Below are 57,671 nucleotides of genomic sequence, written 5' to 3' on the forward strand. Positions count from 1 at the left end.
GATTTTAGAAAGGGGAGAAAAGACGTGTTTGATAAAATTGAAGAAGCATTGATGGATTTACAAAATGGAAAAGTCATCATTGTTTGTGATGACGAGGACCGAGAAAATGAAGGGGATTTTGTCTCCTTAGCTGAAAAGGCTACACCAGAGGTAATCAATTTAATGGCTACACATGGAAGAGGTTTAATCTGTGTTCCGATTGACGAGGAATTAGCACAGAAATTAGAGCTGTTCCCAATGGTAGCAATCAATACAGATGTACATGGTACGGCTTTTACCGTCAGTATTGACCATAAATTTTCAACTACTGGGATATCAGCATTTGAGCGTTCCGCAACCGTCTTAAGTATGCTTGATCCGGAATCAAAGCCTTCTGATTTCAAGAGACCTGGTCATATTTTCCCTTTAGTGGCCAAAAATGGAGGAGTTTTAAGGAGAACAGGGCATACCGAAGCGGCAGTGGATTTAGCGAGACTATGTGGTTCTAAGCCTGCTGGAGTCATTTGTGAAATCATGAATGAGGATGGAACAATGGCACGTGTTCCCCAATTGCGGAAAATTGCCGATGATCTAAATGTGAAGATGATCACCATTAAAGATTTGATTGAATACCGCAATAAAAAAGACAAGCTAGTTAAACGTGAAGTGGAAATAAACTTACCAACGGAATTTGGTGATTTTAAGGCTGCAGGGTATTCAAATGTTATTGATGGAAAAGAACATTTAGCGTTAATCAAAGGTGAAATAAATCCTGAGAATCCTATCCTTGTTCGTGTGCATTCTGAGTGTTTATCTGGAGATGTTTTCAGTTCTTTCCGTTGTGAATGCCGACCACAGCTGCATGCAGCATTAAGTCAAATTGAAAGAGCAGGAAACGGAGTCCTCCTGTATATGCGCCAGGAGGGTAGTGGTTTAGTAAATAAATTGCGTTCATACAAGTCACAAGAAGGTGGGCATGAGGTTAATGAAAAGCTAGGTAATGGAGAAGATCTACGAGAATTTGGCATAGGCGCTCAAATATTAAAGGATTTAGGCATAGGTAAAATGAAATTGTTAACCAATAACCCGCGAAAAATAAAAGGACTTAAGGGATATGATCTTGAAGTCGTTGAAACCGTTCCATTGCAAATGGAAATACTTGATGAAAAGGTAAAATAAAAAAACTTTTACACTAAAATATATGGAGGTATTAACATGAATAATATTTATGAAGGTAATTTAGTAGGCTCAGGTTTAAAGATAGGAATTGTTGTAGGACGTTTTAATGAGTTTATTACAAGCAAATTACTAAGCGGCGCGGAGGATGCCCTGAAAAGACATGGTGTGAGTGAATCAGATGTAGATATCGCTTGGGTGCCAGGTGCATTCGAAATTCCATTAATCGCTCAAAAAATGGCAAATAGTAAAAAATATGATGCTGTTATTACATTAGGTACTGTGATTCGCGGCTCCACTCCACATTTTGACTATGTTTGTAATGAAGTAGCCAAGGGTGTTTCAAAAATTAATCTAGATAGTGGCATCCCCGTTATTTTTGGTGTCTTAACAACAGATTCGATTGAACAGGCAATTGAGCGTGCAGGGACTAAGGCTGGAAATAAAGGATGGGATGTAGCCGCTGGAGCTATAGAGATGGCTAATTTAATCCGAAGTATGGAAAAATAAAATGTTATTTGAAGAAATTTGAGGAAAATGATACATTTTGAATTCCTATCTTATATAATAGGTCTATCATAAAAAATATTTGAAGAATAGGTGCTTAAAATCTTTTTTTTAAGTTTTTAGCTTAAAAGGGAAGTTTGGTTAAATGCCAACGCGGTCCCGCCACTGTAAATGGGAGTAACCTACAATATGTCACTGTCAATTTGATGGGAAGACGTAGGAAGCAATGACCATGAGCCAGGAAACCTGCCTAATTCTTGTGCCCCAAAAGAACCTACGAGGATAGGAAGGTGTGGAAGACTAGAATCATTTTTATAATGGAATCTAATCAAACCAACATCTCCACGTTCTCGTGGAGATGTTTTTTATCGTTCCAAATTTTTCGGCAGTAGTTTTTTTATGATGTATTTTGACTAAAAGTCATACATAGGGGGTAGAAAAATGAAAAAATTATCATCATTATTACTTATTCTTTTGTTAACAATAGGTGTTTTAGCAGCATGCGGAGAACAGAAAGAACCTGTAAAGGATGAAGAAAACAGCAGCACAGAGCAAAAAGGAGAGGAAACGGCTTTTCCTGTAACGATTAAAGATGCATTAGATAATGAGGTGAAAATTGACTCTAAGCCTGAAAAGATCGTTTCCTTAATCCCAAGTAATACTGAAATTGCTTTTGCACTAGGGCTTGGAGAAGAGGTTGTAGGTGTATCTAATTATGACAATTATCCTGAGGAAGTAGCATCAAAAGAGAAAATCGGTGATATGGAACTAAATATCGAAAAAATTATTTCTTTACAACCCAATCTAGTATTGGCACATGAATCAACTGCTGATAATGGGACAGAAGCACTTCAACAGCTAAGAGATGCTGGAATTACCGTTTTAGTTATTAACGAAGCCCAAAATTTCGACCAGGTGTTTGATACGATAGCTATGATTGGAAAAGCTACTGGAGAAACAAAGAAAGCAGAAGAATTAAATAAAGGTATGCAGGGTAAATTAGCAGAAATTAAAGCCAAGGCTGGGGAAATAAAGGATAAGAAAAAAGTGTTTGTAGAGGTGTCCCCAGCTCCTGAAGTGTTTACAACGGGAAAAAACACATTTATGGATGAAATGATCAGTATGATTAATGCTGAAAATATTGCAAATGATCAAGAAGGCTGGATTCAAATGGATCAAGAAGCGATAATTGATCGAAATCCAGATGTCATCATTACTACATATGGATTTTATACAGAAAATGCAACAGAGCTAGTGTTAAGCAGACAAGGCTGGGAAAATGTCAATGCAATAAAGAATAAGCAAGTAATAGATGTAGATTCTGATCGTGTGACACGTCCAGGTCCAAGGATTGTTGAAGGAGTAGAGGATCTTGCAAAGGCTGTCTATCCCGAAGTTTTTAAATAATAAAATATTAGCCTATTTGATCGCGGGAAGCTTCCTTCTCCTTTCAATTTTATTGGGAATTTCGATAGGAACCGTTTCGGTTCCTATCTTTACCATTATTCAAATCATGATGTCAAAGCTATTTGGAATTATATCACTAGATCAAATCGACCCCATGTTTTCAAGTATCGTTTTAAATATTCGGTTACCACGAGTGATTTTAGCTGGTTTAGTAGGAGCATCTTTGGCAATAGCAGGAGCAGCCTTTCAAGGGCTATTAAGAAATCCATTAGCAGATCCATATACTTTAGGTGTATCATCAGGTGCGTCTGTCGGGGCAGTACTCACTTTATTTTTTCAATTTTCCATCCCTTTCATCGGAAGCTTTACCCTTCCATTACTCAGCATCTTGTTTTCATGGGTTACGATTTTCTTAGTGCTAGCTTTCGCCCGGAAAATTGAACGCTCGATGAGAGTGGAAACGATAATATTAACGGGAATCATCTTTAGTTCCTTTCTCGGTGCCATTATATCATTAATGATTGCCTTAACAGGTGATGAGCTTAGGCAGATTATTGGCTGGCTATTGGGTAGTGTATCGATGAGAGGCTGGGAATACATAAAAATTATTTTACCTTTTTTTGTTCTAGGTTCGGTCATACTTATTTTTAATGCAAAAGAATTAAATGCCATGTCCTTCGGTGAAGAACGTGCCCATCATTTAGGTGTGAATGTTCAAAAAAGAAAACTGATGATCTTAACGGCAGGATCGATTTTGACAGGAGCTGCGGTTGCGGTTTCAGGAACGATTGGTTTTGTTGGGCTGGTGATTCCACATCTTTCAAGATTATTATGGGGGCCAGATCATAGACACCTGCTCCCTTTGTCGATTATTACTGGAAGTGGATTTTTAATTCTAGCAGATTTAATTTCGAGAACGATTATTTCTCCAACAGAGTTACCGATTGGCGTCATAACTGCTTTAATTGGTGCCCCGGTATTTGCATTAATCCTATTACAGAGAAAAAGGACGGAAAGAAGTGGATAAAGGATGCTTAGCGTTCAACATGTTTCAGGCGGGTATTCGAGTGAATCTGTACTGAAGGATATATCTTTTGAAGTTCAAACAGGGGAGTTATTCGGTATATTGGGACCTAATGGAAGTGGTAAGACGACCTTGTTAAAAATGATCAGCGGAATTTTACAGATTGCAAAAGGTGATATTTTCATAAAAGGTAAAAGGCTTCAGGAGTTTCATTCAAAACAGCTTGCTCAAATCGTAGCTGTTTTGTCTCAGCATTCTTCGCAATCCTTTTCCTATACCGTAAAAGAAACCGTTTCTCTCGGTCGTTATGCCCATCAAACAGGCTGGTTTCAGACCTGGGGTGAAAAGGATGAAATGATTGTACAGCGTGTCATGAAGCAGACAGGCATAGCTTCATTCCAAAATAAAAATATCCAAGAGTTATCCGGTGGAGAAAAACAAAGGGTATTTCTGGCGCAGGCACTTGCCCAAGAGCCCGAAATCCTCCTTTTAGATGAACCAACGAATCATTTAGATTTATCCTATCAAAAAGAATTGCTGGATTTATTAAAATGCTGGACGACAGAAACTGGTTTAACGGTCCTATCGATCTTTCATGATTTAAATCTTGCAGGCTTATATTGTGATCGCTTGCTTCTGCTTGAAAACGGCAGGATTAATATAAACCATATCCCGAATGAAGTACTTCGGGAAGAAAGAATACGAGAAGTTTATCATACTGAAATTAAGAAGCATCCCCATCCTAGAGTACCTGCACCGCAAATGGTGTTATTACCCGAAGAGAAGCAGGCTAAGAAAAAAATTCAAATCTATGAAGGGTTGTTACGTGTGAACAACGAGTTTATCGAATTAAAAGCCCCTTCCCCATTAAGGACAATGTCTTCAGGGGTTATAGGATCGGGAACAGGCTGGCATCAAACTTTTGTTAATCGACATGTTGGCAAGGACTATAACTGTAGTGATCATCGAAAGGAAATGGCAGACTTTTTAAAAGCAAAGGGCTTTGAACCTTCTGAAACAGTTGGAATGATGACCGCAGTCGTTCTTGAGGATGTTTCCTATAAGTACTTTGCAGAAACTGGATTTTCACTCTTTGTTGTTGTGACTGCAGGTGTTGGAAACGCCATAGATGCCTCCAAAAGTGAACAGCATACGTTTGATAAGGTGCCTGGCACCATCAATACCTGGATCTTCGTTAATGGTGAATTAACAGAGGAAGCATTTATTCAATGTATTATGACTGCCACAGAAGCAAAAGCGAAAGCTCTCCATGATTTAAAAGTTATCGATGCGGTGACAGGCACCGTTGCTACGGGTACTTCAACGGATAGTATTTTAATTGCTGCTACCCAGGCTGGAGAAATTTTGGAGTATGCTGGGACGATTACAGCTTTAGGAAAACTGATTGGAAAAGCGGTATATGAGTGTACTTCAGAAGCAATTCAAAAGTCTCAAAAAAGGAAAGTCATATGATCGTCTATCATTTAGCAGCTATAACGATTGCGTATTTCATTGATATGCTTATAGGTGATCCACCCCATTGGCCACATCCTGTCAGATGGATAGGATCGTTGATTTCAGTTTTTGAAAAACGTTTGAACAAAGGAAAAAATAAGAGATTAAAAGGGCTCGCAATGCTCCTTGTTATTTTATTGATTGTATTTTTAATTGTACTTTTATTAGTCGTGATAAGTTATCAAATTCATCCTATTGTTGGGATTGCCATTGAAAGTATCATTATAGCGACAACGATTGCCCGGAAAAGTTTAAAAGAAGCTTCGCTTGATGTCTACGGACCCTTAGAAAAAGGGGATTTAGCGGGTGCAAGAAAAAAACTATCATACATTGTTGGCAGAGATACAGATAGGCTAATTGAAGGTGAAATTGCACGAGGAGCAATTGAGACGGTTGCTGAAAATACAAGTGATGGCGTGACAGCACCTTTGTTTTGGGCACTTATTGGGGGTGCACCGCTAGCAATGGTCTATAGGGCAACGAATACCTGTGATTCGATGGTAGGTTATGTGAATGAAAGATATAAAGATTTCGGCTGGGCATCTGCAAAATGGGATGATGTTTTGAACTGGATTCCGAGCAGGTTAACGGGAATCATTATGATAATAGGAACAAAGCCTGTGAGAATAGAGTATCGAAAGGCATGGATGATATTGTTTCGAGATGCCATGAAGCATCCAAGCCCAAACAGCGGCTGGGGTGAAGCAGCTGTTGCCGCCATTCTGGGGATTCAGCTTGGTGGGATCAACTATTATAAAGGAATCGCTTCAAACCGAGCAACGATGGGAGATCCTATAAATCCCATTCAAGCAGGTCATATTTTATTGGCTAATCGTATTTTAGATAAAACTGTCTTTTTATTTTTATTATTTTTATGGATAGGAGGGATGATTGTTGAATTGGCCTTCACATGGATCAAATCCTCAGCACCTTTTTAAGTCGATGGGACTTTCGCTCCCAGAGATGTTTATTGATTTTAGTGCAAATATTAATCCATTAGGTCCGCCTACTGCTCTAAAAGAGAAATGGAATGATTTTTATCAGGAAATTACCGTGTATCCAGACCCATTTGCTGAAAATCTTAAGAATAGGATTGCAGAAAGCGAACAAACTTCTGTTAATTCTATCTTAATTGGAAATGGGGGAGCTGAGCTTATTACACTTGTTGCAAGGTTCCTCTCCGGAAAACGGGTAGTAGTTGTAGAGCCATCTTTTTCTGAATATGAAAAGGCATGTCGGGCTAACAAATGTGAGATACAGTACCATCAATTATTGGAGCCTAATTTTGAGTTAAGTATTGATGAGTTACTTCCAACCTTATCATCTGCTGATGCTTTATTTTTGTGTAATCCGAATAATCCAACTGGTATTCAATATCCAGTGTCAACAGTAATTTCAATAATACAGGAATGTGAAAAACAAAATTGCTTTGTAATTTTGGATGAAGCATTCTATGATTTTTTAAAAGATTATCAATCTTTTATCCCTTACATAAACAAGTTCTCAAATTTAATCATCATACGTTCGATGACAAAAATGTTTGCGATTCCAGGTCTTCGTTTAGGATATTTGGCTGCAGCCCCAGACATAATTGCAGCACTTAGACCATTGCAGCCCCATTGGAGTATCAATACGATTGCGTTATTGGCGGGTGAACTTTGTTTACAAAATAAAGAATTTATGAACGAGACGCAAGTCTATATTTCGGAAGAACGGGAACGGTTGTTTACATTCTTTAAGAAGAATAAATTTGTGATTACTTCTTCCCAAGTTAATTTTTATTTGTTACGAGATCCAAATCTCCAGGAACAGATTAGCTTTTTTGAATTTCTTTTACTCAAGGGGATTATTCCCCGCCATACGTTTAATTTTCCTGGTTTGGAAGGAAATTGGCTTCGCTTTGCTATAAAAAGTAAGGAAGAAAATAGTAAATTAATGGAGGTGTTGTTGGAATGGCGACAGCTTCATTAATCTTTATTACTGGCGGGGTAAGAAGCGGGAAAAGTAGCTTTGCTGAAAAAATAGCGTTAGAAAAAGCAATGGAAACTGGTGGTCAATTAAACTATTTGGCAACCGGCGTTGATTCCGACAAAGAAATGCGTGAACGAATTGCAAAACACCAAAGTGACCGAGAGGCTGGAACATTTCGATGGAGAACGATTGAAAAGTCACAAACTATTGGGGAGATTGAGGATTTTTTTAACGACGACGATATTATTCTTCTCGATTGCGTGACGACCCTTTTAAATAATGAACTGTTTTCAGCCAATCAAAAATGGGATCAGTCTTTTTTAGTACAAGTAATGGGAACTATTATGACAGGAATAAAGGAAATACGAGACAGGGCAAAAGTTTTAATTGTAGTCAGCAATGAAGTATTCCATGAGTCGATGGGTCAGAGTGACCTCGTTTTCACCTATGGACGAATTCTTGGGAAGATTCATCAGCAGCTGGTGAAGGCTGCTGATCAAGCCTTTTGGGTTGAAGCGGGAATACCATTCAAAATGAAGGGAGGTAGTATATGAAAGGAGTTATGATTCAAGGAACAGCATCCGATGTTGGTAAAAGCCTCATTGTGACAGCGCTTTGCCGGATGTTTGCCAATGATGGTATAAGAGTTGTACCTTTCAAATCTCAAAATATGTCCAATAACTCTTATGTTACAAAAGACGGAAAAGAAATTGGAAGGGCACAAGGGATTCAGGCGGAAGCCGCAAAAATTGAGGCAACTGTATGGATGAATCCAATTTTATTAAAACCCCGCTCGAATCAAGATTCTGAGATTGTATATTTAGGAAAGTCTTTGAAAACTCTTTCTGGAAGAGGGTATCGGGACACTTTTTATGAAAAGGGACTTGATGTAATTAAGAAGTCTTTAGAACAGTTATCAAGTGAATACGAACTAGTAGTAATAGAAGGGGCGGGAAGCCCGGTTGAAATCAATTTAAAGGATCGAGAACTTGTGAATATGAAGGTTGCCGAGCTGGCAGATGTTCCAGTTGTTCTTGTAGCGGATATTGATAGAGGCGGAGTTTTTGCAAGTATTATTGGAACTCTTGAGCTTTTGGAACCAGAAGAAAGACAAAGAGTAGCAGGGGTTATCATTAATAAATTCCGCGGGGATATCAGATTATTTGAAGATGGTATTCACTGGTTGGAAAAGAAAACTGATATTCCAGTTTTAGGTGTTCTGCCATATGTAGAGAATCATATGATTGATGGAGAAGATTCATTGTCATTAAACAATCAATTTTCAAGCAGACAAAAGGGCAATCTGGATATTGCTGTAATACAGCTCCCATTTATCTCGAACTATAGTGATTTGGAACCTTTTTTATATGAAGAAGATGTATCAATCCGATGGGTGAAACAAGCTTCTGAATTTGGTAATCCTGATGCAGTTATTATTCCTGGTACAAAAAGTACAATGAATGATTTGAAGGCAATAACAGATACAAAGTTAGACTTTTTGATCCAAAACCATATTGAGAATGGCGGTTATGTTGTAGGTATTTGTGGCGGATATCAAATTCTTGGTGAAGAAATTATCGATGAAGCTGGTTCAGATACAGGGATAGTGAACAATAGTGTGAAAGGATTGGGATGTATTCCGGGGAGAACGATCTTTTATGAAGAAAAAGAGACTGTGAGAACTGCAGGAGTATACCACGAAAATACAGGTTTGACCGCAAATGGGAAGCTAGAAGGGTATGAAATTCATTTAGGAAAAACAGTTTTACATCAGCAAGGATGTTCCTTTTTATCGCTTGAGAACGGAAAAGAAGAAGGTTATTTTGGCAGGAATGGTCAAATCATTGGGACGTATCTTCATCACCTTTTTCATAATGATCAATGGAGAAATCATTGGTTAAACATGATTCGGAATAGCAAAGGCTTGAACCGTAAAGAACCCATTTATATAAGCAATTACAAAGATAAAAGATATGATGAGATTGCCAGCCAAATGAAAGAACATCTAAATTTTGAGCTGCTAAATGACATCATCAATAATTGGTGTTCGAAATGAGAAAACTTCTAAAGGGTTTCTTAATCGATCTGCAATTTTTTTCTGCAATTCCAGTTCATTTGGAATTACCGATGGATAAACCACATCTAAAAAGCGCAGTCCAAGCATTCCCTTTACTAGGACTGCTTCAAGGTGGCATTTATGCTTCGCTATTTTATGTATTGCTAGAATATACGCCTTTTTCCAATCTTGCTGTAGCATTCTTGCTTTGGCTAATGACGATTCTTTTAACAGGCGGAATCCACTTGGATGGCTGGATGGATGCAAGTGATGGCTATTTTTCATACAAAGATCAGCAAAAAAGACTCGAGATTATGAACGACCCTAGAACAGGCGCATTTGGTGTAATCTCAGTTATTGTTTTGTTAAGTTGCCGTTTACTTTTTATGTATGAGATAACAGTAAATGTACATGTCATTTCATACGTGATGATTTCAGCAATCCCTCTATTGAGTAAAAGTGTTATGGGTATGCTGTTATTAACAGTAAAGTCTTCTAAAAAGGAAGGACTCGGGGCGCTGTTCCAAAGTTCCGCAACAACGATGGATTTATGGACGTATCCAGCGTATATCATCGGATTTCTTGCTCTTGTGTCTTTATTTGATAGTGGAATTTTATATGTATCGATATTAATTGTGACAGCCTTTGTTATTTTGCTTTTTTGCCGTCGTAGTGCTGTAAAATGGTTCGGTGGTATTACGGGAGATGTTTTAGGGGCTTCAGTAGAAGGGACTGAGTTATTTCTATGGATGACACTGTGGTTGTTGCATTATTTCGCCATGGCCTAACAGAGGAGAATAAACGAAAAGCATATTTAGGCTGGAATGATTCCCCTCTTTGTCCTGACTCCACGAAGATGAGTACAAGCAGCAGGTACGATCTTCATTTTGCTAGTGATTTGCCAAGGTGCGTTACGACTACAAATATACTTTTTCCAAATAAAGAATTGAATCTTTTAACGCATTTACGAGAAATGAATTTCGGTAGATGGGAAGGAAAAACCTATGAAGAATTAAAAGATGTCCCTCTTTATCTGCGTTGGCTCTCGGATCCTATTTCTTATTGTCCTCCAGAAGGAGAGTCATTTGTAGAATTCACAAAAAGGGTTGAAATGGGTTGGGATATGATTATTGAAGAAATTCTCTCTCAAAACATTCAACGATGTGCGATTATCACTCATGGCGGGATCATTAGATATTTATTATCTCAATTTGCACCTCAACCTAGTGATTTTTGGTCGTGGCAGGTACCACATCATCAAGGATTTGAGCTTGTTTTTGAAAGAGAAGCATTAAGGAGGCGTGATCGTTGCACTTTATTACAGGCGGTGCCTTTAATGGCAAAAGAGCATGGGTAAAGGAGACTTATGGTGTAACCGGTAGTTGGTTTTCTTCCTATCTGGACACACCTTTGACAGAAGACTTTAACCATGTAAATAGTGATTTACTTGTAATAGAAGGAATTGAAATTTGGTTGAAAGAGTTAGCGAAAAACTTTGACTCTAACAGATGTCGTGAAATCTGGAATCACACCATAAACAATTGGTATATTTGGGAAAAAGCAAAGTCACAGCGAAATTTAGTGGTGATTGGGACGGACATAACAAAAGGAATTGTCCCGATAGAGAAAGAAAATAGATTATGGCGGGATGTCACAGGATGGGCTTATCAAGATCTTGCTGCAAGAGCAGATAAAGTAGATATCATATGGTATGGATTAAATCAAACTATCAAGCAAACGGGGGATGGGAAGCAATGAAACTTTATACAAGAACTGGTGACAAGGGAAAAACAAGCATTATCGGCGGAAGGGTCGATAAGGATGATGTTCGAGTTGAAGCTTATGGAACAGTGGATGAAGTAAATTGTTTTGTCGGGCAGGTTATGACAGAACTTGATGAGTTAATCTTTAAGGATGTATTAGCAGACCTTGAAAAAATTCAGCATGAATTATTCGATTGCGGAGGGGATCTAGCCAATATTTCTGATAAGATTGAGTTTAAACTGCAGAAGGAATCGATTGATTACTTAGAAAAGAAAATCGATGAATATATTCAAGAAACTCCGGAGTTGGAAAGGTTTATTCTGCCAGGCGGTACCAAGCCATCTGCTTCGATTCATATTGCCAGAACGGTGACAAGAAGAGCAGAGAGATTAGTAGTATCATTAATGAAGACAGACGAGAAAACGCCTGAATTAGCATTAAAATATTTAAATCGTCTTTCCGACTACTTCTTTGCGGTGGCTAGAGTGGTAAATTATCGACTCCATGTAAAAGACGTAGAATATGTTCGAAGTGCAAAGGTATTCAGGGATGGTAAACGTAAAGATGAAAAGTAGAATGTTAAGTTTACTTGCATTGTTTTCAGCATTATCAGCTGTTGGCGCTGCCATTAAGATTCCTGCAATCGTAGGCAGCGTGGCTTTTGATGTTTTTCCCGCATTAATTGCAGCTGCTTTGTTAGGCAGTGGTGCGGGAGCAATAGTCGGTGCCTTAGGGCATTTGTTATCTGCCTTAATCGTAGGTTTTCCATTAGGACCGATGCATGTTCTAATCGCAATCGAAATGGCAGCTCTCGTTTTTATTTTTGCTGTTTTATATAAAAGAAATAAAAAAATATCAGCTAGTATTCTTTTCATCCTTGCGAATTCATTTGCTGCACCATTGCCATTTATTTTTTTAATGAATAAGGCTTTTTATGTCGCTATAGTTCCATCTTTATTAATAGGTTCTATTATCAATACAGTCATCGCTTTAGTGGCTATCCCAAGGCTAAAAGCTTTGGTCAAACAAGATTTGATTAAAAAAGATGTGAAATTATGAGGGATATCATTACAATCCCTTTAAATAGTGAAGAGTCTCTTATTATCGCAAGTGATAATAGCGGTGGTATTGGAAAGAAAGCACAGGATCATGTACAGGTTTCATACGAAACGGTAGCTTATTATTCATTTAGAGTAGCAGCAATGGAATGTATCGCAGCAGGTGGAGTGCTGGTTTCAGTAGTTCTTCATAATTTTTGTGGAGATAGTAACTGGAGTGAACTGATAAATGGAATTCAAAAAGGATTGGCAGAATTAAACTTAGAGGATGTACCGATCACAGGTAGCACAGAGAGTAATTTCCATTTACAACAATCTGCTGTTGGATTAGTCGTTCTTGGTAAAAAGGTTATGGATAAAAAAACGGAGAAGATTTATTCAAATGACCTTAAATTTGCCGTAATCGGTATGCCGTTAGTTGGAAACGAAGTGATTGACCTAGCACACCAGGTTGTACCTTTATCGATTTTTCAAGAAATCTCTAAACTTGAAGATATAATGGTTTGGCCGGTTGGCTCAAAAGGAATCTTGACTGAGTTTAATCAGATGTTTCCTACTAAAGAATTTACGAAGGAAATGCTGGGGACGAAGCTGGACGTATTAAAATCTTCAGGACCTGCAACCTGCTTTATTATTGCCTTTGAACATGATCAAGAAGAGGCTTTAAAAAGATTGGCAGCTGGCCATTTCCATTCTGTTACTGTTAAATAAAATAGCACGCCATTGCGGCGTGCTACTCTTTTAATCCTTGCAGTTTTTGGATGATCGAATCAATGCCTTTTCCAATTGAAATCATGGCATCGTCAATGCCTTTTTTCCAAACTGGGGCTTGCTCTTGAATTTTTTCACCAAGCTTTTGCGCGTTTTCATTTAATTCCACTTTGATTTGCTCAGCCTGCTTTTTAATATCTTCTCTTGTTTGTTGTTTACCTGCTAATTGGTCATTGATCGAGACGACATCAAAACGTTCATTTGGTAAATGCGGGATTGAAGCCTTCATGATTTCCTTGAAAATCGGAACCACATTTCCAGAACTGTTGTTTGGCAGATAATGCTGTCGATCTGTTTGGTCATAGCCTATCCAAATAGATGCAACCAAGTTAGGAGTATAACCAACCATCCATTGATCCTTCGTTCCGTTTATATCATTAAATGGCAGCTGGGTTGAACCTGTTTTTCCTGCTATCTGAACATCAGGAATATGAGCGTTTTTACCAGTACCAGATTCGACTACATTTAGGAGCATTGCTGTCATATTATCTGCAGTCTCTTTTGATGTTACTTTGGTAGTTTCCGGTTCACGTTCAGCAATTATATTTCCAGTAGGACCAACAATTTTTGTGATGAGATGGCTGTCATGTCGTTTACCGCCATTCGGAAATACAGTGAATGCATTTGCTAATTGCTCCGGAGATACTCCTTTACTCATTCCTCCGAGGGCAATAGCCAGATTTTTATCTTCCTTTTCAATGGGTAGTCCAAAGGTTTTGAGCTTGTCTAAACCCTTCTCAAGACCAATCTCATTTAAGAGCCAAACTGCTGGGATATTTAACGATTCCTCCAAAGCTTTATACATCTGAACCTTACCCTGATAGGTTTTTGAGAAATTTTCAGGTTTGTACTCTCCAAAAGAAGTAGGCTCATCGACGAGTTCAGAGTTGAATGTGTAGCCTTCCTCAAGGGCTGGTGTATAAACCGCTAGCGGCTTAATTGTTGAACCTGGCTGAGCTCTTAATTGGGTGGCGCGGTTAAATCCTCTAAATACATGCTCACCACGACCGCCGACAAGAGCAAGTACACCTCCCGAAGCCGGATCCATTAGAACAGAACCGCTTTGAACAATACTTTCACCAGTTCCTTTCGGGAAAAGGGATTTATTATTGATTACCTTTTCAAGTCCTGTTTGCAGGTTTTGGTCTAATTCGGTATAAATTCGATAACCTCTCGTTAATATCTCTTCCTGTGTTAATCCATATTTAGAAATCGCTTCATTTAATACAGCATCAACATAATAAGGATATTTACGCTCCACCAAACTTCCGCTGCCGCTATTGATCTTAATCTTTTCATTTTTTGCCACATTGTACTGTTCCTTGGTAATCATACCAAGTTCGTTCATCTTGCCTAAAACGAGATCTCTTCGTTTCATTGCCACGTCATAGTTTTTTGTTGGGTCAAGGTAATTGGGAGATTGTAATAACCCTGCGAGTAGGGCTGCCTCACTGATAGTTACTTCATTAATGTTTTTATTAAAATATCTTTTTGACGCATTACTGATTCCCCATGCACCACTGCCAAAATAAACTTGATTCAAGTACATTTGTAAGATTTCATCTTTTTTATAAACTTTCTCAATCTTCACCGCTAAAAATAACTCTTCAGCTTTCCGTTTATAGGTTTGTTCTGGGGAAAGCAAGGCGTTTTTCGCTAATTGCTGTGTTAGCGTACTGCCGCCGCCAGTAATCTCACCTGCAAATAAATTGTTGAAAAAAGCTCTAGTGATGCCCTTTAGATCAAATCCGTTATGTTCATAAAAGCGTTCATCTTCAATGGCAACAACTGCACCAGGAACATATTTTGGGAGCTCCTCAATCTTAACCCCCACAGTCCGATTGGTGGCAACATTTGTAGCGACACTACCATTACGATCATAAATGACGGTCGGTTGGCTAAGACCTTCCTTTAATGTCTGGACATTTGCTCTTGTTGCAAGCCAGCCGAAATATACAATGGTTACGAGCACGACAATTAAAATGACTAATAATAATAACTGTGTTATGTGCTTCTTTTTCCAGAAACGGACAATCATTTCCCAATATGGGCGTAATTTTTCCATTGTGTCTCCTTTCCTTCAAAAGGTTTTTTGCTTTATTCATTATAAATTTTTTAGCAAAAAAACACCAATAATAGCCTTTTATGTAGAATATCAAAAAAATTAAAATTATTTTAACAAGAGTGAATGTACTAAGAGCAATGAGAAGAGAAGATTAATTTTTGATCCTGTGATATTTGCGGACAACCATTTTCAGTCCAAGCATATGTTAGTAGAAAGAACGTCTAAACAAAAGGAAGGGGATGTGAGAATGATCAACTGGAAGGTCCGCTTTAAGAACCGAAGCTGGGTAATGGCGTTTGTTGCTCAGTTAATGATTGTCGCTCAAATGCTCTTAGGAGGATTAAATGCATTAGGAATTACCGATTTTCAACTTTCAGATGCGATTCAGCAATCGATTTTAAACTTTATTAATTCCGTATTTATTTTACTTTCATTGATGGGAATCATACAGGATCCAACCACTAAAGGTATGAGTGACAGTGAACGTGCAAAAACATATAACGAACCTCATTAATAATATAGATTGAATAAACGCTTAGCTGCCCCAAAGTGGGTAAGTTCGGGCGTTTATTTTTTATGTAGAAAATTGTAAAAATAAAGAGATTGAAATTTCTGAATTGTCGAAGCGGTAGGGGGTATAATGGAGATGAGAACAATGGTCAGATAAGAAAAAGTAATATTTGAGAAAGGGGTTCTTGATATGTGGAACTGGATTGCGATGGTAGCAAGTATATACATACTTTTTATTATCCTTGAGGAGTCTGTTTATTTACTTTGGAATCGTTATGTTTACGGTCCGAAAGAGAGAAAAGCAAGACTTTGGAAAAGAATCATATTGGGAATTGCCTTTTTAATTCGATTACACCTAAGAGAAATTAGACAAAAGCATACACATAGAATAAGTTCAGATAAACAATCTGCATAAAAAAGGTTCCTCTACAATCCGTAAAGGAACTTTTTTTTATGCGGTTACTGTTGATTTACCGATGGCGGGTGAAGAAATTTGTTCCACCGGTAAAGTAATGTTAACCGTGGTTCCAATTCCAATTTCACTGTCAAACATGATATTCCCTTTGTGGGATTGAACAATTTTATAGCTGACCGTTAAACCTAGGCCTGTCCCTTTTTCCTTCGATGAATAGAAGGGTTCACCGACCTTTTGTAAAAGTTCCTTTGAAATACCACAGCCTTGATCTTTTACTGTAATGGCTAATCGATTATCTTCCAAGAGACCAATACTAATCGATATTTTACTATCATTTTTTGATGCTTCAATTGAATTTTTGATTAGATTAATAAATAATTGCTTCAACTGGTTTGGCTCACATTCAATGATGATATCCTCTTTTGGAAAATTAGATTCAATTTGAACATTGTAAAGAGTTGCTTCGACAGCTAATAATGAAATGACATCATTTAATATTTTTTGAATCGCTAATTTTGAATATTTTAAATGCTGTGGTTTGGCTAATAGTAAAAGCTCTCCAACAATGTGATTGATTCGATTCAATTCATCTAGCATAATTTGATAATAATCTTGGTGTTTATCATCTTCCATTTGTAATAATTGAACAAAACCTTTTAATGAGGTTAAGGGATTTCTAATCTCATGGGCAACACTGGCAGATAACTCGCCGACCACAGATAATTTTTCGGATCTGTTCAAACGTTCTTCTGTTTGCCTTAGTGTCGTAATATCACGCCCAATAATGACTAAACCTTCTCTGCTTCCATCCTCATGGAACAATGGAACTTTAATCGTATCAAAAATTTTCGATGTTCCATCAGACCGTGACACGATCTCTTCACACCGTGTGATAGTACCTTTTTCCCAAGTTTCCTCATCAGAAAATTCACAGTATTTCAGCGATTCAGAATAGAACTCACTGTATTCTGCTAATTCTGAGTCTTTTTTTCCAAAATAATCGACATTCTCAAGTTGAAATAATTTCAGTCCAAAGTCATTGGCTTGAATCCATCGACCTTCGCCATCTTTAAAGTTTACAAAATCCACCATTGAATTGATAAGGGTAGATAAACGTTTTTCTTGTTCTTTTGTAGTATATAGTTCTTCTTTTTTAAGGATGAAAAAATAAAAGATTCCACCCGTTACAAGGATATAGAAAATTTCTTTCCCTCGTTCAAAATAATTAACAAGGGATGAAGGAATATAATGTGTCAGCAGATAATTACTTGCGTATAGCCAAATTAAGCTGCTTATCAGGTAAAGGAATACTAATTTCGTCTTCTTCATTTATTTAGTCCTATCCTCTCTTGGAAGGAAAGTTCCCTAGATTTTCAAAAAAAATATTGTTGCATAACTTATAGTACTAAAGATTGAAGGAATTTGGAATATCTGAAAACTGGAAATCTACATAATTACAATAAAAAGGTTATAAATTGGTAACAACGCTGTTAACTTGGAAAAGCGATTCGGTTGTGGCAGGTATAAAATGTTATCCATCTTATTTTCAATGAGCAATTACTTATTATCATCGAAGAATTGCTGAGGTGCCTGACGCGGCGTATTATTGGTATTATTTAGCTGATGAACATGTAAAAGCCGGTCTTCCAAAAAACGAGAGAATATTATAAATTTTAATAAAAAAACTTGTTTTATCTGAAAGTTCAGAATAAAATTAAACTAACATACCAACCGGTAAGTATGTTTCCGGTATTGCTTGCATTATATTATTTAGCAGCTAATATGAGTAAATTCTAATGAAAAGAATGGAGTGAAAGGTATGCATTTACGTTTAACTGATGAACAAAAAATGGTGCAAAAAACAATTAGAAGATTTGTAGAAAAAGAATTGATCCCTCTTGAAAATGATGTTTTGAGAAATGAAAGGGAAGGGAAACCAAGTCTTTCTCCTGGTAAACTGAAGGAACTCCAATTAAAAGCGAAGGAAGCAGGATTCTGGGGCATTAATACGCCTGAAGAGTATGGTGGAGCAGATTTAGGACAAATGATGATGGCCATTGTATTAATGGAGGTTTCTAAAACGTTTGTGCCATTTTCCTTTGGCGGCTCTGCTGATAATATCCTTTACTACGGTAACGAGGAGCAAAAGAAAAAATACTTATTACCAACCATTAATGGCGTGAAGAAATCTTGCTTTGCGATGACTGAGCCTGGTGCAGGTTCTGATACTAGGAATATTAAAATGTCGGCTGTCAAGGATGGCAGTGAATGGGTGTTAAATGGAGAAAAAACGTTTATCACCGGTGGGAATGAAGCGGATTTTGTAATGGCGATAGCGATTACAGATAAAGACCTGCACCAATCAACACAGGGGCGCGAAGGTGTTACATGCTTTATTGTTGACAGGGATATGGGCTGGAAATCTGAGTATATACATACCATGGGAGAATGGGGACCAGCAGGTCTAGTATTTGAAAATGTTCTAGTGTCAGAATCGAATATTCTGGGTGAATTACACAAGGGTTACAATCTTGGGTTGGAATGGATTGGATTTGCAAGATGGGTGGTGGGTGCCAGAGCCGTTGGAGCAGCTGAGCGATTATTGCAAATGGCAATTGATTATTCAAAGGAACGGATAACCTTTGGAAAACCAATTGCCGAAAGACAAGCAATTCAGTGGCAAATTGCTGACTCAGCAGTTGAAATTGAAGCAGCTAAATGGCTGGTATTAAACGCTGCCTTTACGCTTGATAACGGAGAAGATAATCGCCACCTTGCTTCAATGGCAAAACTTTATGGCGCTAATATGGGTAATAATGTGGTCGACCGTGTTCTGCAAATTCACGGCGGAATGGGCTATACAAGAGAACTGCCAATCGAGCGCTGGTACCGTGAAGCAAGACTCTGGAGAATTTATGATGGCACAGATGAAATTCAGCGAATGATCATCGCACGTAATCTAATTAAAGGACATGTTAAAGTTGGTCAATACGTATAATGACAATTGTAAGCGTTGTCTATTGAATACTAGTTTTCAAGAATATGAAATTGATTTGTTCGGGAGGAATAGGAATGACAGGGAGATTTTCAGGAAGAGTGGCATTTGTTACAGGCGGCAGCCGTGGAATTGGAAAAGGGATTGTCGAACTGTTTGCAGAAGAAGGCGCGAAAGTAGCTTTTATTGATTTAAATGAAGAAGCATTAGCGGTGACAACAAATGAACTAAAAGAAAAAGGCTATGATGTTTTTTCGAAGGTTGCGAATGTAGTAGACGCTGAGCAGGTAGAAGGCGCCTTTAAAGAGGCATATGAAGCATTTGGCTCGATTGATATTCTAGTTAATAATGCAGGTGTGATCCGCGATAACTTATTATTTAAAATGACAGACTCAGATTGGCAGACCGTCATGGATGTTCACTTAAAAGGATCTTTTAATGCTGCCCGTGCAGCACAAAAATACATGGTCGAAAACAAATACGGTCGTATCATTAACATTTCATCTACATCAGCTCTCGGCAACCGAGGCCAAGTCAATTATGCTGCTGCAAAAGCAGGATTACAAGGCTTTACAAAGACACTTGCTATTGAGCTTGGAAGATATGGGATTACTGCAAACTCTGTTGCACCTGGGTTTATTGAAACCGAAATGACAAAGGATACAGCTGCTAGGATTGGTATTCCATTTGAGCAATTAGTTCAGGCAAGTGTAGCCAATATTCCGGTTGGAAGAAGCGGAAAGCCTGCAGATATTGCCAATGCCGTTGCCTTCTTTGCGGATGAAAAATCTTCTTTTGTAAATGGTCAGGTTATTTATGTAGCTGGCGGGCCAAAAAATTAATCGAAAAAGTGAGGCGGAAATATAGTGTTCAGAGATCAAGTTGGTAAACGTTCCACTAAAGTGAAAAACGTTGTGGAAAGAGGAGCCGTAAAGAAATTCGCGGAAGCAATCGGAGACCCTCACCCTATTTATTTTGAAGAAGAAACAGGAAGAAATTCACGATATCAAAACAATATTGCTCCGCCAACATTCCCGAGGACGTTTGATTATGGAGTAATTGAGGGATTAAATCTGCCCAATAAAGGTTTAATCCACGGGGAGCAAACCTTTCATTACGAGCGCCCATTAGTGGTTGGTGAGGAACTTCTTTGTTACTCCGAAGTGAAGAAGTACTTTGAGAAAAAAGGTAATTTTGGCGAAATGGGTTTTCTTATTCTAGCAAGCTTTGGTGAAGATTTAGCAGGTAACACGATTTTTAGTTCAACATCGACGGTAGTTATTTCTGAAGCAGTGAGGAAGGTGCTAACAAAATGAGCACTCTTGCGCAGTTAAATGTAGGTGATTCAGTTAAAGAAATTCAGTTAGAGCCGGTCTCACGAATCGATTTAATTAAATATGCAGGTGCCTCTGGAGATTTTAATCCGATTCATACCATTGATGAGGAAGCGAAAAAAGCGGGATTACCAGGGATTATTGCACACGGTATGTGGACAATGGGCAATCTTGCAAAGCTATTTACGCCCTATTTTGAAGAAGGATTTGTAAAGAATTATTCAATTCGTTTTAAAGGAATGGTCTTTTTAAATGATGTGATTACCCTTAAAGCGACCTTAAAGGAAGCAGTAGACAATAAGCTTCGCTTTCAGGTTCAGGCTGTTAACCAGAATGGAAATGAAGTTTTAAAAGGTGAAGTGTTGTTTAACCAATACTAAATATTACCAACCCGGTCAAAAGACAGACTTATTCTTGAGGCTGGGTTTATTACTATCTTTTTTGAAAAATAGGAGGGCAGCCTTTGCGATTCATTCACAAATTCATGCAGCAAGACCTGATGTAATTGCAGGTGCACATGCCTATCTATTTACTGGAAGTCATGGTCATCTCTCGGACGTCCAGAAAAACATTATCGCGTCGCAATAGTATATTGAATATAGCGGTTCATAGTGACTTAGAGATAGAATTTGAAAGGGTTTGGGGAACTATAGGGGGTTCATAGTGACTCAAGGATAGAATATAAAAGGGTTTGGGTAACTATGGGAGGTACATTGTGCCGCAAAAGGAAAATTACAAAGTGGACCGGTCATTATAAGTAATTTGGAGTGACCAAAGAGCATTCATAAAAAGCGTTTGGGTCATTCCAGGAGGTCTGGAGTGACCGAAGAGCATTCATAAAAAGCGTTTGGGTCATTCCAGGAGGTCTAGAGTGACCGAAGAGCATTCATAAAAAGTATTTGGGTAAATGCAGGTAGCCTAGAGTGAACAAAGAGCATTCATAAAAAGCATTTGGGTCACTCCAATTGTTTGGAGCAACCTAGATAAGGGGGGAATGAGTGTGAATGATAGTAACATACCAGCTAGTTAGTATGTAAATAATTCAATTAGATAGATTATTAATGATTATGGGGGAAACGACAATGCATGTTAAGGAATTATTTGATTTAACAGGAAAAGTCGCGATTGTTACAGGCGGTGGAAGAGGTCTGGGTCAGCAAATCGCGGAAGGTTTTGCTGAAGCAGGTGCCAGCGTAGTGGTGTGCTCAAGGAAACTTGAGGCATGTCAGGAAGTAAGTGAAGGGTTAAAGAAAATAGGTGTGGATAGCCTTGCAATAAAATGCGATGTAACCAATCCAGAGGATGTAAAGAATGTTGTAGACCTTACGTTAGAAAGGTTTGGAAGAATTGACATCCTTGTTAATAATAGTGGTGCTACTTGGGGGGCACTGACGGAAGAAATGCCGCTCGAAGCTTGGAAAAAAGTAATCGACGTAAATGTAACAGGAACATTCCTTATGTCACAGACTGTAGGAAGAGTTATGATCGAGCAGAAATCAGGAAAAATCATAAACATTGCCTCTGTTGCAGGTCTTAAGGGCAGTAATCCTAAATATATGAATACGATTGGCTACAATACCTCAAAAGGAGCAGTCATTACCTTTACAAAGGATTTAGCTGTTAAATGGGGTCAACACGGAATCTATGTAAATGCGATAGCCCCAGGTTTTTTTCCTACAAAAATGACAAAAGGATTGCTAGAGAAAGGCAGCGAAGGAATTCTAGAAGGTACGCCATTGCGTAAGTTTGGTACAGATACCGACTTAAAAGGAGTTGCTCTTTTCCTAGCGGCACCTGCCTCTGATTTTATCACAGGGGACATTGTTGTCGTGGATGGCGGCGCACACGTAATGTAGAGTGATAACTTGATAAAAGTGGTGAAGATAAATGAAAAGGAAAGTAAATGTGAATGGCGGTGCGATTGCACATGGTCATCCACTTGGAGCGAAAGGTGCCATCTTGGCAACCAAAGCTGTTTATGATCTTAAACGGACAAATGCAAGATATGCGCTCATTACGGCTTGTATTTGCGGCGGACAGGGTATTGCGACCATTATTGAACGAGAGTATTCCAGCTATGAAGCAGAAAATAATGGATGCTAGTATCCATCTTTTTGACGAGAATGGTTTTAAATCCACTTCTATTAAAGATATCGTTGATTATATTGGAGTAACGAAGGGTACCTTTTACTATTACTTTACCAGTAAGGAGGAATTGTTAAAGGATATTCATTTAGATTATATCGAGGATTTAATAAACAAACAGGAAGAAATCCTAGTAGATTCAAGTATCAACTGTACAAATAAACTGTTTGAAATTGTCTATATGCTTATTAAAAATATTAGAACGAATAGACGAAGTGCTCGAATATTTATTAGGGAAATAAGACATTTATCTGAGGTAAACGGTGAAGAGATCCGGGATAAACGAAATAGATTCCGAGAAAATATTCAACTTCTGCTAGAGACTGGCATAAAAAATGGCGAATTGAAAGCTGGTTGCCGTGCCGATATTTTAACCTTTGGAATACTAGGAATGACCAATTGGGGTTATTACTGGTTTAATCCGAACGGAGAAGTTTCAGCGAAAAAACTGGCAGAGATTTATGTGGATTTGATATTAAACGGAATAAATAAGAGTAAATATACAATAGGCTAAATTCTCCGGGATTTTTTTATAAAAATGTTGACAGCGTTTACAATAACTGCAGTTATGAATAAAGGAGTGAAGAATATTGCTTACTCTTCACTATGAACACCATATCTATTAAAGGACCCTCTTGTGGTTAGTAGAACCCAAGGGGGGATTCTTGTGTGAATGTATTTCCATTTTTTTGAAAAGCTTCCTTTGAAAGGAGAGGGTGTTGTGAGGCTAAGTAATTTGCTTGAAATAAACATCAGACAGTTTGGCGAGTATCCTTTTTTATATTTTAAAGAAAAGCAATATACAAACATTGAATGTAAGCTGTTTGCGGACCAATTCGCAAGCGGGCTCCGTATGCATGGTATTAATGAGGGTGATAAAGTCATCGTTTGTCTGCCAAACTGTCCAGAAGTTATTTTTGCTTATCAAGGCATAACCAGATTAGGCGCTATTATCGTTCCTGTTATGTTCACGCTCCATCCCAAAGAACTGCATTATATTGCTTTGAATTCTGGGGCAAAAGCAGTGATAACATCCTCACTTATTCTAGGAAATGTAGAGAAAGCCCTTGAGGGAGTAACTTTTAAACCATTAGTCGTGGTAGTTGATGAGCCCTCAAGTGAGCATAGTCTTAATTTTTATGATGTAAAGGCTAATCATTATACTCCAGTTCAAACAATCATCGGAAAGGAGGATGATACAGCTGTTATTCTCTACACATCTGGTACAACTGGAAATCCAAAAGGTGTTCTGTTGACCCATAAAAATTTAACGAGTAACGCTGAAAATTCGGCCAAACATAATGAACTAGAACGAGGGACCACACTTGGAGTTCTTCCTCTTGCGCATGTCTATGGGCTGACCATCTCAAATATTTGCTTTTTAATGGGCAGCTCGATTGTTATTTTTTCTAGCTTTGACACTAAAGCGATATTTAAAGCAATTGAGAAATATGAAGTGAAGACTTTTTCGGCAGTCCCAGCAATGATTCATGCATTAGTTTCGTACCCTTATGCGGATCAATATAACACCTCAAGCCTCGAATCTGTTGGTTCAGGTTCGGCACCACTTCCTGTCGCCTTGCATCATGCTTTTGAAAAAAAGTTTGGTGCTAAGGTGTTTGAAGGCTACGGTTTATCAGAGGCAGCTCCTATTGTAACAGCACATAAGAATGGGATTGAAATTAAACCAGGCTCAGTTGGGATTCCAATTCCAGGAGTGGAGGTGAAAATCGTCAACGACAATGGAGTCGAAGTGGATTGTGGAGAAGTTGGTGAACTTTGTGTCCGCGGTGAAAATGTGACACCAGGCTATTATCAAAATGTTGAAGAATCAAGGCGGGTTCTGATCGATTCCTGGTTACATACAGGTGATATGGCACGAATGGATGATGAAGGTTATCTCTATGTCGTCGATAGGAAAAAGGACCTGATCATTCGTGGTGGATTTAATGTCTATCCACGAGATGTAGAAGAGATTCTAAATGCTCATGATAATGTTTCGGAAGCGGCGGTGGTAGGTGTCCCTGATGAAAAGATGGGAGAAGAAATGGTAGCATGTGTCGTTCTGAAACCGGAAGCAGTTGTAAGTGAACATGAATTAATTCGTTATTGTCAGGAGCATTTAGCCAAAAACAAAACCCCAATGAGAATTGTTTTTCTTGAAACTCTTCCAAGGAACGGTGTCGGAAAAATTTTAAAGACACACCTGCGCAAAACAATGGCTGAAATAGAGATTAAGTAATTAGGAGGTTAAATATGACAGAGAGAAAAATGTTAACGACGAGTAAAAGAGGATTATTGGAGGATTCCTTCCCGTATCGTTTATACCAAAAGGCAAAACGTCTTGGTACCTGGAATCCAGCTGACATCGATTTTAGTCAGGATGCAAGAGACTGGAGAATGCTAAATACAGATCAGCAGGAAGATATTCTTCGGTTGATTTCTCAGTTTCAAGCAGGAGAGGAAGCCGTGACACTAGATTTGCTCCCCCTGATCATGGCAATTGCAAAAGAAGGACGTCTTGAAGAAGAGATGTTCTTAACCACCTTTTTATATGAGGAAGCAAAGCATACGGAATTTTTCCGGCTTGCATTAAATGCGATTGGTGAAAGAGGGGACTTATCCCATTTCCATACAGAAACCTACAAAAAAATCTTCTATGAAATTCTCCCAACTACGATGGCACGTCTTGTGACGGACCAATCTCCAGAAGCAATTGCAGAAGCATCCGTTGTTTATAACATGTTTGTTGAAGGAGTCTTAGCAGAAACCGGGTATTTTTCATTTTATCAAGCACTAGAAACAGCAAATATAATGCCAGGACTATTAGAAGGCATAGGGAATCTGAAAAAGGATGAGTCTAGGCATATTGGCTATGGCACCTTTCTGCTTCAAAGATTGATTTGTGAGTATCCTCATCTCTTTGATTTTGTAGCTGCGAAAATGACAGAATTAACCCCATTATCCTTAAGGTTAAATGAGGAGGGTATTGCAGGAAGGGAGGTAAGTGCATTCGGCGGTGATCCAGCATTGGTGATGAATTTCACGGTAAAACAGCTGTCAGTACGGATGGAAATCTTAGCGCGAGCAAGAGGCAAAAAAATCGAAGAGATTTATAGATTCTCAGAAAGTGAACTTGGTGTTTTATAAAAAGGAGGAACTAAAATGGCAGTAAAAGTTGAAGTTCAAAGTTTCCCGCTGTTTATTAATGGAAAGTGGGAACCTGCAAGCAATCAAGAAACCTTTGATGTATATAACCCAGCAACAGGCGAACTTGTTGCGAAAGTGGCAAAAGGTACTGCCGAAGATGTTGATCGTGCCGTACAGGCAGCAAGGGACGCGTTTGATAACACCGATTGGAAAAATATGAATCCGAAAGACCGCGCCAAAGTCCTCTATGCAATTTCCTATCAAATTGCTGAGCATGCTGAGGAGTTAGCGTACTTAGAAGCGATTAGCTCTGGCGGTACAGTACGGAGAATTGGCAACAGTGATATTTTGCAAATGGTTGATTTATTTCAAAATCTAGCAAATTTTACGCTAGAATACCCTTTTTCCGAAACCTTGCCAGTACCACCATTTCCAGGACCTGCACATAATTTTATCTGGCGGGAACCATTTGGGGTATGTGCTGCAATAACACCTTGGAATTTACCGATGGTCATTGCGACATGGAAAATAGCCCCTGCGTTAGCAATGGGAAATACAGTGGTGATCAAACCTGCTAGCTATACACCGTTATCAACCTTAAAACTGGCCGAATTGATTTCAAATGTCGTTCCACCTGGAGTCATTAACGTCGTAACAGGTCATGGGGCTGAAATTGGAGAAGCGTTAGTTCGCCATCCAAAGGTTGACAAGGTAGCCTTCACTGGATCAACCGAGGTAGGCAGAAGAATCATGGGATTGGCTTCAGAAACAATTAAAAATACAACCTTAGAGCTTGGCGGGAAGTCACCTAACATTCTTTTAGAGGACGCGGATCTTAGCATCGCCCTGCCAGGCAGTCTGTTTGGAGTTTTCTTACATTCTGGGCAGCTATGTGAGAGCGGCACACGCTTGTTTGTACCAGATTCCTTATACGATCAAGTCGTTGCAGGACTTGTATCCCTAACTAGCAACTTGAAGCTTGGAAATCCACTAGATCCGATGACAGATGTCGGTCCTGTCATTTCTAAAAAACAAAAAGAAACTATTCTTTCATATATTGAGGCAGGTAAACAAGAAGGAGCTACCCTTGTTTGTGGTGGAAAAGATGTCAAGGTGGCAGGGTGTGAAGATGGATATTTTGTAGAGCCAACCATTTTCACCAATGTGACCAACGATATGAAAATTGCACAGGAAGAAATTTTTGGACCTGTGTTATGTGTGATTCGCTATTCTGAGTTAGACGAAGCCATTAAAATGGCTAATGATACGATCTATGGATTGGCAGCTGGTGTTTGGACACGTGATGTTAATAAAGCGTATGAGGTTGCCAGAAAACTACAAGCTGGTGTCGTTTGGATTAATGACTGGCATATGCTTAGAAGCGATGCACCATTTGGCGGTTATAAGCAAAGTGGAATTGGCAGAGAAATGGGGCAGCAATCACTAGACGCATATACACAATCAAAGCATGTTCACACGTCCATGTCTCCGGAACTTGAAAGACGCAACTGGTATGGAATTCTGTTTGGCCAAAACTAATGAAGAGGTGAAGAAGATAATGGGAACTTCCTTATCACAGTTTATGCTTCGTACTGGTATTTACAGCGGTTCGAACTCACGGGCAATGGTCCCTAGCTTATTTGCAGGCCTTGGTGCGAAAAGAGTAGTTCTTTTAAGTGACAGAGGGTTAGAAAAAGCCGGTGTCGTTAAAAAGGTTGCAGAAATATTTAATTTAACAGGTCATGGAAGCGGTCCACAGCTGGTCGGTCAATATCTTGATATTACCCAGGATGCGGAAAGCCGCTGCATTAATGATGCAGTCCGTTATGTAAAGGAAGTGAGTGGAGATGCCCTGCTGGCGGTCGGAGGCGGCAGTGTTATCGATACCGTTAAAGGTGTAAAATATGCGCTTCATAAAGGATTATCGGATATTAAAGAAGCGATTTCAGGCGGCCTATTATATGAACAGTTTCCAAAGGCAAACTTTATCCCGATTCCACATATCGCGATTCCGACAACAGCGGGAACAGGCTCGGAAGTGTCTCCAGTCGCAGTAATATTTAATGAAGATATACAAATGAAAACAAATATTATTAACCCGTTTATTAATGCGGATATGGCGATTCTTGATCCTGATTTAACCGTTGGACTTCCGCCTTTCATCACGGCCTTTACTGGGTTTGACGCCTTAACACACGCGATTGAAGCTCTGGCATCACCAACAGCCACAGCACTGACTGATGCTTATGCACTGCATGCGATTCGTTTAATTGAAAAAAATCTTCCAGTAGCAGTTGCGGAGGGTACGAATTTAGCGGCACGAATGGATTTACTGCAAGCGAGCTTAATGGGAATCACGGCCTTTAGCTTTGCTTTGAATGCGATTCCGGTGCACAATATGGCGCACGCCTACGGGGCATTGTTCCGCATTCCACATGGATTGGCAAATGCCGTATTTTTGCCAGTGGTCATGGAAATGGTACCTGCTTTATACCTTCCAAAGGTAAATGAGCTTGCTTCTGCCTTGGATGTGGAAGTGAAGGGGGATACAGCTGAAGCGGCATTAGCGAAGGTAGTAGAAAAAATCCGTTTACTGCAGCATAAGGTTGGTCTTCCTGCCGATTTCAAACAGTACAACATTACCGAAGAAAATCTAGCACAGTCCATACCTGCGGTTATGAAAGACCCTGCTGCACTAAACTTCCCAATGCCAAAAGAATTGATTGCAGCAATTGGTCAAAGGGTTGTTCCTCTAGGAGTAAAATAAAGTATAATAGATTGAACCAGTCAGTGGCGTATGAGCTGCTGGCTGGGTTTGTTTTTATGAAAAAAGGTCAATTAGGTTGGTTGTAAATGAGCTTCGCGAGTAAAAGGGAAAATTTGGAGTGTAAAATACATAATTCAGCGAGTAAATGGCACAAACTTGCGAGAAAAAGGAGAAATCTCGCGAGTAAATGAAGTTTTCCATGATACAGAACAGGGTACTATCATGGATATGGTGCCATGTTCTTAGTTTTATTAGACATTAAATTTTTTTGAATCCTAGTAAAGAATCATATATAATTTTCGTTAGGGTCAATCTCAGTAATGGAGCTTGTCTACATATTTTAATACGATTAGGAGTCAAAACAATGGAAAAAGTACTTATTTTCGGTCATAAAAACCCTGACACAGATACGATTTGTTCTGCAATTGCCTATGCAGATTTGAAGAAACAACTTGGGATGGATGTAGAACCTGTACGTCTAGGAAGCGTAAATGGTGAAACACAATATGCTTTGGACACATTTAAAGCAGAGGTACCTCGCTTAGTCGAAAATGTGGCATCTGAAGTAAATTCAGTTATTTTAGTAGACCATAATGAGCGCCAGCAAAGTGCCAATGATATTAACGATGTTCGTGTCATAGAAGTAATCGACCATCACCGTATCGCTAACTTCGAAACAAGTGATCCTTTGTACTATCGTTGTGAGCCAGTTGGCTGTACAGCAACGATCTTGAATAAAATGTATAAAGAAAATGGCAAGGAAATCAAAAAAGAAATTGCTGGTCTTATGCTGTCTGCGATTATCTCTGATTCATTGCTATTTAAATCCCCAACCTGCACAGCAGAAGATGTAGCGGCTGCAAAAGAATTAGCTGCAATTGCTGGTGTCGATGCCCAAAGCTATGGTTTAGAAATGCTAAAAGCGGGTGCGGATTTAAGTGACAAGACGATTGAGGAATTAATCTCACTGGACGCAAAAGAGTTTGAAATGGGTTCTAGTAAGGTAGAAATCGCACAAGTAAATGCTGTCGACACAGCTGAAGTTCTTGCTCGCCAAGAGGAATTAGAAGCTGCGATTTCTAAAAATATTGAAGAAAAGAACCTTGATTTATTCTTATTTGTGGTTACCGATATCTTAACAAATGACTCTGTCGGTTTAGCACTGGGAAGTAAAACCAGCGCTGTTGAAAAAGCATATGATGTTACATTAACAAACAACACGGCTGTATTAAAGGGCGTCGTTTCTCGTAAAAAACAAATCGTTCCAGTATTGACTGATATTTTTAATCAAGGTCTTTAATAAAGAAAACCGTTCTTGTTAACAGGAACGGTTTTTTAACATTATTAATTTTATGATGTTATAGAATAGGCCGCATACAAAGTCAAAACTATTACGTTGACTGTACACTTTTCTGTATGGTATATTTATAGAATCATAGGAAGGGGTGAGTAAGTTGGGAAGTTGTATCGTATCGGTGAAATAGCTAAGTTAATGAACCTCTCTAAAAGAACAATCGATTATTACACCCAAATAGGCTTACTAAACCCTATTCGGACGGATTCTAATTATCGATTGTATGGAGAAGACTGCATTCAAATTATGCATTTAATTGAACACTATAAAAATCTTAATATGCCACTTGAGGAGATTAAGTCTTCGATTGAGTTAATTAAGACGGAAAACTGTATTGATAAACAAAAAGTAGAAAAGCATTTTGAACAGATTGGGATATTAATGCGTCATCTTAAAGAAGAAATTGAAGCAATCGAACCTATTCTTCAAAGATTAAATCAAAATCAAAAAGAAATGGTTGTGAATAAACTTTCTTCACAGGGTGTTCCATTAGCCCAAACATTACTATTATTACTAAGATAAACTAATATTTACAAAAACCAGGAGGTGTATTCCTTACTTTTTCTTTAAGGTAAGGAGACCATTGACCATTATAAACTTGATTGTGATTGCCATTTTAATTGCTTTTACGGCATTCTTCGTGTCTTTCGAATTTGCCATTGTAAAAATCCGCAGTACACGAATTGATCAGCTTGTAGCAGAAGGCAATAAAAAAGCAATTGCAGCTAAGAAAATTGTTTCAAATTTAGATGAATATTTATCAGCATGTCAATTAGGGATTACTGTTACTGCTTTAGGATTAGGTTGGTTGGGTGAACCAACAGTGGAACACTTACTTCATCCATTGTTTACTCAATTAAACATACCTGAATCAGCATCTGGTATATTATCCTTTGTCATTGCTTTTGCATCTGTAACTTTTATTCACGTTGTAGTCGGGGAGTTGGCTCCTAAAACGGTAGCAATAAATAAAGCGGAGGCAGTTACGTTAATTTTTGCAAAACCAATGATTATCTTTTATAAACTAATGTATCCCTTTATAAAAGTATTAAATGGTTCTGCACGTATTATAGTTGGAATGTTTGGCTTAAAACCAGCTTCTGAACATGAAGAAGCACATTCAGAGGAAGAACTTCAATTTATCATCTCGGAAAGCTATAAAAGTGGAGAAATAAATCAGTCTGAATACAAATATGTGAACAATATTTTTGAATTTGACGATCGCATTGCAAAAGAAATTATGGTTCCTCGTACGGAAATCGTCGCTTTTGATAAATCACAAACATTAGAAGAATGTTTGGAAATTGTAAAAGTAGAAAACTATACAAGATATCCAGTCATTGATGGTGAAAAAGATAACATTGTTGGTATGTTGAACATGAAGGAAGTATTGACAGATTATATTAGTGGTAAAAACCTCGATACTCCAATTGATGAATATACTCGTCCTGTAATTCAGGTAATTGAATCAATTGCCATCCATGATTTATTAGTTAAAATGCAAAAAGATCGTGTTCACATGGCCATCCTAATGGATGAATATGGCGGTACGGCAGGTTTAGTGACGGTTGAAGATATTCTAGAAGAAATTGTTGGGGAAATTCGTGATGAATTTGACGAAGACGAAGTACCAGAAATCAACAAAATCAGTGAACATAAAACTGTAGTGGATGGGAAAGTTTTAATAGATGAAGTGAATGATTTATTCGGTTTAGACATCCAGGAAGAAGAAATGGATACCATTGGTGGATGGATCTTATCTGAGAAAATGGATGTTGTCGAAGGTGATAAGATTAAATATGGTGATTATGAATTTAAGGTTCTAGAAATTGATGGTTACCATATTAAATTACTAGAAATTGTGAAATTAATGAAACACGAATCTATAGCTTAAACCTAACCCTCTTGTATAACTTGCAAGAGGGTTTTATTTTTTTAAAATATGAGGCCGTTTTAAAGGGATTACGGATATGGAGGTAGAAAAATAGATATAGGAGCGATTCTATAAAAAGATAACAAAATCACAGATAATAAGGGAAAGGGGCAATACAATGACTACAAAAGTACAACAATTTGCAGACCAATTATTCGAAGCGGAGGTTTCAAAAAATGGAATTGAACCGCTTACATCAATCGATTCTGATTTGACAGCTAAAGATGCATACTATATTCAACTTGAAAATATTAATAGAAAAGTAGAACAAGGACAGAGAATTGTAGGCAAGAAAATTGGATTAACTTCTGAAGCCATGCAAAATCTCCTTGGTGTTGGTGAACCAGATTATGGTCATTTACTAGATAGTATGGTTGTAGAAAACGGAGGAAGAATTTCTATTGATCAGGTCCTTCAGCCCAAAGTAGAAGCAGAAATTGCATTTATCCTAAAAAAGGAATTAAGAGGACCGAATGTAACCACTCTTGATGTTCTTCAGGCAACAGACTATATTGTTCCCGCACTCGAAATCGTTGACAGCCGAATCAAGGACTGGAAAATCAAGCTTGCAGATACGGTTGCTGATAACGCTTCATCGGGATTTTATGTACTTGGAGGAAAGCCGACCAAAATCGTGGACGTTGAACTTGAATTGATTGGAATGGTTTTTACCAAAAATGGAGAGCTAGTAAACACGGGAGTTGGAGCAGCAGCATTAGGAAATCCTGCTACTTGTGTAGCATGGCTGGCTAATAAATTGTCTGAGTTTGATATTCCACTTAGAGCTGGTGAAGTGATTTTATCAGGTGCATTATCTGCAGCAGAGGTAGCTCGAGATGGAGATACATTTAAAGCTAGATTTGCTCAAATTGGAGAAGTGAGTGTAAGATTTTAATTGGATAACCGTAGTTACCAAGACCGCAGTTTTTTCTGTGGTCTATTTTTTTGACGAAAAATGTTGTGTAAATTCATAATGTTCTACAAATTACATCCGAAATAGTGATTCTAGTTGGTATTTGTCGAACAATTAATAGAGGTGTTTTGGAAGTTTTCCCTAAATTTATAGTGTAATAGATTTGCAACCAAAGTACTATTCTTGAGTATCAAATGTGCTATTAATATTTTCCATTGAATATTATTTAGTAAAAACGGAAGGAGAATCATCTTGAAAAAATTCAGCCTGCTGATTTTGTTTCTATTCGTCTTGTTACCTTCTATGGTTTCTGCCCATACCCATCTTGCAGTATCAAACCCTATTGAGGGACAGGTAGTTGTGAATGAGTTAAAAGAAATCACTCTAACCTTCGATGGGAACATTGAAAAGTTAAGTTCAATGAAAGTAATTAAGGACGGAGCGGAAATGACTGCACTACAAGTACAGATTGAAGCCGAGAAAATGTTTGGAATCTTGCCGGAACCATTAGAAAATGGAGCCTATGTCATTCAATGGAATATTGCTGGAGATGATGGTCATCCGATAACGGGTGAAATTAACTTCACTGTACAAAAAGAGGAAAAGGGCGAGGGACAAAGTGCAACCATTCCAGACCAAGGGCAAGATTCATCAGGGAGTGGTGAAGAAGACAGTGTAGAGGTCCAGATAACTGCTTATGGTAATGATGGGAGTGAAGGAATAGATAAACAAAATGGCACCGAGGAAAAAAGCAATTCCAACACCAATTCAATCATAACCATTATTGGCTTTGTGATTATTTTAGGAATTGGGTTACTGCTTTTAAGGAAGAAAAAATATCCATGAACCTATTAACCCCTATTGCAGATTTTGGTAATTATCTATTTTTTTCACTGTTAGTTGGTTATGTTGTCTTACAATTTGTACCTGAATCGAAAAAACCAACTATTCAACTTCCAAAATCATTATTACTTATCTGTACTCTCGGAATTATTATATTTTCTTTTGTTCCAGTTTTGGCGTTAATTTTGTTTTTTGATGGTACAGTCGGGTTTGCACGAGCAGGCACCTCTGTTATGATGACTACCCAAATTGGGCAAGGATGGCTGTTTATAACATTGTCTGCCATTTTCTTATGGTTAACCTTTTATTTAGAGCGCTCAAAATATATACAGGCATTCTGGATTGTTTTAATGATGATTGCCATAGGTTATGCGAGTCATGTTTCATCTCAATCGTTTGTGGTGGGATTATTCTCGCATACCACACACTTCCTTATGGTAACGATTTGGGTTGGTGTCCTGCTTCATGCTTCGTGGTTTTCCAAAGACAAGGAACATTGGACTGAGTTTTTAAAATGGTTTACGCCTCTAGCGATAGTGTGTATGATAAATATTTTTGCGACAGGGTTTGTCATAATGTTCACTATCGAAAAGCCTACAGAATATTTAAATGGCTGGGTAACACCTTACGGTCGAATGTTATTGTTCAAACACATAAGTATAGTTCCTGTTATTGTTTTTGCAATAATTAATGGCATTTTATCAAGAAGAGCTTCCACATTCTCTCAATTTGATCCTCGAACATGGTTAAAAGCTGAAAGTGTAATCCTTTTACTAGTTTTCTATTTTACAGCTGTACTAGGCACGTTATCACCACCTTATGAAATGGCTTATGATGCGCAAACAGCTAAAGCACCAACTTGGGTCGATTGGCTGTTAGCAAAAAACATCCTTGTTCCGATAGAAATTGAATTTGCGCCAACATTATTATCTGTATTGTTGATTACTGTGGCATTACTATTTTTGTTCCTAATTATTATTAGTTATAAAAGGATGAGTCCTGTATTTGCAACAGTGTTTGGTGGATGTTTTATTCTCACCCTGTACTTAGGCTTGATGTTTTCTTGTGTGCTTTATCCAATCATATGAGCAATGGAAGGTCATTGCTCTGTTTGTTCTTTTCACATAGTGTAAAAAGAGAGTGAGCATGAAAGAAGTAATAATAAATTTGACCTGGTCATATCAATTTATAGCAGCAGGGAACTATTACTTACATACTAATTGGAAGATGAAAGGGGTACAAAGGTTGAAGCAAAAGAAGTCTTTTTTACTATTAATTAGTTTCCTAATTTTATTTTCTATTGTATCTCTTTCGGTCATTTTTATCGTTCATTCATCAGAATTAAAACATGCGCTGGCACTCGATAAAGTAAGGCCTGTCACAGTATTAAAAAATAACGTAAAACAATCCTCGAGTAGTCAACAAATAGTCAATTCTGCTAGTAGAGCCCAAACCATTAAATCCCAAACAAATAAAGCACCTTCCACTAACAGCGAATCTAACGAAGCCATCATCCAGACCAGAGCCGCGGAAACTAAAACTGCTCCTGTGTCATTAGCTAGTTTAGATATGCCTAACGAAAAATGCATCAAGGGTGCACCGGTTCGTAAATTTAATATTACGGCTATCCAGGTTGATATGGTTTACAACAAATTTGGTGACCATGATCCCAAAGCAAAAATATATGCCTTAAAAGAAGATGTAGAAAAGATTCGAGTGTCTATTGCCGAAAATCCTGGAAAGCCGGTGAAGGAAATTCAACCGCTTGCCCTCCGTGCAAATAAAGGTGATTGCATTCAAGTTACTTTTAGTAATCAATTAACGGAGAAGGCTTCCATTCATATTGAGGGTGTTGGATACGACGTTAGGGGATCGGATGGCACTCAAGCAGGTTATAATCCTGATTCGACTGCTGCACCAAACACAGAAATTAAATATACCTGGAATGCTGGGGATGAAGGAACCTTCTTTTTTTACAATGGTGCGGATCTCACTTACTTTACCGATCCAACTGGGGAAAGGGGCACAATGGGTGATGGTTTATTTGGAGCATTAATTGTTGAATCTAAAGGTGCGACGTGGACCGACCCTGTAACAGGGGAAGAGTTAACGAGCGGATTATATGCAGATATCCATTTGCCAGATCAACCTGATTTCCGAGAGTTTACGTTATTTTTCCATGATGGAATTAGCGCTCAATTTGGCACCCCTCCTCCTCCTGGAACCCCGGAAGAGGAAGAACCTGAAGAAAATGGAGAGGAACCACATGGAGAGGAACCTCATGTAGAAGATCCAAATGAAAAAGAACTTTATGCTGTCAACTATCGTGCTGAACCGATGGATGAACGCTTGAAAAATGCAATGGGGGAAGATGGTAAAGATCCGACAATGTTCTATTCGTCTTGGGTTTTTGGCGACCCGGCAACACCTATCACTAGATCCTATGTGGGTGACCCTGTTAGATACCGAGTAATAGGGGCAAACAGTGATGAAAATCATGTTTTTCATCTTCATGGACACCGGTGGAAAAGTGATACAAAGAAAACAAACACAGTCGACTCTGATACGTTGAATATAGGAGATACCCAAACGGCTGAATTAGCATTTGGTGCTGGCTATGACAAGGATAATACCGGAGCACCAGGAGATTATTTATGGCATTGTCATTTGTTCCCACATTATTTAGAAGGCATGTGGGGATTGATGAGGGTCTATGATAAAGCGCAGGGAGACTTGCTGCCATTACCAGATAGGGAAGCACCTTCTAGTCCAACCGAACAAAATCCAGGTTTTCCTGCTTATATACCTGGCGAAATAGGCAAACGTGCTCCAAAGCCGCCGGATCCAGAATTGCGTCCAGCAACAGATTCAGAAAAAGCAGCTTTAGGTGCACTTGTACCTGGAGCACCTAATTTTGACCGCTGTCCAAAGGATGCTCCTATTCGTAAATATGACATCGTCGGGATTCAAAAAGAAATTGTTTACAATAATCAAGGCGATCGTGATAAGGAAGGACGAATGTACGTCCTAGCAGAAGATGAACAAAAAGTGTTGAGCGGAGAGTTAAGACCACGTCCACTTGCAATACGTGCAAATCAGGGAGATTGTGTCGAGGTAACATTAGAAAACCACTTATTCAATGCCAAAGAACCGAATGCACTATCAATACACATTCATTTTGTTGCCTATGACCCGTTAGGTTCTGACGGAACAGCGGTAGGTTGGAATTACAATCAAGGTACGGAACCAGGAGAAAAAATACGCTATCGCTGGTATGCAGATGAAGAAGGATCTATCTTTTTCCATGATCATACCTCTGCGAGTGAAAAGGGATTCCACGGAACCTTTGGCACCTTAATTGTCGAACCAAAAGGCTCTAGATGGCTGGATCCAAAGACAGGTAAAGAAATAAGGTCAGGAACGGAAGCCATGATTGTTCACCCTGAAAGAGAAGATTTCCGTGAACAAGTTCTCATTTATCATGATTTCGCAAGACTTTGGGATAAGGATGGAAACATGCTTCAGTTAGAGACAGATCCTTCAAATTTCATGCACGCCCATGGCTATGCAGCTGTCAATTATTCAAATGCACCATTTTTCCGAAGAAATAATTCGGATCCTGCTTATGTCTTTAGTTCATGGGTACATGGAGATCCCCAGACACCGATAATTCAAAGTTATCCAGGGGATCCAATAAAAATCCGTTTAATCCAAGGTGCACATGAAACCCAACATAACTTTAATGTGCATGGATTAAACTGGAAGCGTGAATCTGGTGTGGAGGATTCAGAATTAACGTCCACCCAAACCATCGGTATGTCTGAACAATTTACAATGGAAATACAACCAAACCCAGTTGGCGTTCAACAACGGGATTATTTATGGTCTTCACAGCCAATTGAAGACTTATGGAGCGGATTATGGGGCTTTGTCAGAGTTTGGGGAGAAAAAACACCCACTCTGCAAAAACTGCCTGATCGCCCGCAGCTAAAATCATCTGTTGTACCTTGGAAGGTAAACCAGATGAAGAGAAACGGAAAAGAACCTCCGAAGGCACTGACACCTGGAAATCCTTGTCCACCTGGTGCTTTGGTAAGAAAATTTGATATTACAGCCTTTATGAAGGACATTGTTTATAACAAATATGGTGATCATGATCCTTTTGGCATGATGTTTTCCCTTACAAAAGATTATTTAGACATTAAAAACGGCAAGAAAGCGGCTGAACCGCTAGTTATTAGGGCAAATGAAGGAGAATGTATTCAGGTAACTCTTTCAAATCAACTTCCGCTCGACCCACCTGAAAACCAGGCAGATCCTGCTTTGTTAATGGCTAACCAAGTAAACTGGAAGAATTCTAACCGAGTATCATTGCACCCACAAATGGTGCAATACGATATGCAGGGATCTGACGGTGCTACAATTGGCTATAATTATGACCAAACCATTGGTCCTGGCGAAAAAATCACCTATCACTGGTATGCCGATAAAGAATATGGCGGAACCATTCTTTATGACTATGGGGATATCCGCAGTCATCGACTCCATGGTGCTTATGGTTCGCTTATTATTGAACCTAAAGGCTCAAAATATCGTGACCCGAAAACCGGTGATGAAATCATGTCAGGTGCAAGGGCTGATATTATTGTTCCGAATATGCCAGATTTTAGAGAACAGGTACTAATGTTCTCAGATGGTCTTTATACGATTGGCAAGGATGGAAGTATTCCTACACCGGGTGTCGCTGATCTTGATATGGAGGATCGTGGCGAAAAAGGCATAAATTATAGCTCTGAACCGTTCAAACATCGATTAGCTGCTAACCCTGATAAATCGCTCATTTTTAGCTCTATCATCCATGGAGATCCTTCAACCCCAGTACCGGAAGCCTATGTAGGTGATCCCATCCGTTTACGAGTGATGCAAACTGCTGACCGATCAAGAGGAAGTGTATTTACACTTCATAGCCATCGCTGGCGCTATCAATGGACAGATCCTAATTCCAAGCTTGTATCTAGTCAAGGCTCGCTTACTCCAGGGGAGACCTTGGATATAATCCCCGTTCAAAATGAAGGCTTATTTAATCAAGTAGGAGATTATGTTTATCGGGAAATGAAACTAAGGAGATATTTAGAAGGTGGTTTATGGGGGATGCTTCGTATCCATAATCAACCAAAGTATCAACTGCAAACACTGCCTGACCGCCGTCCTGAAGAGCCATTTAATGTAACTGGAGTACTATCATTGGATAAGAAATTTATTAACTTCCAATGGAAATCCAATGTTAACACTAATATAGTGGGCTTTAACCTTTATAGGACAACATCCATAGCAAAGGGCTACCAACGGATAAATGGTAGTTTAATTCGCTCTTTATCCTATACTGTGCCGGTAAGTCCAACCAGCCCAAATTATTATTACACTGTTACCGCAGTAGATAAATTTGGAAATGAATCGTTGTATGCAAAACCTATATTAGTAGATATGGGGCTAAAAAGATCGGCCTTTGCACCCAAATATTAATAGATTTTATAAGAAGAAGGAGGGGGAAGAATTGCCACTACCCCTCCACTTTTTGCATTGTTTTTAATAGTAAAATAACACTATGAGCCTGTTAATAAATAGGTCTATCTATTTATTATATGGAATAAAATTGAAAAAAAGGGAAGGGGTAGTAGGAATGAAGTAATGAAGATTACTAGTTTTTATATGGTTCAATAATTGAAAAAGGTGGGTTGCGAATGTTACCAAGAGGTAGTAAAAGGAAGCGAAAGAAAGCGTCAACTTTAAGAAACGTTTTTCTTTTGGCTATTACAGTAGTTTTAGTCATTAGTAGTGGAATTTGGAGAGATAATGGGGTAAAAGCAAAATACATTGTCCCTCTTGATAAAATTCCAAAGCTTACCAAAGTGGGTCCTATCGGGGATTATGGTTATCCTGTATGGTATAAGGATTCGAACGGCAATAGGCTTGAGCTATGTTTGGATGGTAATGATCCCCTATGTGGTTTTGTTGCTGGGGAATTTGCAGAAGGTCCCCTCTCAGTAGAGAATGGTAATTTCCATGAAGAAGCTTTTTATCAGTTGGCAGGCGCTGAAATTGATATGCCTTCTGGTGGCAGGGCAGTAGCAACTTTCGCTCTTGAAGCTGCATGGGCAAATGAAATTGTCCAAGATGGAGACCAAATTGTATTCGGACGGGTTCGTTTTCGAATAGACGACTTAATGCCGAATCAATCATACATCATCACACATCCATATGGTGTAGATGAAATTGTTGCTACAGTAGAGGATGAAGATGAGCCAAATATTGGGGAAATTAGATTTGTTGAAGATATCGGGGTAGCTGGCGGATTTGAAGGGGCAAGGAAAAGTCGAATTGGGACTTTCTTAGAATGGAATACAACAGCTGATAGACCTGTCGGGTATGTAGGAAACCCGGACGTAGAGCATAAAATCAAGAATGGTTATCATAACGGAACAGAGGAACAAAACTATTTTAGGATTCAAGGACCTGGTATCAATAGTACTTGCGTTTCGGGTACGACTACAATCCAGAATTGTATCCAAACTGATTTATTCAGTCTAATGGGGAAAGAAGCAACAACTGCTGGTGTTGATGTCATAAGAGCTACATACAGCCAGGATACAGCGGGTAGTGGTACCATCGATGTATTTGCTTCTACAGAAGAAGATAAACAATATACAATTGATGTTAAAGGAGATGGAATGAGTGCAACAACCATGAGGGGAACAGCTGGACAATACTTTGGACGTTTACCATTTACCGGGGATATACCGACCGAAGTAACAGTAACGAATAAATCTGATAATCCTCTTAGTATCAAAAAGCTAAAACCTGTGGATCACATTACAGGTACTGCCAAATATGATACAAATTCAGATACTCTTTATATTACGGCTGCATCCAGCGATAAATTGAATGCACTAACACTAACAGCAGAAGGATTTGGCGATATTCCAGCATCCGGAACACTTGTAATTAAAAAACCGGTAAAAATTCCGCCAACTATTACCATAACCTCTACTAAAGAGGGCAGAGAAACTCTGCCAGTAAATGTTACAGCGGACCCGGCTATGGCAAATGCAGGTGCCACTCAAACCGTAAAACAGGGCTCGGAGGTAACCCTTGATGGAAGTGCTTCAACTAATGCAGCGACCTTTAAATGGGAGCAGGTAAGTGGTCCAACCGTTCAACTTAATTTGGCGGACCCTGTTAAACCAACGTTTACTTTCCCTAAACAATTCGTACCAGTAAGCTTTAAATTAACAGTTACAGGCGCTAATGGTCAAACCTCGACAAATGAATCAATTGTGACGATCATGCCAGCTCCAGATAAACTGGCAGTGCAGCCTGTAAGCTTTATACCAAGCACTGGAACATTAAACGTATCTGGAACGAGTGATGTTTTTGGACCAGGAGTAACAATTACAATCTCAAAAAGTAATCAAACGACTCCGCTTGGGACAGCTGTAGTGGGACCAGATGGTAAATGGATATTCTCGAAAAGGGGACTATCATTTGTGGCAGGTGAAACCTTAACAATTGTATCTAGTTCAGGTGGGAAACTGAATAATGTAGCTGTCACAATACTAAACAGGTAACCAAGTTAGCTGGAAAGAAACTCTTTTAGTTTCTTTCCAGTTTTTTATTTGAATGGCTTTGTTACTATATTTCGATAAAAACAGGTAACCCAATGAGTGCTATAAGTGCCCGAAATATTAATGGAAGAGAGAAAGCGGTAACCAATGAATAATGACCACCTCAATAATAGTAATGAAAAATGGGCATTCTATAAACCTCTGACTCGGAACGATTCCTTTATTCATTCGTCTAATGAATAAAGGGTTCTGGAAGGGTTGAAGCTATGTTTTTCTTTGTGTTATTTCTTATTGGGTTGATCATTCCGTTTATAATGATAAAGGTTAATCCCAGCTGGATTGTTTGGGCTCCGTCGATAATCTTATTTTTAGCTGCTATCGCTATGTATGGGAAGGCAGAGTTTTTTCCGGGTGAAGGAATGGCTGATTTGGCGGAACGACTTTACTTTATTATTTTTGGAATGACTGCAATTGGCTCGATTGTTGGTGGAATTATTGTACATTTATTAAGAAATAAATAAACTTCAATACAGAGTCAGGTCCTTTAGTATGGATTCTGGCTCTTTTCTTGTTATCCACCTGCATGTAACTAGGAATAGGGTCATATGGTGTAGAAAGGAGGTATCAAATGATTAATTTAAATGGACGGATTGTTAAGACTGAGGAACTCCAAAAAGAGATAACAAATAGTGAGCAAAGAACGATTTTGAAACAAATGGCCGGTCACCCAGTGGTTTATTATTACCCATCTCTACAACAATTGAAATTTGAATTATTATTCAGAGTGAATACTATAAAAGCAGCAACGGCTTTAGATAAAAGCGGTGCTAAGTTCACTACTTTTACCTATTCCTTTCCCAACAGAAAATATTGGTATCGATTGCCAAACGGAGGTTTTCTTTTGCGTGAGGGGGTCAATCCTTCGGAAGCAATTGAAGATATAGTGAAAAATGGTAAGTTGTATGCTTTTGAATGCGCTACTGGTATTGCAATCGTTCTATACCTTGCCACACTCTATACAATTGGTCCAAGAGCATTTAATACGTACTTCAGTCGCCTTTATTTAATGGATTGGCAATTTGACGAGGATCTGCCTATTTATTCAAAAGATGGAGAGGATTTCATCATTGGTGATGTCTTACATTTCAAAAATCCAGATTTTGATCCAAAACAGCCATGGTGGAGAGCAGAAAATGTGATCTTTTTTGGCAATGATCAATTCTATGGTCATGGAGTTGGAATAAGAGATTCTAAGACCATTATTAACTTTTTAAATGAAAAGAGAAAGGAGAACCCTGATGAATCCGCCTATCTTATGCGGATGATAACAAGACCTAATTATAATACGATATTTTTATTACGTTAAAGAAAGGAGGAGCATCCAAAATGAATGCTCCTCTTTCATTTCTATATATATCAACAGTGTATTCTTCCGTCAAAATCTGCGATCAGCCGTTTACATTTCATATAATCCAGCTCACGACGTTTTTCAACTTCCATTCTCACGTTAAGTTTCCGTTTGTAGTCTTCATAACATACTCCATGAGCAATAAGCATCGCTTTCTCCATCTCATTTGTGTACCTCAGTTTCAAATAATGGATAATGAATCCCTCCGGTTTTTACCGTTTTAACGGCTATTTGGTTACTACAGTACCAATGATAGCACTGCAAATATTTCCATACAAAGTCGAAAAAACGGCATTTCTGGCTGTCAGCAATGCTGACATGGATACTCGTGAATATAACTCTTACGTTCTTAAAATTGTAGCCATATCCTTCCAATAAGAGCTTGTAATGTCTATATCCAAACAAAAGAAAGCCCATCGCAGTTGCTGCAATGGGCTTTCATATTATGGAAAACAAATAAACATCTTTTTTAATTCATAGATTTATCTAACATGAAATCAGCTTTTGGCAGTGTAATAATCTTGCCGCCAATTTGCACATGTACGGTATCGTTGAAAATGGCTTTTACAATTCCCTTTAGTGAAACGCTTGAGTTGATTGAGATATCTTTTTTATCAGATTGGTTTGCCATATTAATCAACACCTTCCAAAGTTAATTATAAAATATTATATATGAATAAAAACAAAAAAAGCGAGTAAAAAGTCTCAAAAAATCAAAAAATAAATAATTTGTTCATGTTATTTACAACGAATGCCAAGGGGTGTTAACATAAATTGAAATAACATGAACTATAGTTCAAGTATTACACGAAAAAGAGATTCTGTCAATGGTAACATGAACTAGGGTTCAATATTTATGTTTTGTGGTATAATAACGATGAGGTGAGAAAAATGTCAGACCGAGAAGAACATCTGGTTGGTGAGTTCCCATTAATTCCTAAGCAGGAACGTGCTCAACTAAAAAGAGATTTGTTATTAAAAAGTGGTCATGAATTATTTGTCACGAACGGATATGAGCATACAACGGCAAAGGAAATCGCCGCTCATGCAGGGGTAGCAACCGGTACTTTTTACCGGTACTTTTCGGATAAACGACAGCTATTAATGTCTCTTTTAGAGAATCAAATAGAAATGTTAATGCCGCCTGAACCAATTTGGGGTGTTTCAGATCCAGAAAGCACTTTAGCTTCCCTATTAGAATCACATGATAAACGTCTTAAGGCGATGGGAATGCAGCGTCTGGTACCTGAATTACTGGCTAAGGATTCAGGGTTTGCTGAGGTGTTAGCAGCTGGTAAACGAAAGATATTTACTAGAATTCTTTCAGGATTAAAAATGGCCTATGATAATGATCTGACCTGGAAAGATTTAGATTTAAATACAGTTACATGGTCGATGATGACCTTGGCTGAGCATGCACCGGAAAAAATGAAACAATGTGGGAATCAGACAGATTATCATCAAGTAGCTAAGGTGATTTGCCGATTGATTTTTCCACCAGAAGTGATCGAAAAATTACAAACGGATGAAACTGTAACAGAAGAAGAGTATTGATATTTGAAAGGATGTAAACGCTGAGAATGGAAAAGACCTTTGATTTGAAGAATTTAAAAGCAATCAAAATTGAACTAACACGTTTTATGATGGCTTATAAATTTGCCCTCGATGAAATGACGACAAAAATTAATATTCTTAAAGATGAATTTAATTATATTCATGAATATAACCCAATAGAACACGTAAAATCACGGTTAAAATCACCAGGGAGTATTTTTAGTAAAGTTCAGCGTAAAGGCTTGGATTACACGTTGGAAAGTATTAAGGAAAATATTAAAGATATTGCGGGTATGAGAATAACCTGTTCTTTTATTTCCGATATATATGAAATAAGCAGGATGATTGCCAATCAAAAAGATATTCGAATTATAGAATATAAGGATTATATAAAAAATCCAAAACCAAATGGTTACCAAAGTTTGCACATGATAGTGGAAATACCGATCTTTATGTCTGACCGTGAGGAATTAATCTTGGTTGAGATTCAAATCCGTACCATTGCCATGGATTTCTGGGCAAGCTTAGAACATAAAATTTATTATAAGTACAACAAAGAAATTCCACAAAAAATGCTTGAAGAATTAAAAACAACTGCTGAGATGGCAGCCCATTTGGACAATAAAATGGAAGGACTTCATAAAGAAATGGCAAAAATGAAGAAAACGGAGGAGGCTGAAGATCAAATCTTACAGTCAATGGGAATAGGAAACAATAAACTTAAATTATTGGAAACTTTTATAGAAGAACAACTGGGAATCAAATAGAAGAAGCCTATTACATTTTGTATGTAATAGGCTTTGTTACCTAATTTACCTTAACATGTAGCCTTGCCAGTTTTTTTCTTGTCTTACCAACAATAGATATCCTATCGCTTTACGATACGGGGGTATGATATAATGACAGAAAATGAGGTGATGGAATGTCTTTTGACGATGTTTATGAGGAAGAAATGAATGATGAATCCTGCTGCGTGACTTCGGGCAGTCACCGAAAAAGCCATCATTCCGATAAGGTCAAGAGTAATCTTGTTACAAGACTCAATCGAATTGAAGGGCAAATTCGCGGAATTAAAGGCATGATCGAAAAGGATACTTATTGTGATGATGTAATCACGCAAATTTCTGCAACGCAATCGGCACTTAATAGTGTTGCAAAACTTTTGTTAGAAGGTCATCTAAAAACGTGTGTAATTGAAAGAATTCAAGAAGGAGACCATGAAGTTTTAGACGAGGTCCTGGTAACCATTCAAAAATTAATGAAGAAATAATGTCCGTTTTCAAGTCGTACTTTTTGTACGTCTTTTTTTATTCCTATTATTGTTCTTTGCTAGAAGGAATAACAAATTTATTTGAAGAATAATATAGTTACAATATTCTGAAAACTAAGAGGTGAGGAATATAAGAGCAACGAAAATAATCCTTATGGTATTTGCTGGACTCATACTATCATTTAGTGTTTACGCTTATACAGTGTTTTACGGGACACCCTGGGGAAAACAAAAACATGAAAAAAATATACAAAGCTACATTACCGAGAAATATCATACTGAATTTGTCCTAACTAAAATTAGCTACAATTTTTTAAGCGAAACGTACCAGGGATATGCCTATCCTATAGAGCATTCGAACCTCTTATTTATCATTGAGCAAGATATGGATTCTCCCCATGGCTATTCAGATAACTATCCGAAAGTGATGTGGGATAGTGAGTTAGCAACGAACATTAAAGCACAAATAAAAGAACTTTTTCCAGATTTGGATGAGGGAATGTTTAAAGCCCTACAAATTAAGGACAAAGGGGAAATTTTTGGTCCGAATATTCCTACTTATGATGAAATAAACGTATCGATCCTCTCCACTTCCATTCCTATAGATATAAAAACAAATTGGACACAATTAAATCAAAAAAACGAAATACAGAAAATGAGGAAGCTTAGTCAATTTTTACAGGAGGCAGGTTTCCCTGTACTGATTGAGGTAAGATATTATGAAAACGAGATGTCTGAACAGGCTAAGGTCTTTTTTATCACTGAAAAAGGGGATATCATAGAAAAATAGTGCTCCCACTCATGGTGGAGCACTATTTTTTTCTAGGGTTTCTATTGTTGTGGAATAGGCAATTGGTGAGTTTGGGATTGAATTGTAGAAATATTGCCAATATTTTTTCTGAATTTTGTTTACTGCTACTTTATAATAATAATAAGACAACAAAAGGTCGAACAGGATAGGTTCGTTATGAGGGTGAAAATTTTCCCATGGAGGGTAGGATGTTTTATGAAGACATTGATTGTTTATTGCTCATCTCATGGTACAACAGAAAAAGCTGTCCAATTGGTGAGTGAGTGGATGGAAGGAGAAGTCTTAGCAGTTGATCTGAAACGGGATAAAATTACTTTTGATGTACGCGATTATGAATCCGTATTCATCGGTGGCTCCATCCATGCCGGAAGTATTCAAGGGAAAATAAAGCATTTTATCGCAAAACATTATGATGTGCTGTTAACAAAAAAACTTGGTCTTTTCCTCTGCTGCTGGCACGATGGAGAAACAGCACATGAGCAATTTAATACGGCTTTCCCAGAGGAATTAAGAAACGTGTCAATCGCTAATGGTATTTTTGGTGGAGAATTCCTCGTTAGTAAAATGAATTTCATTGAAAGGCAGATTGTTAAAAAAGTGAGTGGTGTTACCGAGGATACATCGAATTTAGATACGACCGCTATCATGTCATTTGTAATGAAAATTAATGATACATTTGCACATGTATAAAAAACGATTGCCTGACCCTTGGGGGATCAGGCGTTTTTTGTGAGGTTAACAGATTTTTTGAATCAGTTCAATGGAATTGTTTTTTGGTGAATTAACCAGTGGGCTCACTTCGTAGGCTTCCATTAAATAATGATCAAGTGGCTTTAGTAAAGGATGGAGCTTAGTAGCGTCTGTTATGGTAGGATCAAGCCAATATTTTTCATGTTCGGGTTTTAAGATTACAGGCATTCGGTCATGAATGTCTTGAACTAGCTCATTAGGACTGGTCGTAATCACGGAGCAAGAATAAACCGATTTTCCTTCAGGTGATTTCCAGTTCTCCCAAAGACCAGCCATAGCAAACAATTCATTCGACTTTAGTTTGATCCTCATTGGAATCTTATTTTTACTATCAATACGTTTCCATTCGTAAAAACTATCGGCAACAATCAAACAACGTTTTTTCTTATAGGCATTTCGAAAGCTTGGCCGTTCTGTTAAGGTCTCAGCACGGGCATTAATCATTTTATAACCAATTGACATATCCTTTGCCCAAGGCGGAATTAACCCCCACCGTAAAAATCCCATCTTATTTTGAGTTCCATCATTAATCACCGCTAACACCGATTGAGAAGGAGCCACATTATAATTCGGAACATACTCCTCCTCCTGAAGAAAAAACTCCACATCAAACCGATCAATCAACTGATCAACCGTAGCAGTTAACGTAAAACGTCCGCACATACCAACACCCCGTTCTATTTTGTGGTGCCTGTCACCATTTATACATTGTATCACCATTTATACATCGATTTATATAGGTAATGTATAAAATGGAATTTATAGGCGAATAATGTTTAAGGTTTTTAGTTTGAGATTTCAACGAGAAAGAGGTTGCTTATGAAGATTTGGTTTAATAGATGGTTTACAACGGTTACGCATTTTATTGAATTGATTCGTTCGAATGATGAGGGACGGCGGTTCGTGTTCTATGGAACTCACACAAATAAGGATGCTCTCTATTTACAGTATTGTGATTATGCGTTTACAGAACCCTCCATTAACGGTGAGGAATATATTGAGTTTTGTCTTGAGTTTTGTCGGAAGCATAAGATAGATATTTTCATTCCAAGAAAAGAAAATGTCCTGATTTCAAAAAAGCTGGCTGATTTTGAAGCTATAGGTGTAAAGGTACTGGTGTGTCCCGATTCTGAATTAATGGAGACACTGGATAATAAAGCAGCGGCGTACCATTCCATCATGCAAAAAGAAGAGGGTGGGGCAGAACTTGTTGCCATACCAGATTTTTATGTTGTCAATAATATTAATGATTTCAAAACAGCTTATCAATGTTTACGGGATAAAGGACATACAGTCTGTTTTAAACCAGTTGTTGGTGAAGGAGCCACTGGTTTTCGCGTCATTGAAGATAGGATTGAAAGTATTGACCAGCTTTTTAGAAGGGCTAGCAGCCGCCGTCTCTCTTACCATAATGCGTGTGAAATCTTAAGCCAGCAAGAAGTTTTCCCCGATATAATGGTACTAGAGTATTTAGAGGGTCCGGAATTCAGTATAGATTGTGTTGCTTCGAATGAAAAGTTGTACGCTGCGATACCGAGGATGAAAGGAGAAGGTAGAATAAGAGAAATCTTAGATCACCATGAGCTTATTCAACATGCCCATCGGTTTCATCACCACTATCAAATACCGTATATCTTTAATATCCAGGTTAAATATAATCAGGGCGTCCCTAAGCTGCTGGAAATTAATCCTCGAATGAGTGGAGGAATGCATTTTAGCTGCTTAACAGGTCTTAACCTTCCATACCTGGCGATTAAAATTTTGCTAGGTGAAGAAATCGGACAATTGAAACCTAGATTTGGAATTCGAGCTAGTCATCTCGAGAAAGAAATGATTCTCGATAAAGATCATTTTGCGTAACATCAAACAACGCCTTGGGTGAGTTCACAAGGCGTTGTTTTGTATGTCGTTATTTATTATTTACTTGGATTTTCTCATTGGTTTCTGGGACACGTAGTAAAATGGCGCCGCCAAGGATAAATAAAATTACTAAGCTAAACACACCAGCGTTTGTATTACCTGTAATTTGAGCGGTGAAACCGACTAAAGCTGGTCCAAGGATAGAGGCGAACTTATAAAAAATATTATAGAATCCAAAGAACTCGTTTGCATTTTCCTTCGGAACCAGCTTTGCAAAATAAGAACGGCTAAGTGCCTGAATCCCGCCTTGGGAAGAACCGACAAGCATGGCTAAAATCCAGAAATCTAGGGTTGTTTTCATGAAATATGCATAGATACAGATAATAATATAGATAAAAATGCCAACTAATAACATTCTTTTTCCTGAGAATTTATCTGCCAGCCTTCCATAAGCAAGCGCGAAAGGAGCGGCGATTACTTGAGTGGCAAATAGAATGATTAACAGGTTTGTGGATGAAATACCAAGATCCGTTCCATATGCAGTCGACATGGTAATAATCGTGTGGACCCCATCAATATAAAAGAAATAAGCAAAAAGGAAAAGAAATAAAGGACGGTAAGCTTTAATCCGTTTAAGCGTTTGAAATACCTTTTTAAAGCTTGTAGAAATCGGATTTGCAACCCGATCGATGTAATAGACCTGTTGAACATTTTTTAACATTGGAATCGTAAAGGTTCCCCACCAAATCGCTGTGATCGCAAAGGCTATTTGCGTAGAAACGGTTACAGACAAGGGCAGAATTCCTTGCTGTGATAATAGAATAAGTGCAATGCCGATGATGAAGGGAATCGTACTTCCGATATAGCCCATCGCAAATCCGCGTGCAGATATTTTATTCATTCGTTCTTCACTTGTAACATCTACTAAGAAGGCATCATAAAAAATATTGGCTCCTCCAAAACCAATGACGGTAATAATATAACAGATTAAGAGGATAAGCCATTGGTTACTTGGAACAACTGCCAGCAGTGCCGTAAAGGCAATACCTAGAATCACAAAAAAGGTGAATAATCTCTTTTTTAATCCTCTAAAATCACCAATGGTTCCTAAAATGGGTGCACAAATAGAAACAAGCAGAGTCCCAAAGGAATTAGCGTAACCCAAGTACGCAGTTGAAGTAGACCCAGCAAGACCTGCACCATTAGCTGCAGCTTTAAAATATAAGGGAAAGATTGCTGTTGTTATTAATATCGAGTAAGCAGAATTTGCCCAATCATAAAAAACCCAGCTCTTTTCTTGCTTCGTCAATCGACTCATAGAGTTTTCCTCCTATTTAATTGTCATTTACAGTAAAAAGCTCCTCGATGATTTACCCATCTGTGTTTTTTAATCATTTTTGTCTTTTAATTAAATATATGCGAAGCCATCACATCTTTTACAATGGGCCATCCAAATATTTAACATAGTAGACTCATGCAAAACAAAACCTCCTGTAAAACTCTTCCTGATTCCTTCATTGTACAACAAATCATAGGATTACTCGTTCCTTTTTTCGATAATTTTTACTCCCTTGGTAAATAATGTACGTATAAGGATTCTTTTAGGAGGCCTATGGTAAAGGGCTTGCACAACTTTTCGCTCTTAAGGATTATAATATTCTCACGTTTCCTTTTGGAATGACGTTAATCGCATACTCGATGATTATCTATCCAAATGTCACATATGCAGTAGAGTGGGATACAAAAACTTGGATTCCCTATTCCATTATGTACGGAATTTTCTTACCATTATTTCTTTATATTGTGGCTTTAAAAAGAAAAAAGAAATGGACACAAAAATAAGTGGTGACAGGCACCACAGAAAGACACTGTCCACCCCAGGTGGACAGTAAAGGTCATATAGATTTTCAAAAGCCGGTTTCTTGATAGAACCGGTTTTTTGATGCTTTTATTTTCATTTTTTAGTTAGTTGCCTTTACATTTTTTTCTTAATTGAATTTACTGTAGTAGGTGTTAAAAACCAAGGTCATAAAAAAAAAGACAAGCCGGTTGCACCTGCCGTGTAGGTCATAATATCAAGCTGCCAACTTGAAATGAAAGGAGGGAATTTATGGATATTCAAAATTTAAAACAATGGATGAATAACATTAAAGTAACAAATTTGGTTAATGCCGATGTGGAAGTGGTTAATAATACACCATTAGTGATGATGGGAAAAGGACGCCAAGGTGCAGTTTTTCAACTATCGAACGACATCTGTGTAAAGGTGTTCGGGAATATCGAGGATTGCGATCGCGAATATTATGCTTTATCCCTTGGGCAGGAGACCTCTCTATTTCCAAAGCTCTATGGTAAAGGTCCTCTCTATATAGTAATGGAAATTATCAGGGGTGTTGATTTACGCGAGTATTTACAATCACAGCCATTAACACAGGCACTTTCTGCAAAATTAATTGAAATGCTAGTCACCTTTAAAAAAATTGGGTATGAGAGAATTGACCATCATAAGCGTCAAATTTATCTCCAGCCTGACGGCAGTCTAAAGGTAATTGATGTCGCGAGAACCATTTGGCGTGATCGTGTCTATCCTTACCCACGCAAATTATTGACATCTTTAGGTGAAGAAAATAAAGCCATCTTTATGGCCCATGTACAAGAAATGGCACCGGAATTATATATGGAGTGGCTCCATTATATCCGTATGGAGGAAATCTCCAGACAAATTACGGAGTTACTTCTTCCTCAGGAACAGGATAAGAATAAAATAAAAAATATGAGTACTAGTTTATTGACAACAGCGGATGAGAAAAACTATGTGGTGCTGCTCCAGGGTCTCGTCCATAAGGTTTTCAAGGAAGAATGGATAAAAACGATGCTAGCACGAGGAACAGATCCAGAAAAAGTCATGGAAAAAATCGATAAGCATTGGGACAAACTCGAACAAAATTTCGAAGCAAGGCACCCTGAAGACAAGAGAAACTATAATGAGAAAAGACGTTTTGAAGGCGATCGTCGCTCTAGTGGTGATCGTGATTACCGTCGTGGAAAACACTTCGAAGGAGATCGAGGTCGGCGAAGCAAAGGCGCTAAGGGTGGTAAAGGTGGTAAATACTACTCGGGAAATAGGTACGATGATCGTTATCGCCGTGATGATAAGCGAGACAAGAACAAAGGTAAGGGTAAAAAACGTCATTAATCGACATTAAGGGTTGAACATAGAGACCTAACAGGATTGAGGAGGAGCCTAATGAAAACGAGGAGAAACCATTATGAAAGTATTAGTAATCTGGCGTCTGCTGACAGTTGGCGGGGTGAATGCCGGCTGGCGCAATCGCTCGATTTATTTTAAAAAACATGGAATTGATACAGAGTTTTTGTACACCACTGATCACGGCGGGCTTCACATTATGGAAGATGTTGCTCCCGTTTATTTGACAAAGGATGAACAGGCGATTATCAAGATCATTAAAAACAATAACTATGATGCCATAATTGTTGTTGACACGGGTGCTGCTTTTAAATGGATTCGAAAAGCAAACTATCAAGGTCCAGTATTGGTCGAGGCACGCACCCCAGAACTGATTAAGCTTAAGCCTCATTTAAAATCATTCAGAAGGATACAGCCGGAAGCCATCATTGTTCCATCACATTATCAAAAACGATTAGTATCCATATTAACTGATGAAATTCCGATTCATGTCATCTACAACGGCATCGATACATCATTTTACCGAGCATTGACTACCGAAGAGATAAATTATGAGAGTGAACCGCATCTTCCAAACGGAAAAAAAATCGTTGGTTGGATTGGCAGATTGGACAATCGTAAAAACTGGCAGATGCTATTAGAAGTGGCAAAACTCATGAAAAGTCAGCGTGATGATATTGAATTTTGGGTCATTGGCGGTGCTCAAAGTGTGCAGCGGGAGGAATTTGCAGCAAAATGGCAGGAGGAGCAACTCGCGGATATTGTAAAATGGTTTCCAGTGATTCCCTATCAGCAAATGCCACAAGTTTATGCAAAAATTCGCCAATCAGGCGGCTGTACACTGGCAACGACTAAAACCGAATCTTTTGGAAATACGTTCATTGAATCAATGGTTTGCGGTGTACCAGTTGTTGCCTCAAAAATGATGCCCGTCACAGAATTGGTTGTACACGGTGAACATGGGCTGCTATTTCGTGGTCAAAATGTAGAGGATGCAGTCAAACAGCTTGCTAGTATTTTGGATCACCCAAGCCTCCATCAACAAATGTCAGAGGCGGCGATTGCACGTGTCCATGAAAAGTTCGCGATAGAGGTAGTGGCAGAGCAATATGTCGAATTTTTGAAAAAAATTGGTGGAATCGACTCTGTTGCCTTGAGTGGGGTGAATAGTGAATGATTAAACCAGTTGCCTATAAGAAAACATTAGAAGGAAAATCAAATGCTCACTTGATAACATTTAATGATGGACGGGACTATGTCGTGAAATATTTCCAACCTGGATTTGAAAAATCGTTGGCGAATGAATGGGTCGCTTATTGCCTAGCACGTTACCTTGGACTACCAATACCCTTTGCACAATTAGTTGAAATCCCTCAAGAGTTTTCCTCACAATACCCTGAACTCTCTCGAATGACTCAAACACAATTTCAATATGCAAGTCTTTACATGCCAGACTGTTTTGATGGACATCAAGTGACCAATGTTCCTGCTATTACTAACAAAGAAAACCTAGCAGGTATTATTTTATTTGATTACTGGATGTGCAATCGTGATCGAACAAGGAAAAATATCATTCTATGCGATGACACACCGAACTCATATCGCTTATGGATTATCGATCATGCTGAAGTGTTCGCTTCTTACAACTGGGGAATTGAGGATTTAGAATCACTGCCTATAACAATATTAAAAAGTGCAACACACCAAATAATGGCATGCTTCATCGAGAATGAGAAGGATTTTTATGAACAGCTAGAAATTATTCAAACGATTCCCATTCATTTAATAGAAGAAATTGTTGCTGTCATTCCAGAAGATTGGCAGGTTACAAGTGAAGAGAGAAAAGCAATAGTTAGTACATTGCACACACGTCGTAAAAGAATACTCAAAAAGTTAATGGAAAGGTTTATTAAAAGAGTTTATCTGCCAATACATGTAAAAGATGAATGACTCCCTTGCCTATTTTTGTAAAGGGAGTTTTATTTTACAGAAAATGTCCTTTTAAATATACGGATTTAATAGGTTACTAACGTGACCGGAAGTTGTCCACCTGCATATATAAGAGTAAGAAGAAAAAGAAAGGAGGCAACATATGAAAATCCGTAAGGCCATTATTCCAGCAGCTGGCCTCGGAACTCGATTTTTGCCAGCAACGAAAGCACAACCAAAAGAAATGCTGCCGATTGTTGATAAGCCAACCATTCAATATATCGTTGAAGAAGCCGTCGCTTCTGGGATTGAGGAGATTATCATCATTATCGGCAGAGGAAAAAGATCCATTGAGGATCATTTCGATAAATCATATGAGCTTGAGGACACACTTTTTAGAAAAAACAAACTTGATATGTTAGCAGATGTTCAAAAGATATCAAACTTAGTAAATATCGTTTATGTCCGCCAAAAAGAGCCGAAGGGACTGGGACATGCCATTCTTTGTGCAAAAAGCGTCATTGGCGACGAACCATTTGCGGTTTTACTTGGTGATGATATCGTCATGTCGGAAATTCCCTGTCTAAAGCAGGTCATCGATGTTTTCGAATATTATAATAGTTCGGTTGTTGCCGTTCAAACGGTATCAGAAAAAGATGTCAGCAAATACGGAATTATTAAGCCAAAGGGAACAATGTTTGAATCGGATTTATTTCATATTGACTCTCTTATTGAGAAACCCAGCGTTGAAGAGGCTCCTTCGAGATTTGCAATTATGGGACGCTACGTATTAAGTCCAAAGATATTTGAAATCTTAGAGCGAATTCCAATGGGTCGAGGGGATGAATTACAGCTGACAGATGCCATCAATGAACTGAATAAACACCAAGCTGTATTTGCCTATAACTTTCAGGGTAGCCGATATGATATCGGCGATAAACTTGGTTTTATTAAGGCCACCATTGATTTCGCATTAAGCCGGGAGGATATCCGAGAATCTGTATTAGCCTATTTGCAAGAAGTAACAGAGAACGAAACCGGTCAAAATAATAAGAAAGAGATTGATGATTGATATGAAGATTGCTGTTTTAGGTACAGGCTATGTAGGGCTGTCAACAGGTGTTTGTTTATCACAAATCGGTCACCATGTCACATGCATGGATATTAATGAACAAAAGATTAATCAATTACGTAAAGGGATTTCCCCCATTTATGAACCTGGTCTTGAAGATTTACTAACTTCTAATATGGTCGCAGGCAGATTACATTTTACAACCTCTCTTAATGAGGCGTTAGCTGACGCAGAAACCATTGTTGTTGCGGTTGGAACGCCTCAAGGTGATAATGGAGCAGCAGACCTTTCCTTTCTAGTACAAGCTGCAAAAGATATTTGCTCCCATATAACTCCTGAGAACATCATTGTTATTAAGAGTACGGTGCCAGTTGGAACGAATGATTTTGTCAAAAAAATGATGGAAGACCGGTGTGGTTTTAAGGTGAAAATGGTGTCGAATCCTGAATTTCTCCGCCAGGGTTCTGCCATTGAGGATACCTTGAAAGCTGATCGAATCATTATTGGTTCGGAAAGTGCAGAGGCTGCAGGGAAAATTCAAGAGATGTATCGACCATTAAATGTGCCAATGCTTTTAACAAGTACAAGAAGTGCTGAAATGATAAAATATGCTTCGAATGCTTTCTTAGCAACGAAGATCAGTTATATTAATGAAATTGCCAATTTATGCGAAGCAGTCGGTGCAGATGTACAAGATGTTGCTAGAGGAATGGGCAAGGATAAAAGGATAGGTGAATCGTTCTTGAACGCTGGGATCGGCTATGGAGGCTCCTGTTTTCCAAAGGATGTCAAAGCATTGCTGCATACCGCTGGGTTAAATGGAATTGAATTTCCGTTATTAAAAGAGACCATTGCCATTAATGAATATCAGCGAGAATTGTTGGTAACAAAGGCATTAAAGCGATTTGGAGGATTAAAAGGCAAAAAAATTGCGATGCTAGGTCTAGCCTTTAAACCAGAAACAGATGATATGAGAGAAGGACCGTCTATTCCGATTGCGGTGGAATTGACAAAATTAGGAGCAGAAGTCGTTGCGTATGACCCCGTTGCCACTGATAATGCGAGAAAAATTATCGGAGATACCATTAAATATGCTGATTCCATTCATGAAGCCATTGCAGAAGCGAACGCCGTATTTATTGTCACCGAGTGGAACGAGGTTAAAAGTATAGATGTAGCTGAGATGATATGGAACATGAAAGAACCGATCATCTTCGACGGCAGAAACTGTCTTTCGGAAGAGAAAATCCGTGTATGTATTTCAGTAGAATACTATCCAGTAGGAAAACCACCAATCATTATATAATAACCAGGCATGATCCTTGTAGAGATATTTGACTGCAAAAATCATGCCTAAGCTTTTTTCAATAGCAGCAAACTTTGATACAATAATAAAGGTAGCAACTGAAAATAAATAATGAATCTCATTGAAAAATGTAAAGTGTCCACTGGATACAGACATTTGTACATTAGTGGTGCCTGTCACCATAGGAAGGTGTGAAATGATGGCTATTGAGCATGAGCAGTTGGAGCGGAGTGGTTTGACTCGTTATGTTCCTCCTAAGGGGGATTTTGAGGGGTTTCGTGATGAAGATCATTACCGTGAGAAGTTGAAGGAGTGGGGGCTTTCGTCTGCGAAGGAGGCGAAGCGGGAGTTTTTGTTTAAGGAGCGGAATTACCAGCGTGTCGTAAAGATTAAAGGGTTTGAAACGTACGGGAAGTCAGTGGAGTTTAACACGCTTGTGATTGAGTTTCAGGATGGGAATTTGAGCTGCATCCACCCTGCCTTTCTGAAGGAAATGCAGGCTTCCAGTTTTGGCAAGGAGAGTATGCTGCAGGTAGAGGAAAAGGATTTCAGTACACCAGAACAGAGTGCAGTGACTCAGGGTAAGGAAGACAAACCTGAACCAAAACCTGAATCCAAAAAACCAAAGGCAACGAAACCGAAAAAAGAGAAAGAACCAAAAATCGAACTTCCAGCAGATAAAGTTCACTTTACTGCAAGTGTTAAACAGTTTGCCCTTACATACAATCCTTTTAATGAAGAAAATGATGAAGTCGTCGTTCTAGAAAATGTCCAAATCATACAAGAACCACCGATTGAGCTTGGACTTGCCTGGTGCAGCCACAGTAAAACATTAAAAAAATTCGAATTGGCACCAGGTGATATGCTTGAATTTGACGGGAAAGTGGCAAAGAAGAAACTGGCAAAAGGTAAAGATGTTGAAGTAGAGTTCTTAGTCGATGCAGCGGTCTTATATAAAGTCAACAATCCATCAAAAATTGTAAAAAGTTAATCGTAAGGTTTTCTCCTCAACAAGTTTGTTGAGGAGTTTTCCTTTTTTAGGACTACACAATTTTCATTACCTTTCCAAAAGGTGCCTTTGGTACAAATTCGGTTGGTACAAGCCAATACACCTCATAAGGTACCTGCATGTCTTCAGGTAAAAAGCCAGTTAAATCGGCGATATAGAAGACAGTTTCGATTTTCTCCTCTTGCGCCCATTCCAATGCCAAGGTATAGGAGGCTTTGCC

General features: G+C 38.4%; 56 protein-coding genes, 1 pseudogene and 1 riboswitch (1 of these 58 only partly in view). Of the genes and pseudogenes, 51 read left to right on the plus strand and 6 right to left on the minus strand.

What is annotated here, in order from left to right; all coding sequences use genetic code 11:
• The first annotated feature begins 24 nt into the window (after positions 1-24).
• From TR08_RS03110 to TR08_RS03180, 15 genes are all read left to right on the plus strand, one after another.
• Complete coding sequence (locus tag TR08_RS03110; RefSeq protein ID WP_045515679.1) at positions 25-1,158, plus strand: bifunctional 3,4-dihydroxy-2-butanone-4-phosphate synthase/GTP cyclohydrolase II; 1,134 nt, start codon at positions 25-27, stop codon at positions 1,156-1,158.
• Positions 1,159-1,194: 36 nt separating this feature from the next.
• Complete coding sequence (gene ribH / locus TR08_RS03115) at positions 1,195-1,665, plus strand: 6,7-dimethyl-8-ribityllumazine synthase (RefSeq protein ID WP_045515681.1); 471 nt, start codon at positions 1,195-1,197, stop codon at positions 1,663-1,665.
• 71 nt (positions 1,666-1,736) lie between these two features.
• Positions 1,737-1,930, plus strand: a riboswitch (cobalamin riboswitch).
• A gap of 173 nt (positions 1,931-2,103) precedes the next feature.
• Positions 2,104-3,069 (plus strand): ABC transporter substrate-binding protein, encoded by a 966-nt coding sequence (locus TR08_RS03120; protein ID WP_045515682.1) that lies wholly within the window; start codon positions 2,104-2,106, stop codon positions 3,067-3,069.
• On the plus strand, positions 3,035-4,096 hold the full coding sequence (locus TR08_RS03125) for a FecCD family ABC transporter permease (protein WP_045515683.1): 1,062 nt from the start codon (positions 3,035-3,037) through the stop codon (positions 4,094-4,096). Before TR08_RS03120 ends, TR08_RS03125 begins: the two co-directional genes overlap by 35 nt.
• Positions 4,097-4,099: 3 nt before the next feature.
• Positions 4,100-5,566, plus strand: a complete 1,467-nt coding sequence (locus TR08_RS03130) for an adenosylcobinamide amidohydrolase (RefSeq protein ID WP_045515684.1) — start codon at positions 4,100-4,102, stop codon at positions 5,564-5,566.
• On the plus strand, positions 5,563-6,546 hold the full coding sequence (gene cbiB, locus TR08_RS03135) for an adenosylcobinamide-phosphate synthase CbiB (RefSeq protein ID WP_045515686.1): 984 nt from the start codon (positions 5,563-5,565) through the stop codon (positions 6,544-6,546). Before TR08_RS03130 ends, cbiB begins: the two co-directional genes overlap by 4 nt.
• Positions 6,503-7,579, plus strand: a complete 1,077-nt coding sequence (gene cobD, locus TR08_RS03140; protein WP_045515687.1) for a threonine-phosphate decarboxylase CobD — start codon at positions 6,503-6,505, stop codon at positions 7,577-7,579. The genes cbiB and cobD overlap by 44 nt, the downstream gene beginning before the upstream one ends.
• Positions 7,561-8,133 carry a bifunctional adenosylcobinamide kinase/adenosylcobinamide-phosphate guanylyltransferase gene (locus TR08_RS03145; protein WP_045515688.1) on the plus strand — a complete coding sequence of 191 codons (573 nt, stop codon included), beginning with the start codon at positions 7,561-7,563 and terminating at the stop codon, positions 8,131-8,133. The genes cobD and TR08_RS03145 overlap by 19 nt, the downstream gene beginning before the upstream one ends.
• Positions 8,130-9,635: a cobyric acid synthase gene (locus TR08_RS03150; protein WP_045515689.1), complete on the plus strand. Its 1,506-nt coding sequence runs from the start codon at positions 8,130-8,132 to the stop codon at positions 9,633-9,635. Before TR08_RS03145 ends, TR08_RS03150 begins: the two co-directional genes overlap by 4 nt.
• On the plus strand, positions 9,632-10,423 hold the full coding sequence (gene cobS / locus TR08_RS03155) for an adenosylcobinamide-GDP ribazoletransferase (RefSeq protein WP_045515691.1): 792 nt from the start codon (positions 9,632-9,634) through the stop codon (positions 10,421-10,423). The genes TR08_RS03150 and cobS overlap by 4 nt, the downstream gene beginning before the upstream one ends.
• Entirely contained in the window at positions 10,393-10,992 is a 600-nt protein-coding gene (locus TR08_RS03160; protein ID WP_238579064.1) for a histidine phosphatase family protein, read from the plus strand. The genes cobS and TR08_RS03160 overlap by 31 nt, the downstream gene beginning before the upstream one ends.
• Positions 10,944-11,393 (plus strand): bifunctional adenosylcobinamide kinase/adenosylcobinamide-phosphate guanylyltransferase, encoded by a 450-nt coding sequence (locus TR08_RS03165; RefSeq protein WP_045515693.1) that lies wholly within the window; start codon positions 10,944-10,946, stop codon positions 11,391-11,393. Before TR08_RS03160 ends, TR08_RS03165 begins: the two co-directional genes overlap by 49 nt.
• Positions 11,390-11,974: a cob(I)yrinic acid a,c-diamide adenosyltransferase gene (locus tag TR08_RS03170; RefSeq protein WP_045515694.1), complete on the plus strand. Its 585-nt coding sequence runs from the start codon at positions 11,390-11,392 to the stop codon at positions 11,972-11,974. Before TR08_RS03165 ends, TR08_RS03170 begins: the two co-directional genes overlap by 4 nt.
• Entirely contained in the window at positions 11,964-12,458 is a 495-nt protein-coding gene (locus TR08_RS03175) for an ECF transporter S component (protein ID WP_045515696.1), read from the plus strand. Before TR08_RS03170 ends, TR08_RS03175 begins: the two co-directional genes overlap by 11 nt.
• The gene (locus TR08_RS03180) at positions 12,455-13,168 is read left to right on the plus strand and encodes a hypothetical protein (protein WP_045515698.1); all 714 of its coding nucleotides are present in this window, start codon (positions 12,455-12,457) and stop codon (positions 13,166-13,168) included. The genes TR08_RS03175 and TR08_RS03180 overlap by 4 nt, the downstream gene beginning before the upstream one ends.
• 22 nt (positions 13,169-13,190) lie before the next feature.
• Here TR08_RS03180 and TR08_RS03185 read toward each other — a convergent pair whose 3' ends face one another.
• Positions 13,191-15,293: a PBP1A family penicillin-binding protein gene (locus TR08_RS03185; RefSeq protein ID WP_045515700.1), complete on the minus strand. Its 2,103-nt coding sequence runs from the start codon at positions 15,291-15,293 to the stop codon at positions 13,191-13,193.
• 247 nt (positions 15,294-15,540) lie between these two features.
• On the opposite strand from TR08_RS03185, the gene TR08_RS03190 reads away from it, so the two are divergent.
• On the plus strand, positions 15,541-15,807 hold the full coding sequence (locus TR08_RS03190; RefSeq protein WP_045515701.1) for a phage holin: 267 nt from the start codon (positions 15,541-15,543) through the stop codon (positions 15,805-15,807).
• Between the two features lie 186 nt (positions 15,808-15,993).
• Entirely contained in the window at positions 15,994-16,218 is a 225-nt protein-coding gene (locus TR08_RS03195; protein ID WP_045515702.1) for a hypothetical protein, read from the plus strand.
• A gap of 36 nt (positions 16,219-16,254) precedes the next feature.
• On the opposite strand, the gene TR08_RS03200 is transcribed toward TR08_RS03195, so the two are convergent.
• Positions 16,255-17,547, minus strand: a complete 1,293-nt coding sequence (locus tag TR08_RS03200) for an ATP-binding protein (protein WP_045515703.1) — start codon at positions 17,545-17,547, stop codon at positions 16,255-16,257.
• Between the two features lie 490 nt (positions 17,548-18,037).
• On the opposite strand from TR08_RS03200, the gene TR08_RS03205 reads away from it, so the two are divergent.
• From TR08_RS03205 to TR08_RS03305, 22 genes and pseudogenes are all read left to right on the plus strand, one after another.
• On the plus strand, positions 18,038-19,216 hold the full coding sequence (locus TR08_RS03205; protein ID WP_045515705.1) for an acyl-CoA dehydrogenase family protein: 1,179 nt from the start codon (positions 18,038-18,040) through the stop codon (positions 19,214-19,216).
• Positions 19,217-19,290: 74 nt separating this feature from the next.
• Positions 19,291-20,055, plus strand: coding sequence for a 3-oxoacyl-ACP reductase FabG (fabG, locus tag TR08_RS03210; protein ID WP_045515706.1), 765 nt, complete (start codon positions 19,291-19,293; stop codon positions 20,053-20,055).
• Between the two features lie 24 nt (positions 20,056-20,079).
• Complete coding sequence (locus TR08_RS03215; RefSeq protein WP_045515708.1) at positions 20,080-20,529, plus strand: MaoC family dehydratase N-terminal domain-containing protein; 450 nt, start codon at positions 20,080-20,082, stop codon at positions 20,527-20,529.
• Positions 20,526-20,927, plus strand: coding sequence for a MaoC/PaaZ C-terminal domain-containing protein (locus tag TR08_RS03220; protein ID WP_045515710.1), 402 nt, complete (start codon positions 20,526-20,528; stop codon positions 20,925-20,927). The genes TR08_RS03215 and TR08_RS03220 overlap by 4 nt, the downstream gene beginning before the upstream one ends.
• 61 nt (positions 20,928-20,988) lie before the next feature.
• Complete coding sequence (locus TR08_RS31745; RefSeq protein ID WP_202964959.1) at positions 20,989-21,135, plus strand: hypothetical protein; 147 nt, start codon at positions 20,989-20,991, stop codon at positions 21,133-21,135.
• Positions 21,136-21,629: 494 nt separating this feature from the next.
• The gene (locus tag TR08_RS03225) at positions 21,630-22,403 is read left to right on the plus strand and encodes an SDR family oxidoreductase (protein WP_045515711.1); all 774 of its coding nucleotides are present in this window, start codon (positions 21,630-21,632) and stop codon (positions 22,401-22,403) included.
• Between the two features lie 40 nt (positions 22,404-22,443).
• A pseudogene (locus tag TR08_RS03230) lies at positions 22,444-22,650 on the plus strand (hypothetical protein); the annotation flags it as partial.
• Positions 22,625-23,206 (plus strand): TetR/AcrR family transcriptional regulator, encoded by a 582-nt coding sequence (locus TR08_RS03235; protein WP_045515713.1) that lies wholly within the window; start codon positions 22,625-22,627, stop codon positions 23,204-23,206. The pseudogene TR08_RS03230 and the gene TR08_RS03235, both read left to right, overlap by 26 nt.
• 207 nt (positions 23,207-23,413) lie before the next feature.
• On the plus strand, positions 23,414-24,934 hold the full coding sequence (locus TR08_RS03240) for a long-chain-fatty-acid--CoA ligase (protein WP_045515877.1): 1,521 nt from the start codon (positions 23,414-23,416) through the stop codon (positions 24,932-24,934).
• 14 nt (positions 24,935-24,948) lie between these two features.
• Positions 24,949-25,842 carry a R2-like ligand-binding oxidase gene (locus tag TR08_RS03245; RefSeq protein ID WP_045515714.1) on the plus strand — a complete coding sequence of 298 codons (894 nt, stop codon included), beginning with the start codon at positions 24,949-24,951 and terminating at the stop codon, positions 25,840-25,842.
• A gap of 15 nt (positions 25,843-25,857) precedes the next feature.
• Positions 25,858-27,381: an aldehyde dehydrogenase family protein gene (locus TR08_RS03250; protein WP_045515715.1), complete on the plus strand. Its 1,524-nt coding sequence runs from the start codon at positions 25,858-25,860 to the stop codon at positions 27,379-27,381.
• A gap of 19 nt (positions 27,382-27,400) precedes the next feature.
• Positions 27,401-28,609 carry an iron-containing alcohol dehydrogenase gene (locus TR08_RS03255; RefSeq protein ID WP_045515716.1) on the plus strand — a complete coding sequence of 403 codons (1,209 nt, stop codon included), beginning with the start codon at positions 27,401-27,403 and terminating at the stop codon, positions 28,607-28,609.
• Between the two features lie 364 nt (positions 28,610-28,973).
• Positions 28,974-29,909, plus strand: coding sequence for a manganese-dependent inorganic pyrophosphatase (locus TR08_RS03260; RefSeq protein ID WP_045515717.1), 936 nt, complete (start codon positions 28,974-28,976; stop codon positions 29,907-29,909).
• Positions 29,910-30,071: 162 nt separating this feature from the next.
• Entirely contained in the window at positions 30,072-30,485 is a 414-nt protein-coding gene (locus TR08_RS03265; RefSeq protein ID WP_052427325.1) for a MerR family transcriptional regulator, read from the plus strand.
• A gap of 61 nt (positions 30,486-30,546) precedes the next feature.
• On the plus strand, positions 30,547-31,857 hold the full coding sequence (locus TR08_RS03270; RefSeq protein WP_045515718.1) for a hemolysin family protein: 1,311 nt from the start codon (positions 30,547-30,549) through the stop codon (positions 31,855-31,857).
• Positions 31,858-32,014: 157 nt separating this feature from the next.
• The gene (locus TR08_RS03275; protein WP_045515719.1) at positions 32,015-32,791 is read left to right on the plus strand and encodes a 2-keto-4-pentenoate hydratase; all 777 of its coding nucleotides are present in this window, start codon (positions 32,015-32,017) and stop codon (positions 32,789-32,791) included.
• Positions 32,792-33,061: 270 nt separating this feature from the next.
• Entirely contained in the window at positions 33,062-33,655 is a 594-nt protein-coding gene (locus tag TR08_RS03280) for a copper resistance CopC family protein (protein ID WP_052427326.1), read from the plus strand.
• The gene (locus tag TR08_RS03285; protein ID WP_045515720.1) at positions 33,652-34,740 is read left to right on the plus strand and encodes a copper resistance D family protein; all 1,089 of its coding nucleotides are present in this window, start codon (positions 33,652-33,654) and stop codon (positions 34,738-34,740) included. Before TR08_RS03280 ends, TR08_RS03285 begins: the two co-directional genes overlap by 4 nt.
• Before the next feature lie 157 nt (positions 34,741-34,897).
• Entirely contained in the window at positions 34,898-39,175 is a 4,278-nt protein-coding gene (locus tag TR08_RS03290; RefSeq protein ID WP_193747662.1) for a multicopper oxidase domain-containing protein, read from the plus strand.
• 218 nt (positions 39,176-39,393) lie between these two features.
• Complete coding sequence (locus tag TR08_RS03295; RefSeq protein ID WP_052427328.1) at positions 39,394-41,277, plus strand: PKD domain-containing protein; 1,884 nt, start codon at positions 39,394-39,396, stop codon at positions 41,275-41,277.
• A 263-nt stretch (positions 41,278-41,540) separates the two neighbouring features.
• Positions 41,541-41,795, plus strand: a complete 255-nt coding sequence (locus TR08_RS03300; RefSeq protein ID WP_045515722.1) for a hypothetical protein — start codon at positions 41,541-41,543, stop codon at positions 41,793-41,795.
• A 107-nt stretch (positions 41,796-41,902) separates the two neighbouring features.
• The gene (locus tag TR08_RS03305; protein WP_045515723.1) at positions 41,903-42,640 is read left to right on the plus strand and encodes a protein-glutamine gamma-glutamyltransferase; all 738 of its coding nucleotides are present in this window, start codon (positions 41,903-41,905) and stop codon (positions 42,638-42,640) included.
• 511 nt (positions 42,641-43,151) lie between these two features.
• Here TR08_RS03305 and TR08_RS32325 read toward each other — a convergent pair.
• Positions 43,152-43,313 (minus strand): hypothetical protein, encoded by a 162-nt coding sequence (locus tag TR08_RS32325; RefSeq protein ID WP_165979054.1) that lies wholly within the window; start codon positions 43,311-43,313, stop codon positions 43,152-43,154.
• Between the two features lie 260 nt (positions 43,314-43,573).
• Between TR08_RS32325 and TR08_RS03310 the strand changes: the two genes are divergently transcribed.
• The 5 genes from TR08_RS03310 to TR08_RS03330 all read left to right on the plus strand — a co-directional run bounded on the left by TR08_RS03310 (position 43,574) and on the right by TR08_RS03330 (position 47,007).
• Positions 43,574-44,236 carry a TetR/AcrR family transcriptional regulator gene (locus TR08_RS03310; protein WP_045515724.1) on the plus strand — a complete coding sequence of 221 codons (663 nt, stop codon included), beginning with the start codon at positions 43,574-43,576 and terminating at the stop codon, positions 44,234-44,236.
• A 20-nt stretch (positions 44,237-44,256) separates the two neighbouring features.
• Complete coding sequence (locus TR08_RS03315; RefSeq protein WP_370576269.1) at positions 44,257-45,003, plus strand: GTP pyrophosphokinase; 747 nt, start codon at positions 44,257-44,259, stop codon at positions 45,001-45,003.
• A 155-nt stretch (positions 45,004-45,158) separates the two neighbouring features.
• The gene (locus TR08_RS03320) at positions 45,159-45,506 is read left to right on the plus strand and encodes a metal-sensitive transcriptional regulator (RefSeq protein WP_045515727.1); all 348 of its coding nucleotides are present in this window, start codon (positions 45,159-45,161) and stop codon (positions 45,504-45,506) included.
• Between the two features lie 121 nt (positions 45,507-45,627).
• Positions 45,628-46,296 carry a YfjL-like protein gene (locus tag TR08_RS03325; RefSeq protein ID WP_152597325.1) on the plus strand — a complete coding sequence of 223 codons (669 nt, stop codon included), beginning with the start codon at positions 45,628-45,630 and terminating at the stop codon, positions 46,294-46,296.
• A 216-nt stretch (positions 46,297-46,512) separates the two neighbouring features.
• On the plus strand, positions 46,513-47,007 hold the full coding sequence (locus TR08_RS03330; RefSeq protein ID WP_045515730.1) for a flavodoxin domain-containing protein: 495 nt from the start codon (positions 46,513-46,515) through the stop codon (positions 47,005-47,007).
• A gap of 45 nt (positions 47,008-47,052) precedes the next feature.
• Here TR08_RS03330 and TR08_RS03335 read toward each other — a convergent pair whose 3' ends face one another.
• Positions 47,053-47,730, minus strand: coding sequence for an SOS response-associated peptidase (locus TR08_RS03335; protein WP_045515731.1), 678 nt, complete (start codon positions 47,728-47,730; stop codon positions 47,053-47,055).
• Positions 47,731-47,886: 156 nt separating this feature from the next.
• On the opposite strand from TR08_RS03335, the gene TR08_RS03340 reads away from it, so the two are divergent.
• Positions 47,887-48,927 carry an ATP-grasp domain-containing protein gene (locus TR08_RS03340; RefSeq protein ID WP_045515732.1) on the plus strand — a complete coding sequence of 347 codons (1,041 nt, stop codon included), beginning with the start codon at positions 47,887-47,889 and terminating at the stop codon, positions 48,925-48,927.
• Between the two features lie 49 nt (positions 48,928-48,976).
• Here TR08_RS03340 and TR08_RS03345 read toward each other — a convergent pair whose 3' ends face one another.
• A complete protein-coding gene (locus TR08_RS03345) occupies positions 48,977-50,245 on the minus strand; it encodes an MFS transporter (protein WP_045515734.1) in 1,269 nt (422 codons plus the stop codon).
• A gap of 792 nt (positions 50,246-51,037) precedes the next feature.
• On the opposite strand from TR08_RS03345, the gene TR08_RS03350 reads away from it, so the two are divergent.
• From TR08_RS03350 to TR08_RS03375, 6 genes are all read left to right on the plus strand, one after another.
• Entirely contained in the window at positions 51,038-52,123 is a 1,086-nt protein-coding gene (locus TR08_RS03350) for a hypothetical protein (RefSeq protein ID WP_045515736.1), read from the plus strand.
• Positions 52,124-52,196: 73 nt separating this feature from the next.
• On the plus strand, positions 52,197-53,312 hold the full coding sequence (locus TR08_RS03355; protein ID WP_045515738.1) for a glycosyltransferase family 4 protein: 1,116 nt from the start codon (positions 52,197-52,199) through the stop codon (positions 53,310-53,312).
• Positions 53,309-54,085, plus strand: coding sequence for a HipA family kinase (locus TR08_RS03360; RefSeq protein ID WP_045515740.1), 777 nt, complete (start codon positions 53,309-53,311; stop codon positions 54,083-54,085). Before TR08_RS03355 ends, TR08_RS03360 begins: the two co-directional genes overlap by 4 nt.
• 142 nt (positions 54,086-54,227) lie before the next feature.
• Positions 54,228-55,136: a UTP--glucose-1-phosphate uridylyltransferase GalU gene (gene galU / locus TR08_RS03365; RefSeq protein ID WP_045515741.1), complete on the plus strand. Its 909-nt coding sequence runs from the start codon at positions 54,228-54,230 to the stop codon at positions 55,134-55,136.
• A gap of 1 nt (position 55,137) precedes the next feature.
• A complete protein-coding gene (locus tag TR08_RS03370) occupies positions 55,138-56,442 on the plus strand; it encodes a UDP-glucose dehydrogenase family protein (RefSeq protein WP_045515883.1) in 1,305 nt (434 codons plus the stop codon).
• Positions 56,443-56,638: 196 nt separating this feature from the next.
• On the plus strand, positions 56,639-57,433 hold the full coding sequence (locus TR08_RS03375) for a hypothetical protein (protein WP_238579065.1): 795 nt from the start codon (positions 56,639-56,641) through the stop codon (positions 57,431-57,433).
• A 52-nt stretch (positions 57,434-57,485) separates the two neighbouring features.
• Here the strand turns inward: TR08_RS03375 and TR08_RS03380 are convergent, their stop codons facing one another.
• Positions 57,486-57,671 carry the final stretch of a VWA-like domain-containing protein gene (locus TR08_RS03380; protein ID WP_045515742.1) on the minus strand. The gene runs 225 nt beyond the window's last position, so 186 of the gene's 411 nt are visible here — the last part of the coding sequence; the start codon falls outside the window, past its right edge; its stop codon occupies positions 57,486-57,488.

Source organism: Neobacillus niacini (genome assembly GCF_000759675.1).
Classification (GTDB): domain Bacteria; phylum Bacillota; class Bacilli; order Bacillales; family Cytobacillaceae; genus Neobacillus; species Neobacillus niacini_A.

What these genes read in the sequence shown, in the direction of transcription:
- TR08_RS03255 (WP_045515716.1), top strand. Translation starts at nt 27,401, where the DNA reads ATGGGAACTTCCTTATCACAGTTTATGCTTCGTACTGGTATTTACAGC.
- TR08_RS03170 (WP_045515694.1), top strand. Translation starts at nt 11,390, where the DNA reads ATGAAACTTTATACAAGAACTGGTGACAAGGGAAAAACAAGCATTATC.
- TR08_RS03190 (WP_045515701.1), top strand. Translation starts at nt 15,541, where the DNA reads ATGATCAACTGGAAGGTCCGCTTTAAGAACCGAAGCTGGGTAATGGCG.
- TR08_RS03345 (WP_045515734.1), bottom strand. Translation starts at nt 50,245, where the DNA reads ATGAGTCGATTGACGAAGCAAGAAAAGAGCTGGGTTTTTTATGATTGG.
- TR08_RS03245 (WP_045515714.1), top strand. Translation starts at nt 24,949, where the DNA reads ATGACAGAGAGAAAAATGTTAACGACGAGTAAAAGAGGATTATTGGAG.
- TR08_RS03320 (WP_045515727.1), top strand. Translation starts at nt 45,159, where the DNA reads ATGTCTTTTGACGATGTTTATGAGGAAGAAATGAATGATGAATCCTGC.
- TR08_RS03205 (WP_045515705.1), top strand. Translation starts at nt 18,038, where the DNA reads ATGCATTTACGTTTAACTGATGAACAAAAAATGGTGCAAAAAACAATT.
- TR08_RS03305 (WP_045515723.1), top strand. Translation starts at nt 41,903, where the DNA reads ATGATTAATTTAAATGGACGGATTGTTAAGACTGAGGAACTCCAAAAA.
- cbiB (WP_045515686.1), top strand. Translation starts at nt 5,563, where the DNA reads ATGATCGTCTATCATTTAGCAGCTATAACGATTGCGTATTTCATTGAT.
- ribH (WP_045515681.1), top strand. Translation starts at nt 1,195, where the DNA reads ATGAATAATATTTATGAAGGTAATTTAGTAGGCTCAGGTTTAAAGATA.
- TR08_RS03250 (WP_045515715.1), top strand. Translation starts at nt 25,858, where the DNA reads ATGGCAGTAAAAGTTGAAGTTCAAAGTTTCCCGCTGTTTATTAATGGA.
- TR08_RS32325 (WP_165979054.1), bottom strand. Translation starts at nt 43,313, where the DNA reads ATGGCAAACCAATCTGATAAAAAAGATATCTCAATCAACTCAAGCGTT.
- TR08_RS03285 (WP_045515720.1), top strand. Translation starts at nt 33,652, where the DNA reads ATGAACCTATTAACCCCTATTGCAGATTTTGGTAATTATCTATTTTTT.
- TR08_RS03330 (WP_045515730.1), top strand. Translation starts at nt 46,513, where the DNA reads ATGAAGACATTGATTGTTTATTGCTCATCTCATGGTACAACAGAAAAA.
- TR08_RS03180 (WP_045515698.1), top strand. Translation starts at nt 12,455, where the DNA reads ATGAGGGATATCATTACAATCCCTTTAAATAGTGAAGAGTCTCTTATT.
- TR08_RS03130 (WP_045515684.1), top strand. Translation starts at nt 4,100, where the DNA reads ATGCTTAGCGTTCAACATGTTTCAGGCGGGTATTCGAGTGAATCTGTA.
- TR08_RS03355 (WP_045515738.1), top strand. Translation starts at nt 52,197, where the DNA reads ATGAAAGTATTAGTAATCTGGCGTCTGCTGACAGTTGGCGGGGTGAAT.
- TR08_RS03145 (WP_045515688.1), top strand. Translation starts at nt 7,561, where the DNA reads ATGGCGACAGCTTCATTAATCTTTATTACTGGCGGGGTAAGAAGCGGG.
- fabG (WP_045515706.1), top strand. Translation starts at nt 19,291, where the DNA reads ATGACAGGGAGATTTTCAGGAAGAGTGGCATTTGTTACAGGCGGCAGC.
- TR08_RS03225 (WP_045515711.1), top strand. Translation starts at nt 21,630, where the DNA reads ATGCATGTTAAGGAATTATTTGATTTAACAGGAAAAGTCGCGATTGTT.
- TR08_RS03360 (WP_045515740.1), top strand. Translation starts at nt 53,309, where the DNA reads ATGATTAAACCAGTTGCCTATAAGAAAACATTAGAAGGAAAATCAAAT.
- TR08_RS03275 (WP_045515719.1), top strand. Translation starts at nt 32,015, where the DNA reads ATGACTACAAAAGTACAACAATTTGCAGACCAATTATTCGAAGCGGAG.
- TR08_RS03220 (WP_045515710.1), top strand. Translation starts at nt 20,526, where the DNA reads ATGAGCACTCTTGCGCAGTTAAATGTAGGTGATTCAGTTAAAGAAATT.
- TR08_RS03195 (WP_045515702.1), top strand. Translation starts at nt 15,994, where the DNA reads ATGTGGAACTGGATTGCGATGGTAGCAAGTATATACATACTTTTTATT.
- TR08_RS03200 (WP_045515703.1), bottom strand. Translation starts at nt 17,547, where the DNA reads ATGAAGAAGACGAAATTAGTATTCCTTTACCTGATAAGCAGCTTAATT.
- galU (WP_045515741.1), top strand. Translation starts at nt 54,228, where the DNA reads ATGAAAATCCGTAAGGCCATTATTCCAGCAGCTGGCCTCGGAACTCGA.
- TR08_RS03370 (WP_045515883.1), top strand. Translation starts at nt 55,138, where the DNA reads ATGAAGATTGCTGTTTTAGGTACAGGCTATGTAGGGCTGTCAACAGGT.
- TR08_RS03300 (WP_045515722.1), top strand. Translation starts at nt 41,541, where the DNA reads ATGTTTTTCTTTGTGTTATTTCTTATTGGGTTGATCATTCCGTTTATA.
- TR08_RS03310 (WP_045515724.1), top strand. Translation starts at nt 43,574, where the DNA reads ATGTCAGACCGAGAAGAACATCTGGTTGGTGAGTTCCCATTAATTCCT.
- TR08_RS03120 (WP_045515682.1), top strand. Translation starts at nt 2,104, where the DNA reads ATGAAAAAATTATCATCATTATTACTTATTCTTTTGTTAACAATAGGT.
- TR08_RS03260 (WP_045515717.1), top strand. Translation starts at nt 28,974, where the DNA reads ATGGAAAAAGTACTTATTTTCGGTCATAAAAACCCTGACACAGATACG.
- TR08_RS03150 (WP_045515689.1), top strand. Translation starts at nt 8,130, where the DNA reads ATGAAAGGAGTTATGATTCAAGGAACAGCATCCGATGTTGGTAAAAGC.
- TR08_RS03295 (WP_052427328.1), top strand. Translation starts at nt 39,394, where the DNA reads ATGTTACCAAGAGGTAGTAAAAGGAAGCGAAAGAAAGCGTCAACTTTA.
- TR08_RS03340 (WP_045515732.1), top strand. Translation starts at nt 47,887, where the DNA reads ATGAAGATTTGGTTTAATAGATGGTTTACAACGGTTACGCATTTTATT.
- TR08_RS03335 (WP_045515731.1), bottom strand. Translation starts at nt 47,730, where the DNA reads ATGTGCGGACGTTTTACGTTAACTGCTACGGTTGATCAGTTGATTGAT.
- cobS (WP_045515691.1), top strand. Translation starts at nt 9,632, where the DNA reads ATGAGAAAACTTCTAAAGGGTTTCTTAATCGATCTGCAATTTTTTTCT.
- TR08_RS03185 (WP_045515700.1), bottom strand. Translation starts at nt 15,293, where the DNA reads ATGGAAAAATTACGCCCATATTGGGAAATGATTGTCCGTTTCTGGAAA.
- TR08_RS03235 (WP_045515713.1), top strand. Translation starts at nt 22,625, where the DNA reads ATGAAGCAGAAAATAATGGATGCTAGTATCCATCTTTTTGACGAGAAT.
- TR08_RS03350 (WP_045515736.1), top strand. Translation starts at nt 51,038, where the DNA reads ATGGATATTCAAAATTTAAAACAATGGATGAATAACATTAAAGTAACA.
- TR08_RS03175 (WP_045515696.1), top strand. Translation starts at nt 11,964, where the DNA reads ATGAAAAGTAGAATGTTAAGTTTACTTGCATTGTTTTCAGCATTATCA.
- TR08_RS03375 (WP_238579065.1), top strand. Translation starts at nt 56,639, where the DNA reads ATGATGGCTATTGAGCATGAGCAGTTGGAGCGGAGTGGTTTGACTCGT.